The sequence below is a fragment of the Blautia sp. CAG:237 genome (assembly GCF_000436615.1).
In the GTDB taxonomy this organism is placed as follows: domain Bacteria; phylum Bacillota; class Clostridia; order Lachnospirales; family Lachnospiraceae; genus Blautia_A; species Blautia_A intestinihominis.
Map to the genome: position 1 here is coordinate 1 of NZ_FR886706.1, position 57671 is coordinate 57671.

At 45.2% G+C, this 57671-nt stretch carries 47 protein-coding genes, 5 pseudogenes and 1 riboswitch (1 of these 53 running past the window's edge); of the genes and pseudogenes, 46 read left to right on the forward strand and 6 right to left on the reverse strand.

Going from position 1 to position 57671, the window contains the following annotated elements:
- Positions 1 to 115 precede the first annotated feature (115 nt).
- The 3 genes and pseudogenes from QZL69_RS03535 (at position 116) to QZL69_RS03545 (ending at position 2529) form a co-directional block, all read left to right on the forward strand.
- Positions 116 to 982, forward strand: coding sequence for an SIR2 family NAD-dependent protein deacylase (locus QZL69_RS03535; RefSeq protein ID WP_022213844.1), 867 nt, complete (start codon positions 116 to 118; stop codon positions 980 to 982).
- Between the two features lie 28 nt (positions 983 to 1010).
- Positions 1011 to 2100, forward strand: a pseudogene (locus QZL69_RS03540) (2-aminoethylphosphonate--pyruvate transaminase).
- A gap of 21 nt (positions 2101 to 2121) precedes the next feature.
- Positions 2122 to 2529, forward strand: coding sequence for a phosphonoacetaldehyde hydrolase (locus QZL69_RS03545; protein WP_022213846.1), 408 nt, complete (start codon positions 2122 to 2124; stop codon positions 2527 to 2529).
- Between the two features lie 623 nt (positions 2530 to 3152).
- Here the strand turns inward: QZL69_RS03545 and QZL69_RS03550 are convergent.
- A complete protein-coding gene (locus QZL69_RS03550; RefSeq protein WP_022213847.1) occupies positions 3153 to 4943 on the reverse strand; it encodes a flavin reductase in 1791 nt (596 codons plus the stop codon).
- Between the two features lie 179 nt (positions 4944 to 5122).
- Here QZL69_RS03550 and QZL69_RS03555 point away from each other — a divergent pair, with 179 nt between their 5' ends.
- The 7 genes from QZL69_RS03555 (at position 5123) to QZL69_RS03585 (ending at position 13322) form a co-directional block, all read left to right on the forward strand.
- A complete protein-coding gene (locus tag QZL69_RS03555) occupies positions 5123 to 5758 on the forward strand; it encodes a Crp/Fnr family transcriptional regulator (protein ID WP_022213848.1) in 636 nt (211 codons plus the stop codon).
- 54 nt (positions 5759 to 5812) lie between these two features.
- A complete protein-coding gene (locus QZL69_RS03560; protein WP_022213849.1) occupies positions 5813 to 6607 on the forward strand; it encodes a substrate-binding periplasmic protein in 795 nt (264 codons plus the stop codon).
- Positions 6579 to 7811, forward strand: coding sequence for a signal transduction histidine kinase (locus QZL69_RS03565; RefSeq protein ID WP_022213850.1), 1233 nt, complete (start codon positions 6579 to 6581; stop codon positions 7809 to 7811). The genes QZL69_RS03560 and QZL69_RS03565 overlap by 29 nt, the downstream gene beginning before the upstream one ends.
- On the forward strand, positions 7801 to 8919 hold the full coding sequence (locus QZL69_RS03570; RefSeq protein WP_022213851.1) for an ATP-binding protein: 1119 nt from the start codon (positions 7801 to 7803) through the stop codon (positions 8917 to 8919). The genes QZL69_RS03565 and QZL69_RS03570 overlap by 11 nt, the downstream gene beginning before the upstream one ends.
- Before the next feature lie 128 nt (positions 8920 to 9047).
- On the forward strand, positions 9048 to 9677 hold the full coding sequence (locus QZL69_RS03575) for a TetR/AcrR family transcriptional regulator (RefSeq protein ID WP_022213852.1): 630 nt from the start codon (positions 9048 to 9050) through the stop codon (positions 9675 to 9677).
- A gap of 152 nt (positions 9678 to 9829) precedes the next feature.
- Entirely contained in the window at positions 9830 to 11587 is a 1758-nt protein-coding gene (locus QZL69_RS03580) for an ABC transporter ATP-binding protein (RefSeq protein WP_022213853.1), read from the forward strand.
- 1 nt (position 11588) lies between these two features.
- On the forward strand, positions 11589 to 13322 hold the full coding sequence (locus tag QZL69_RS03585; RefSeq protein WP_022213854.1) for an ABC transporter ATP-binding protein: 1734 nt from the start codon (positions 11589 to 11591) through the stop codon (positions 13320 to 13322).
- Between the two features lie 5 nt (positions 13323 to 13327).
- On the opposite strand, the gene QZL69_RS03590 is transcribed toward QZL69_RS03585, so the two are convergent.
- Both QZL69_RS03590 and QZL69_RS03595 read right to left on the reverse strand, forming a co-directional pair.
- Positions 13328 to 14515 (reverse strand): M20 family metallopeptidase, encoded by a 1188-nt coding sequence (locus QZL69_RS03590; protein WP_022213855.1) that lies wholly within the window; start codon positions 14513 to 14515, stop codon positions 13328 to 13330.
- Between the two features lie 2 nt (positions 14516 to 14517).
- Positions 14518 to 15192 carry a Crp/Fnr family transcriptional regulator gene (locus QZL69_RS03595; RefSeq protein WP_022213856.1) on the reverse strand — a complete coding sequence of 225 codons (675 nt, stop codon included), beginning with the start codon at positions 15190 to 15192 and terminating at the stop codon, positions 14518 to 14520.
- Between the two features lie 237 nt (positions 15193 to 15429).
- Here QZL69_RS03595 and QZL69_RS03600 point away from each other — a divergent pair, with 237 nt between their 5' ends.
- The 4 genes and pseudogenes from QZL69_RS03600 (at position 15430) to QZL69_RS03615 (ending at position 17671) form a co-directional block, all read left to right on the forward strand.
- The gene (locus tag QZL69_RS03600; RefSeq protein ID WP_022213857.1) at positions 15430 to 16044 is read left to right on the forward strand and encodes an ATP-binding protein; all 615 of its coding nucleotides are present in this window, start codon (positions 15430 to 15432) and stop codon (positions 16042 to 16044) included.
- 34 nt (positions 16045 to 16078) lie between these two features.
- Positions 16079 to 16273, forward strand: a pseudogene (locus QZL69_RS03605) (cupin domain-containing protein); the annotation flags it as partial.
- Positions 16274 to 16515: 242 nt separating this feature from the next.
- Positions 16516 to 17307, forward strand: coding sequence for a ParA family protein (locus tag QZL69_RS03610; RefSeq protein ID WP_022213859.1), 792 nt, complete (start codon positions 16516 to 16518; stop codon positions 17305 to 17307).
- Positions 17294 to 17671, forward strand: a complete 378-nt coding sequence (locus QZL69_RS03615) for a hypothetical protein (RefSeq protein ID WP_022213860.1) — start codon at positions 17294 to 17296, stop codon at positions 17669 to 17671. Before QZL69_RS03610 ends, QZL69_RS03615 begins: the two co-directional genes overlap by 14 nt.
- A 107-nt stretch (positions 17672 to 17778) precedes the next feature.
- Here the strand turns inward: QZL69_RS03615 and QZL69_RS03620 are convergent, their stop codons facing one another.
- A complete protein-coding gene (locus tag QZL69_RS03620) occupies positions 17779 to 18270 on the reverse strand; it encodes a DUF2798 domain-containing protein (RefSeq protein WP_022213861.1) in 492 nt (163 codons plus the stop codon).
- 327 nt (positions 18271 to 18597) lie between these two features.
- Between QZL69_RS03620 and QZL69_RS03625 the strand changes: the two genes are divergently transcribed.
- Positions 18598 to 20070 carry an Ig-like domain-containing protein gene (locus tag QZL69_RS03625; protein ID WP_022213862.1) on the forward strand — a complete coding sequence of 491 codons (1473 nt, stop codon included), beginning with the start codon at positions 18598 to 18600 and terminating at the stop codon, positions 20068 to 20070.
- Between the two features lie 246 nt (positions 20071 to 20316).
- Here QZL69_RS03625 and QZL69_RS03630 read toward each other — a convergent pair whose 3' ends face one another.
- Together QZL69_RS03630 and QZL69_RS03635 are read right to left on the reverse strand one after the other, a co-directional pair.
- The gene (locus tag QZL69_RS03630) at positions 20317 to 21780 is read right to left on the reverse strand and encodes a helix-turn-helix domain-containing protein (RefSeq protein WP_022213863.1); all 1464 of its coding nucleotides are present in this window, start codon (positions 21778 to 21780) and stop codon (positions 20317 to 20319) included.
- Between the two features lie 53 nt (positions 21781 to 21833).
- A complete protein-coding gene (locus tag QZL69_RS03635) occupies positions 21834 to 22112 on the reverse strand; it encodes a type II toxin-antitoxin system HicB family antitoxin (RefSeq protein ID WP_022213864.1) in 279 nt (92 codons plus the stop codon).
- 125 nt (positions 22113 to 22237) lie between these two features.
- On the opposite strand from QZL69_RS03635, the gene QZL69_RS03640 reads away from it, so the two are divergent.
- From QZL69_RS03640 to fucO, 31 genes and pseudogenes are all read left to right on the forward strand, one after another.
- On the forward strand, positions 22238 to 23068 hold the full coding sequence (locus QZL69_RS03640; RefSeq protein WP_022213865.1) for a Cof-type HAD-IIB family hydrolase: 831 nt from the start codon (positions 22238 to 22240) through the stop codon (positions 23066 to 23068).
- Positions 23069 to 23452: 384 nt separating this feature from the next.
- Entirely contained in the window at positions 23453 to 24937 is a 1485-nt protein-coding gene (gene trpE / locus QZL69_RS03645) for an anthranilate synthase component I (RefSeq protein WP_022213866.1), read from the forward strand.
- Positions 24934 to 25509, forward strand: a complete 576-nt coding sequence (locus tag QZL69_RS03650; RefSeq protein ID WP_022213867.1) for an anthranilate synthase component II — start codon at positions 24934 to 24936, stop codon at positions 25507 to 25509. Before trpE ends, QZL69_RS03650 begins: the two co-directional genes overlap by 4 nt.
- Positions 25510 to 25526: 17 nt before the next feature.
- Positions 25527 to 26537, forward strand: coding sequence for an anthranilate phosphoribosyltransferase (gene trpD / locus QZL69_RS03655; protein ID WP_022213868.1), 1011 nt, complete (start codon positions 25527 to 25529; stop codon positions 26535 to 26537).
- A 30-nt stretch (positions 26538 to 26567) separates the two neighbouring features.
- Positions 26568 to 27404, forward strand: coding sequence for an indole-3-glycerol phosphate synthase TrpC (gene trpC, locus QZL69_RS03660; protein ID WP_022213869.1), 837 nt, complete (start codon positions 26568 to 26570; stop codon positions 27402 to 27404).
- A 20-nt stretch (positions 27405 to 27424) separates the two neighbouring features.
- Positions 27425 to 28063 (forward strand): phosphoribosylanthranilate isomerase, encoded by a 639-nt coding sequence (locus QZL69_RS03665; protein ID WP_173907073.1) that lies wholly within the window; start codon positions 27425 to 27427, stop codon positions 28061 to 28063.
- Between the two features lie 47 nt (positions 28064 to 28110).
- A complete protein-coding gene (gene trpB, locus QZL69_RS03670) occupies positions 28111 to 29295 on the forward strand; it encodes a tryptophan synthase subunit beta (RefSeq protein ID WP_022213871.1) in 1185 nt (394 codons plus the stop codon).
- On the forward strand, positions 29288 to 30061 hold the full coding sequence (gene trpA / locus QZL69_RS03675) for a tryptophan synthase subunit alpha (RefSeq protein ID WP_022213872.1): 774 nt from the start codon (positions 29288 to 29290) through the stop codon (positions 30059 to 30061). The genes trpB and trpA overlap by 8 nt, the downstream gene beginning before the upstream one ends.
- A gap of 253 nt (positions 30062 to 30314) precedes the next feature.
- Entirely contained in the window at positions 30315 to 31997 is a 1683-nt protein-coding gene (locus QZL69_RS03680; RefSeq protein ID WP_022213874.1) for an AAA family ATPase, read from the forward strand.
- 27 nt (positions 31998 to 32024) lie between these two features.
- On the forward strand, positions 32025 to 32843 hold the full coding sequence (locus QZL69_RS03685; RefSeq protein WP_022213875.1) for an AraC family transcriptional regulator: 819 nt from the start codon (positions 32025 to 32027) through the stop codon (positions 32841 to 32843).
- 189 nt (positions 32844 to 33032) lie between these two features.
- A complete protein-coding gene (locus QZL69_RS03690) occupies positions 33033 to 33650 on the forward strand; it encodes a DUF4867 family protein (RefSeq protein ID WP_022213876.1) in 618 nt (205 codons plus the stop codon).
- A 64-nt stretch (positions 33651 to 33714) separates the two neighbouring features.
- Positions 33715 to 35196, forward strand: a complete 1482-nt coding sequence (locus QZL69_RS03695; RefSeq protein WP_022213877.1) for an L-fucose/L-arabinose isomerase family protein — start codon at positions 33715 to 33717, stop codon at positions 35194 to 35196.
- Between the two features lie 160 nt (positions 35197 to 35356).
- On the forward strand, positions 35357 to 36814 hold the full coding sequence (xylB, locus tag QZL69_RS03700; RefSeq protein WP_022213878.1) for a xylulokinase: 1458 nt from the start codon (positions 35357 to 35359) through the stop codon (positions 36812 to 36814).
- Positions 36815 to 37351: 537 nt separating this feature from the next.
- On the forward strand, positions 37352 to 37756 hold the full coding sequence (locus QZL69_RS03705) for a hypothetical protein (RefSeq protein ID WP_022213879.1): 405 nt from the start codon (positions 37352 to 37354) through the stop codon (positions 37754 to 37756).
- 80 nt (positions 37757 to 37836) lie between these two features.
- Entirely contained in the window at positions 37837 to 38022 is a 186-nt protein-coding gene (locus QZL69_RS03710; protein WP_022213880.1) for a CooT family nickel-binding protein, read from the forward strand.
- A gap of 46 nt (positions 38023 to 38068) precedes the next feature.
- Positions 38069 to 38995 carry a methylenetetrahydrofolate reductase gene (locus tag QZL69_RS03715; protein ID WP_022213881.1) on the forward strand — a complete coding sequence of 309 codons (927 nt, stop codon included), beginning with the start codon at positions 38069 to 38071 and terminating at the stop codon, positions 38993 to 38995.
- Positions 38996 to 39023: 28 nt separating this feature from the next.
- On the forward strand, positions 39024 to 39794 hold the full coding sequence (locus QZL69_RS03720) for a nucleotide-binding protein (RefSeq protein WP_022213882.1): 771 nt from the start codon (positions 39024 to 39026) through the stop codon (positions 39792 to 39794).
- A 187-nt stretch (positions 39795 to 39981) separates the two neighbouring features.
- Positions 39982 to 41874: an anaerobic carbon-monoxide dehydrogenase catalytic subunit gene (cooS, locus tag QZL69_RS03725; protein WP_022213883.1), complete on the forward strand. Its 1893-nt coding sequence runs from the start codon at positions 39982 to 39984 to the stop codon at positions 41872 to 41874.
- A 24-nt stretch (positions 41875 to 41898) separates the two neighbouring features.
- Positions 41899 to 42672 carry a nucleotide-binding protein gene (locus QZL69_RS03730; protein WP_022213884.1) on the forward strand — a complete coding sequence of 258 codons (774 nt, stop codon included), beginning with the start codon at positions 41899 to 41901 and terminating at the stop codon, positions 42670 to 42672.
- A 17-nt stretch (positions 42673 to 42689) separates the two neighbouring features.
- Positions 42690 to 44819, forward strand: a complete 2130-nt coding sequence (acsB, locus tag QZL69_RS03735) for an acetyl-CoA decarbonylase/synthase complex subunit alpha/beta (protein ID WP_022213885.1) — start codon at positions 42690 to 42692, stop codon at positions 44817 to 44819.
- 195 nt (positions 44820 to 45014) lie between these two features.
- Positions 45015 to 45956 (forward strand): acetyl-CoA decarbonylase/synthase complex subunit delta, encoded by a 942-nt coding sequence (gene acsD / locus QZL69_RS03740; protein ID WP_022213886.1) that lies wholly within the window; start codon positions 45015 to 45017, stop codon positions 45954 to 45956.
- Between the two features lie 25 nt (positions 45957 to 45981).
- A complete protein-coding gene (acsC, locus tag QZL69_RS03745) occupies positions 45982 to 47328 on the forward strand; it encodes an acetyl-CoA decarbonylase/synthase complex subunit gamma (protein WP_022213887.1) in 1347 nt (448 codons plus the stop codon).
- A 75-nt stretch (positions 47329 to 47403) separates the two neighbouring features.
- On the forward strand, positions 47404 to 48192 hold the full coding sequence (gene acsE / locus QZL69_RS03750; RefSeq protein ID WP_022213888.1) for a carbon monoxide dehydrogenase/acetyl-CoA synthase methytransferase subunit: 789 nt from the start codon (positions 47404 to 47406) through the stop codon (positions 48190 to 48192).
- A 144-nt stretch (positions 48193 to 48336) separates the two neighbouring features.
- Positions 48337 to 50265 carry a corrinoid activation/regeneration protein AcsV gene (gene acsV / locus QZL69_RS03755; RefSeq protein WP_022213889.1) on the forward strand — a complete coding sequence of 643 codons (1929 nt, stop codon included), beginning with the start codon at positions 48337 to 48339 and terminating at the stop codon, positions 50263 to 50265.
- Positions 50266 to 50334: 69 nt separating this feature from the next.
- Positions 50335 to 51036: a DUF3786 domain-containing protein gene (locus QZL69_RS03760; RefSeq protein WP_022213890.1), complete on the forward strand. Its 702-nt coding sequence runs from the start codon at positions 50335 to 50337 to the stop codon at positions 51034 to 51036.
- A gap of 89 nt (positions 51037 to 51125) precedes the next feature.
- A pseudogene (locus QZL69_RS03765) lies at positions 51126 to 51446 on the forward strand (formate--tetrahydrofolate ligase); the annotation flags it as partial.
- A 165-nt stretch (positions 51447 to 51611) separates the two neighbouring features.
- Positions 51612 to 51693: riboswitch (ZMP/ZTP riboswitch) on the forward strand.
- A gap of 121 nt (positions 51694 to 51814) precedes the next feature.
- A pseudogene (locus QZL69_RS03770) lies at positions 51815 to 52888 on the forward strand (formate--tetrahydrofolate ligase); the annotation flags it as partial.
- 10 nt (positions 52889 to 52898) lie between these two features.
- Positions 52899 to 53603 (forward strand): annotated as a pseudogene (locus QZL69_RS03775) (formate--tetrahydrofolate ligase); the annotation flags it as partial.
- 1069 nt (positions 53604 to 54672) lie between these two features.
- A complete protein-coding gene (locus QZL69_RS03780; protein WP_022213894.1) occupies positions 54673 to 56463 on the forward strand; it encodes an aminopeptidase P family protein in 1791 nt (596 codons plus the stop codon).
- A complete protein-coding gene (locus QZL69_RS03785) occupies positions 56433 to 57020 on the forward strand; it encodes a TetR/AcrR family transcriptional regulator C-terminal domain-containing protein (protein WP_022213895.1) in 588 nt (195 codons plus the stop codon). Before QZL69_RS03780 ends, QZL69_RS03785 begins: the two co-directional genes overlap by 31 nt.
- Positions 57021 to 57247: 227 nt before the next feature.
- Positions 57248 to 57671 carry the beginning of a lactaldehyde reductase gene (gene fucO / locus QZL69_RS03790; protein ID WP_022213896.1) on the forward strand. The gene runs 722 nt beyond the window's last position, so 424 of the gene's 1146 nt are visible here — the first part of the coding sequence; its start codon is at positions 57248 to 57250; its stop codon lies beyond the right edge, outside the window.

The window sequence follows — 57671 nt, forward strand, 5'->3', positions numbered from 1 at the left end:
TTTCTTTTATGCAAAATCACGAACTTGCTCATTTATAGAATATAGAAAAAATAAAAACAGTCTGATGATACAGGCTGTTTTTTTACGAAATAAATAGATAAGAGAGGTGTCTGCGATGTTTTCAAAGACCAGGAACAGAATGACAGAGGAACATTATGAGAAGGAGATCGGGCGACTTCGGACAGCGCTTGAGGAGGCTGATGCAGTTGTGATCGGTGCCGGTGCGGGACTATCGACATCGGCAGGATTTACGTATGCAGGAGAAAGATTCCGGGCACATTTCTCAGATTTTGCGGCGAAATATGATTTCTCGGATATGTATTCCGGCGGTTTTTATCCGTATGAGACGCTGGAAGAATACTGGGCGTACTGGAGCCGTTATATCTATATCAACCGTTACATGGATGCACCGAAACCGGTGTATGAGAAGCTGCTGGAACTGGTGCGGGACAAGGACTATTTTGTGCTGACAACGAATGTAGATCACTGTTTCCAGAAGGCAGGATTTGATAAGAAACGACTGTTTTATACACAGGGGGACTATGGACTTTTTCAGTGCAGCGAGCCGTGCTGTCAGGAAACTTATGATAATGAAGAGCTCGTCTGTGAGATGGTACAGCAGCAGAAAGATATGAGGGTTCCAACAGAACTCGTCCCACACTGCCCGTACTGTGGAAAGCCGATGACGATGAATCTTCGGGCTGACAATACCTTTGTGCAGGACGAAGGCTGGCATCAGGCAGCAGAGCGGTACTCCAATTTCCTTCGTACACGCGACGGATTAAAGACACTTTATCTGGAATTAGGCGTTGGATATAACACGCCAGGGATCATCAAATACTCGTTCTGGCAGATGACGCTTAAGAACCATCAGAACACTTACGCCTGCCTGAACTACGGCCAGGCCGAATGCCCAAACGAGATCCGCAGCCAGGCGATCTGCATCAATTCTGATATTGGGGAGGTGCTGGAGAGGATTTAAAAATAACTGAAAAGAGGAAAAAACCATCATGAAAAATTATAAATTACTGACACCTGGACCACTGACAACTACCGATACGGTAAAGAAATGCTGTTTGACCACTGCACCTGGGATGATGATTACAAAGTATCACTCAGGAGATCAGAAAAAAACTGCTGGAACTTGCACATGTATCTGAGGATGAATACACTGCCATTCTGATGCAGGGAAGCGGTACTTTTGGTGTGGAATCTGTACTTACCAGCGTGATCGGAGCAGACGAGAAACTCCTGATCTGTGCAAAGGGAGCATACGGAGAACGTATGGAGGATATCGTAAAACATGCCGGGATCGACTATACGATCTACCATGAAAAATACGACAGAGTGCCGGATGCAGGCAAGGTAAATGAGATCCTGAAGAACGATCCTGCCATCACACATGTATCCATGGTTCACAGTGAGACAACCTCTGGAATCCTGAATGATATTGAGTCTGTCGCAAAAGTAGTCAAAGAAAATGGACGTACTATGATCGTAGATGCAATGAGCAGTTTCGGTGGTGTGGATATCCCGGTCGGAGAATGGGGAATCGACTTTATCATCAGCAGTGCAAACAAATGCATCCAGGGCGTACCGGGATTTTCCTTCATCATTGCAAACAAACAGAAACTGATCGAATCCAAAGGCAAAGCAAGAAGCCTTTCTCTTGACCTCTATGACCAGTGGGAGACTATGAACAAGGATGGCAAATGGAGATTTACTTCTCCGACACATGTAGTTCTTGCATTTTATCAGGCATTAAAGGAGATGGAAGCAGAGAGAGGAATCCCTGCAAGACATCAGAGATATGTGGAAAATAACCGTCTTCTGATCGAGAAAATGAAGGAACTTGGCATCCGTCCATACATCGACGAGGAGCATCAGGGACCGATCATCACAACCTTCTTCTATCCGGAAAATGCAAGCTTTTCCTTTGCAGATATGTATCAGTATATCAAAGAACGCGGCTATGCGATCTACTCTGGAAAAGTAACAGAGGCAGACACTTTCCGGATCGGAAACATCGGAGAAATCTACAAAGAAGACATCCTGAAAGTTTCAGAACTTATCAAAGAGTTTCTGGAACAGAACAGATAAAAATAAGTGAGGAAAAGCAAAATGAGTACATATAAAGCAGTAATTTTTGACTGGGCAGAAGATGACGTAGAAAAACTTTACTCTCTGTTTGAGGAGAAACTTCTGGGAATCCTCGATCAGTTTGCAGAAGTAAAGCCATATGTTCTGGAAACGATAGAGGAACTGAGAAAGAAAGATATCAAGATCGGTTCCACAACCGGTTATACCGACAAGATGATGGCGATCGTGACCGCCAAAGCAAAGGAAAACGGATACGAGCCGGATGCATGGTTCAGCCCGGATTCCACAGGAAATGTGGGACGTCCGTACTCATATATGATCTTCAAAAATATGGAAGCATTAAAGATCCAGTCCGTGAAAGAAAAATTCATCGATGCAGGCGCGGATGAAGTGATCCTGAATATGAAGGAACTGACGAAATTATTGTGAGATTTTCCTATCCTATAAAACATCTTCCGGGATATTGTCAGCGGAACTCCATTCCGGAAGCAGTTTCTGTCAGTATATGGTGGCGAATGGAATGTTTGGCCTGACAGAAATGAAAGATCAGCTGAAATGCAAAACGGCTGTTTCCATGGTTATGGCAGGAGTGGGAGTCATAGAATTGATGATCATAAATCTATTTTTATAATAATGCCTTCATACTTATTTTCGAATATTCATTCACATAAAGGGGTTGTTGCTGCAAAGATGAGAGATCATTTTTGCGGCAGCAGCCCCGATTTCAAGAGTTTTATTGGCTTGATATGAACTTACTATAATTTGAACCAACCAGTTTAGAGTAATTTTATTGACTTGTTATGTATTTGCTATAGTTTAAGCCAATTAATTCCGAGATTTTGGTGGACTTTATTTGTACTTATCTGTTTGCTAGTCATTTATAGCCTGAAATTTGGATGGTCTAATTTGCCATTACTTTTTCCAAGGTCATTAAAGGATAGCAAAATAAAGCAAAACCGCCGCCAGGCAGATGTTCCTATCTGTTTCTGGCAGCGGTTTTATTTATGGATTGAATGGTTTAGCAGATCACAATGATCTGAATTGGAGGTTTTTTACTGGATCGGCTCGAAATCTACAGCGCCGTGTTTGCACAGCGGGCAGATGATGTCTTCCGGGAGTTCGTCGCCTTCGTAGATGTAGCCGCAGACTTTGCAGACAAAGCCTTTCTTTCCTTCGGTCTGCGGTTTTGGTTTGACGTTGTTCTGGTAGTAGGTGTAGGTCATGGTCTCCTGGTCGCTCATGACACGGGCTTCGGTGACACTGCAGATGAACATGCCATGGGTTCCGAGGTCAACATATTGCTCTACCTTGAGGGACATGAATGCGTTGATGTATTTGTCCAGGAATACAAGTCCGTTGCCGGAACGGTTGACTTTCTGGCCTGCGAATTTGTCAGCAGTTCTGCCGGACTGGAAACCGAATCTTTCAAAAACAGAGAACGGTGCTTCGACGGACAGACAGTTTACATTCAGGACACCAGTCTGCTGGATCACATGGTGAGAGTAGTTGGCTTTGTTGATGTTGACTGCTACACGGTACGGGTTATCGGTCAGCTGGGTAACAGTGTTTACGATCAGTCCGTTGTCACGTTTTCCATCGTTGGAAGTCACAACATAGAGACCGTATCCGATACGGAAAAGTGCAGACATATCATTTTTGTTTGCGAGAGTATCGTTCTTGGCGATATATTCTTTGCAGAGTTCATCGGTCATTGCCTCGATCTCTTTTCTGTTTTCTTCTTTTACAGCGGACCAGATGTGGACGTTGTTCTTTAACCAGTCGATCTTTTTGCACGGAGCCATCATTTCTTTCATGACTTTGGCTGCCAGAGGAGCCCAGGAGCCGTTTTCGATGATTCCTACCGTGCGGTTCTGGAAATTATGCTCTACCAGTCTGGTGATAAAGTCATTCATGAACGGATAGATGCTCGCATTGTAAGTGGTGGTTGCAAGGACCAGTTTGGAATAACGGAAAGCGTCGCTGAGAGCCTGGGACATATCGTCTCTTGCAAGGTCATAGACGAGAACCCGCGGACATCCTTTGGATTTGAGTTTTTCTGCAAGGAGATATACAGCGTCTCTGGTGTGACCATATACGGAAGTATAGGCGATCACGATTCCGTCTGTCTCCGGTGTGTAGGAGGACCAGGTGTCATAGAGTCCGATATAATGGCCAAGATCTTCAGTGAGTACAGGACCATGAAGCGGACAGATCTTCTGGATATCAAGTGTTGCAGCAACTTTGAGAAGCGCCTGAACCTGTTTTCCGTATTTTCCTACGATACCGATGAAGTAACGTCTTGCTTCGTCATCCCATGGCTCCTCTACATCGAGCGCACCGAATTTGCCGAAACCGTCTGCGGAAAACAGAACTTTTTCTGTGCTGTCATAAGTCACCATAACTTCCGGCCAGTGTACCATCGGAGCAAAGACAAAAGTAAGCTGATGGAATCCAAGAGAAAGTGTACCGCCGTTTTCTACTTCGATCTTGCGTCCCTCGAGGTCGAGATCAAAGAAGTTCTGGATCATGTTGAATGCTTTTTTGTTGGAAACAACTGTGGTGTCCGGATAAACTTTGAGGAAGTTTGCCACGTTTGCTGCATGGTCCGGTTCCATATGCTGAACGATCAGGTAATCCGGTCTGCGTCCGTCGAGGATCTGCTGGATATTGTCGAGCCATTCATGTGTAAAGTTGGCATCTACGGTATCCATAACCGCGATCTTGTCATCCAGGATCACGTAAGAGTTGTAGGACATTCCGTTCGGAACCTTATACTGTCCTTCAAAAAGGTCAACCTGATGGTCATTTACACCTGCGTATCTGATAGTATCTGTGATCTTCATATTTCGTACCCTCCAATTTGTTATGAGTTTTATGTAAAACGTTTTTTGTATCCTTGACTTTGTTAAAAGTATAACAGAATACAGAAGAGAATTCTGTTGCAAAAGTCACAAAAATGCTCTTAATTGAGAAAAATTATGTTATAATAATGGAAAAACAATGGAAAGAGATGAGGGGAAAAATGGAGCACATCACACTTTTTACAGATATTCTGCCCGAAGAACAGGAAAGAATGCGTGTCTGTTTTCATGCAAGGGAAATGACGTTCCGAAACGGAGAAACCATCATGGAATATTCAAACTCCATGAAAAAGATCGGTCTGATCCTCTATGGCAGGGCGATACTTTACTGCTGTGACACCGAGGGAAATGAGTACATGATCGATGAACTCAATAAAGATGCCGTTTTTGGCGAGCCGTTTTTGCTTCCGACGGATTCACAGCATTATTATGTCCGTGCGGCACAGGAGACCAGGATCATATTTATCGACTACGAGCATGTGATCAAACGCTGCGACCAGGCATGCCACCATCACAGCCAGATGGTCAGCAATCTGTTGCAGCTTACCGCGATCCAGTCCCGGCAGCAGAATGAGCGGATCTACATGCTTTCCAGATCCAGTACACGTAAGAAACTGATAACCTATCTCAATACACTTTCCGCAGAAAAACACAGCAAAGACCTCACACTTCCTATGTCCTATACCGCACTGGCACAGTATTTAAGTGTCGACCGCAGTGCCATGACGAGAGAACTTAAGAACCTCGAAGCCGAAGGAATCATAGAGAAAAATGGAAAGCAGATCCATATGATTTGACACAGGCAGAAGAGGAAGAGTATACTGAAAATAGTATATAAAATGAGGAAAGAAATGAGAAATTTTATTAAAAAACTATGCCCGTTGTTTCTCGGAGCTGTGATGCTGACAGGGAATATACAGAGTATTCTGGCATCAGATGAGAGCACAGAAACTCTTACAGATCTTATGATAGGCTGTGATGAATATAAGCCATATAATTACTTTGACGAAAACGGAAATCTGGTAGGAATTGATGCGGATCTTGCAGAGGAAGCCTGCCATCGGATGGGATATGAGCCGGTTTATGTTATCATGAAGTGGACGGAAAAAGAAGCTTATCTTGATGAACAGATCATAGACTGTATTTGGGATTCCCATTCTCTGAACGGAAGAGAAGACAGTTACCTCTGGTCCGAACCATATATGTACAGTCAGGAGTCTGTCATCGTAAATGAGGATAGTTCCATCAACAGTCTGGATGATCTCAATGACAAAAACATAGCAACTCTGGTTAATACACGTGCAGAAGATATTCTTCTGCAGCTGGATATCTCACCCGAGATTTATCCCCGGAATATATATAGTTTTCAGCTGATGAAGGAATGCCTGACAGCGTTGCGGCAGGGGTATGTGGATGCTGTTGCGGGTGACAAGCTGTATCTTGAGACTTATATGAAGGACTATCCGGGCAGGTTCCGTATTCTTGATGAAAGCCTGGAAACTTCCAAGCTGGCAGTGGCTTTTTCAAAAGATACAGACCCGGAACTGGTCGATAAACTGAATGAAACTTTGAATGAAATGAAGCTGGACGGAACCATTGACAGGATTCTGGAGAAGTATGAAACTTCAGTGGAAAATGCTTCGTAGGGGGCAGAACAGTGAGATCGAGGGGATCATCAAGTTCATGAAAGAACAGTGTATCCGTTATGATAATATTCTTACAAACAGTAAAGTGCGGATACAGACAGATCTTATAGAGAAGACGACGGAACTGAAACGATGTATGCAGAAGGAAGACATGGACGAGGAACAATTTCAGGAATATCTGGAAGAGCAGCGTCTGACAGGAATCCTGCTTGTTGATAAAGACCTTGAGATCATCCAGAATATCTGTACAGAAAAAATCCCGACAAGTCTCTGGAAAAATGCATTTCGTAATCAGAATCTCCAGAATGTATTTTCCTATAAAAACAGAGTTCTGACTGATCAGATCGTAACGGATGAGGAAGAGACTTATTACTACACAGCAATGTCAGATGGTGATGCAGACAAAATCGTTGTGTGTTATGAAAATGCTTCAAAGAAGGCAGAGCAGGAAGACGAAGTCAGCATAGAGACGATCCTTACCGGCTACAAAGTGGAGCGAAATGGGATCGTGGCACTCACAGATGGGGAAACTGTGATCAGTTCCAATGATGAAACGATGCAGGGAAAAAAGATTTCAGACTGCCCTCGGATCATGATGTTCAACTCTGCCTGGATTCCGGAAAGTCTGGTCTGTGTAGAGGAAAATGGAAATATATACTATGGAAGGCACACCAACTGTGGACAGTATTATATCTATGTTTTCTTTCCAAAAAATGAGGTTTTTGCCGAGCGTGGTATGGTCATGACATATGCAGTATGTCTCTATCTGGCATTCTGGTTTATACTTCTTGAAATACGTAGAAGAGGCGAAAAACGAAGACGAGATGACCTGGAATATCAGCATAATATCATTAATGCGATCAGCAAAATTTATATGACAAACTATGTGGTGGATCTGAAAAAGAATAAATTTGAGATCATTCGTGCACCGGAGATCGTTTCAAAAGTTGCAAAAAATTTCAAAACTGCATCAGAGATCGTAGATGCAGTCACAGAATATTTTGTCGGCAAAGATTATCAGGAAGGAATGCGGGAAGTTACAGAACTGTCCACAATTTCTGACAGACTCCGGGGAAAAGAAGCACTCAATTATACATTTAAGGACAGAGGCGGTACGTGGTTTATGCTGAATGTTCTGCCTAAAAGGATCATTCCTAATGGAGAGATTGAATCAGTAATTTTTACTGCGCAGGATGAGCCATGATATCCGCACGCCGATCAATGGAATTATGGGCATGCTGAACATCGGAGATCACTTTCCGGAAGATATGGAAAAACAGGCGGAATGCAGAGAAAAGATCCGTGGTGCATCGTCATTTTTGTTTGAACTTGTAAATGATGTGCTTGATATGAGCAAGATGGAATCTGGAAAGATCGAACTGGAGGAAGTCCCGTTTGATCTGTTGGACCTGCTGGATGAAGTTGTTTCAATGATTGAAGTTCAGGCGATGGGACATGGTCTTGATTTCATTTATGAACGGCACGAGGAAATCCATCGTCAGGTGATCGGAAGTCCGGTACATTTAAGACAGATCCTGATGAATATTGCAGGAAATGCAGTCAAATATAACCGTGAAAATGGTTCGATCAGACTGGCTTATCAGGAGACTGCTTTTGACGGAGCGAATGCTACGTTTGAGTTTGTATGTGCTGATACCGGCAAGGGCATGAGTAAAGAATTTCAGGAGCATATGTTTGAGCCGTTTTCCCAGGAAGAAAATGGTGCCCGCACGACTTTTGGCGGAAGCGGACTGGGACTTTCAATTGTTCAGAAACTCGTAGAAAAGATGAACGGACAGATCAGCGTTGTGAGCGAGGAAGGAAAAGGAAGTACTTTTACCATCACTCTGACTCTTAGGGTAGACCCATTGACGGAAAGCGATTCCAGGGAGCCGGAGCTGAAGACGCAAAGGAAGTCGATCAAGGGAATACGGATCCTTCTTGCAGAGGATAATGCGCTGAATATGGAGATTGCAGAGTTTATCCTGGAAAGCGAGGGAGCTGTGATAACGAAAGCATGGAATGGTCAGGAGGCTGTTGACATTTTCCAGAATTCAGATGAGGGTACTTTCGATATCATCCTTATGGATGTAATGATGCCAGTCATGGACGGATTGAGTGCAACCAGGACGATCAGGGAAATGGATCGAAAGGATGCCAGAGAAATTCCGATCATAGCGATGACCGCCAATGCATTCGATGAGGACCGCAAACGGAGCCGCGAGGCAGGAATGGACAGACATCTTGCAAAACCGCTGGATCCGCGGGAGATCGTAAAGACGATAAGTGAATGTATTTCGCACAAAAAGTAAGAAATTTTGAGATGACCGTCGGAGATTATTATAATTTTCGGCGGTTATTTTACACAGGGTACTTGACAGGAGAAACAATCAGAATTATATTTATAACAGTGTTACATAACACTGTTACGGAGGAGCAGATGACAAAACCAGTAGAAGGAGTTTCAGAGAAAATCCTGGCATGTGCCAGGGAAGAATTTCTGGAGAAGGGCTATTCCGATGCCTCTCTTCGGACGATCGCGGCAAAGGCAGACGTTACAACCGGATCTATCTATTCCAGATTCGGCGGGAAGGAAGGTCTGTTCAGTGCGATCGTACAGCCGGCAGCAGATGAATTTACGGACATTTTTCTTCGTACACAGGAGGAGTTTCATGCAGTGGATGAGGAGAAACAGGCAGGTTTGATGGATGCATATGTGACCTCAGGAATGGAAAAAATGCTAGACTGTATGTATGATCATTTTGAAGAGTTTCAGCTCCTGCTGGATGCCTCTTATGGAACGAAATTCCAGAATTTTGTAGAGCATCTCGTAGAGATCGAGACGGAATATACCTACAAATTCATGCAGGTGATCCAGTTCCAGAACGAAGGTGCGAAGGAGATTCCGGAGGAATTCATTCACATCATGACGACCGCTCTTTTTGAGAGTGCCTTTGAGGTTGTCCGTCACAAGATGCCGAGAGAAAAGGCAGAGGATTATGTGAAGATGCTGGAGAAATATCATTACGGAGGCTGGAACGCGATCATGAATTTTGATGAAAACAGATGATCAGTAAAGAAGACTGCTTTTTGCAGCGGCAGAAGGGCAGTCTTTTCTAAAAACTACTGGTTAGATAATACTAATAAAAGTCAGTACTGTATAATCGCGGTAAGTGTTATGTAATAATAAAGCGGTTTTCGAACTTTGGAAGGGAGGATATTATGAAGAAAAAAAGTTCATTATCACGACTTTTTGAGTATGCAGGAAACTACAAGTATCTGACGGTTCTCTCCTGGATACTCTCGGCAGTCAGCGCATGGATCGCACTGGTACCGTTTTATTATATCTGGAGGATCATAAAGGAAGTTCTGGCGGTGGCACCGGATTACAGCCAGGCACAGAATCTCAAAGGTTATGGATGGGCGGCAGTCGGATTTGCGCTTCTGTCCATGATTATCTACGTAGGGTCACTGATGTGTTCGCATGTTGCAGCGTTTCACGTACAGGCAGAAATGCGTTCTCAGATGATGCATCATATCGTGACTCTGCCGATGGGATTCATGGACAGCGAGGGAAGCGGTAAGATCCGCAAGATCGTCAATGAATCCAGTGCAGCGACTGAAACTTATCTGGCACATCAGCTTCCGGACCAGACAGGGGCTTATGCGACACCAGTCGGACTTCTTGTCCTGCTTCTCGTTTTTGACTGGAGGCTGGGGCTTCTGAGTCTGGTCCCGGTTGTTGCAGCATTCCTGATCATGGGCTCCATGACCGGTGAAAAGATGCAGCAGAAGATGAAAGAATATCAGAATGCGCTTGAGGAAATGTCCAGTGAAGCAGTGGAATATGTCAGAGGAATCCCGGTTGTAAAGACATTCGGACAGTCTGTATTTTCGTTCAAACGTTTTCAGACTTCCATCAAGAATTATGAGAAATGGACGATCTCTTACACCAAAGATCTGCGTATGCCGATGGTACTTTATACGACCATCATCAATGCGGTATTTTCCGTGCTGATCGCGACTGCGTTTTTCTTTACGGCGAGTGATGCATACCTTCTGAACCTGCTGTTTTATATCATTATCACACCGATCATCACGGTAACTCTGAACAAGATCATGTTCGCAAGTGAAAACCAGATGATTGTTGCGGATGCCCTGGAAAGAATCGATGGGATCCTGGACCGCCAGCCTCTTCCGGAAACAAAAGACGGCAGGGCAGTGGAGGACAGTTCTGTTACATTTGAGAATGTTTCCTTCCGTTACGAAAACGCATCCAAGGATGCTCTGCATCAGATCAGTCTTCAGATAAAAGACGGAGAACATGTGGCGTTTGTCGGACCATCCGGAGGCGGCAAAACAACTCTGGCAAGCCTTGCCGCAAGGTTTTTTGACACGACAGAAGGAACTGTCCGTATCGGCGGCGTGGATGTGCGTGACATCCCGTCAGAGAAACTTATGGAAAAAGTTTCCTTCGTTTTTCAGGACAGTAAACTTCTCAAAATGTCCATCTACGACAACGTGCGTATGGGCAAAAAAGATGCAACAAGAGAGGAAGTCCTTCAGGCACTGAAAGATGCACAGTGCGAGGACATTATTGCAAAAATGCCGAACGGGATCGATACTGTAATCGGGAGCAAAGGAACCTATGTTTCCGGCGGAGAAGCGCAGAGACTTTCCATCGCGAGAGCAATGCTTAAAGCTGCTCCGATCCTGATCCTGGATGAGGCAACTGCATTTGCAGACCCGGATAACGAAGCAAAAGTGCAGGCGGCTTTTTCCAGACTATCTGAGGGAAAAACCGTTATCATGATCGCACACAGACTGTCATCTGTTGTAGATGCAGATCGGATCTGTGTCCTCAAAGACGGAGAGATCAGAGAGATGGGAACACACAAAGATCTCGTCGCAAACGGCGGAATTTATGCCCATATGTGGGAGGCATACAATCAGTCTGTCTGCTGGAAGGTAGGTGCTTGATATGACATTTAAAGAAAAATTACAGCATAAATATGCCCTCTCCGAGCAGGGCGCGAAGGATATGATCCATGCGTTTATAAGCGCAACGATATCCAATATTGTGCTGATGTTTCCAGTTGGAATGCTGTATCTGCTTGTCAAAAATTACATGGAAGGAACACTGGAAGGCAAGGGAATCCTGTTCGCGGCAGGCTGTCTGATCTGCCTGGCCCTGATCGGAGTTACAACTTATATCCAGTATAATGCGACCTTCTTAAGTACTTATGTAGAGAGCGGTGTGCGCCGTATCACACTGGCAGAAAAACTCCGCAAGATCCCGCTTTCATTCTTCGGAAAGAAGGATCTTTCTGACCTGACAAGTACGATCATGGCGGACTGTGCGACGCTGGAAACTGCTTCTTCACACTGGATCCCGGAGCTGGTTGGAGCGTGTATTTCGACTGCCCTGGTAGCTGTTAGCCTGTTCTTTTTTGACTGGAGAATGGCGATCGCAGCACTGTGGGTACTGCCGGTATCTTTCCTGATCGTAGGGTGTTCCGGCAACGTACAGAAACGTGCAGCAGGCCGTCAGATGGATCTCAAAATGGCATGCGCGGACGGTATTCAGGAATGCCTGGAGACAGTCCGTGATCTTCGCGCAAACAACGCGCTGGCAGAATACATCAAAGGCCTGGACAGCAAGATCAGAGCTGTTGAAAAGCATGCGATCGTGACGGAACTGACAACGGCAGTGTTCGTGGCAAGTGCACAGATGATCCTCAAATTCGGTATTGCAACGACTGCGTTAGTGGGAAGTGTCCTTCTGGCAGAGGGAAAGATCGATGTGCTGACGTTCTTCATGTTTCTGCTTCTTGTATCCAGATTATATGATCCGCTGCAGATTTCTCTGCAGAATCTTGCTGCGATCATATCTGCAGATGTCCAGTGCAAACGTATGGATGAGATCCTGTCTCATGATATTCAGACAGGAAGTGAGAAACTTACAAATCAGGGATATGATATTGAATTTACCAATGTTGGATTTGCGTATAATGACAGAGAAGATGTCTTAAAGGATGTTACTTTTACCGCAAAGCAGGGTGAAGTAACAGCACTGATCGGACCATCCGGCGGTGGTAAAACAACTGTTTCCAGACTGGCATCCCGCTTCTGGGATATCAACAAAGGAAGCATTAAAGTTGGCAGTATGGATATCGGAAAGATCAATCCGGAAACGCTGATGTCACTGTATTCAATTGTATTCCAGGATGTTACACTGTTCAATAATACGATCATGGAAAACATCCGTATCGGCCGCCAGGATGCCACAGATGAAGAAGTCATTGCGGCGGCAAAACTGGCTCACTGCGATAAATTTGCGGAGAAACTTCCGGATGGATGGAACACCATGATCGGTGAAAATGGATCCGAACTTTCCGGTGGTGAGAGGCAGAGGATATCCATTGCCAGAGCCTTCCTCAAAGATGCACCGATCATTCTTCTGGATGAAGCGACGGCATCTCTTGATGTAGATAATGAAACAATGATCCAGGAGTCACTGTCCCGCCTGATCCGGAACAAAACAGTCATGATCATCGCACACAGAATGCGAACCGTCGCGGACTCTGACAAGATCGTAGTCCTCAAGGACGGCGTCGTAGCCGAGCAGGGCAGCCCGGCAGAACTTTCCAGGAAGAATGGAATCTATCAGCATATGATGGAGACACAGATGCAGGCCGCAGGGTGGAAATTATAGAAAATTTATTTTGATTTTTCTTCCAGAAAATCATACGCGAACTGTGCGTACATTGCGGCTCCGCGTTTGAGGACGGATTCATCCACAGTGTAATGGTCGTTGTGGTTTTTTGCGGTGAAACCAAGTTCTTTATTCTGGCTTCCGACGAGACCGAAAACGGCGGGAACTTTCTCCATAAAGTAGGCGAAATCTTCGCTGATCATCATCTTCGGGAAGGGTTTCAGAGCGTCCGAACCGTACATTTTGGTGGCGGCGTTTCTTGCGATCTGGACGAGATCTTCGTGGTCATTGATGATCGGAGCTGGAAAATATTCAAAGGTAAGAGTGGCCTTTGCTCCCATAGAATCGGCTGTGTTTTCGACGATTTTGCGGAGCAGAGGCTCTGTTTTTTTACGCATTTCCGGGGAGTGGGTGCGGGTGGTTCCCTCCATAATAACTTTGTCAGCGAGGATGTTAAAACGCTGGCCGCCGGTGATCTTGCCGACGGTGACGACAAGCGGATTCAGTGGGTCGTTCATGCGGGAGACGATAGCCTGGATCTCTGTGATGATATGGGCCGCAGTCAGGATCGCATCAACCCCCTGATGTGGAGTAGAGCCGTGAGCAGAAATCCCTTCTACTTCAATGCGGAAATTATCGCAGCTTGCCATGCGCGGACCAGTCTCAAAATTCATATAAGGCGCATCGAGATCGCCCCAGATATGTGTCCCGTAAATGGCATCTACATCGTCCAGAAAACCATGTTTTACATAGTATTCTGCACCGTGACAGGACTCTTCCGCAGCCTGAAAAATGATCTTTATATTGCCTTTTAAGTTCTCCTTTTGGGACATCAGCATGCGAATCCCGCCAAGGAGCATTGCGATATGGCAGTCATGTCCGCAGGCATGCATGACACCTGGATTCTGGCTGCAGAAAGGCAGGGCTGTGTGTTCTTCGATGGGAAGGGCATCGATATCTGCACGGAGCGCGACCGTCTTACTGTCAGGTGTACTTTTTCCACCCTCGATCATTGCCCAGAGACCGTTGTAATCCGGGTAAAAATGTGGTGTAAGACCCATTTCTTCCAGGCGTTTTCCAATCGCCTGAGTCGTATTTTTTTCTTCAAAAGAAAGCTCTGGATGTGCATGAAAATAGCGGCGCTGTTCAATGATCCAGGTCTCATTTTGTTCTGCCATATCTTTAAAATTCATAGTCAAAATCCTTTCGTAAAAGTATGGTGCAAGGTAAAAATATTCTTATGATAATCAATCAGACCATCGCTTTTCATCCTGCTAAGTTCCTTGGAAAGAGCACTCCGGTCGAGGCTCAGATAGTCGGCAAGCTGCTGACGATTGAGTGGGATTTCGATGCAGTTACTGCCCTGAAGTTCTGCCTGATAGGAGAGATAAGAGAACAGTCTTCCACGGATCTTTTTGGATGAGGTGTGCAGGATCCGGCGGGAGAGAGTGAGGTTTTTGCGGGCACTGATGATGACAAGATTCTGGATCAGGCGTGTGTAATTTCCCTTTCCGCTGGAGGCAAGACGGAAGATTTCCGGGACATTTACAAACAAAATTTCCGTATCTTCCGTGGCGATCACGTCCACCATCATCGGCTCTCCAGGCACACAGGCATAAGCCTCGGCAAAAACTTCTCCGGGTTTGACCAGCCCCAGGATACTGGTATTTCCCCAGATATCATTATTCTCGATCTGGGCAGTACCAGACAGCACGATCCCAATATTCGACACCGGTTTCCCGGCAGTATAAACCGCCGAATCCCGAACAAACCTCCGGGTAGAAGCCCGAAGCCCACGTAAGAGCTCCTCTGTTTCGGAAGGCGTATATCCGCGAAATAAAGAAGTCTGGGAGATGAGAGAGAAATCCATAAACAGTCACTCCTGAAATTTATTTGTTTTAATTGTAAGCATATTCTGGCAACAGGTCAAGGAATGATTCTGCAAAACATTTTAATCCATGAGTTCTGCAGAAAAGTTGTAGATATTTTTAATTCCGTTGTCATAACCACGGAATTTTCCTCCTCATTCCAGTATCCTGTACTCAACAGGTGAGAACACCTGCGATACCGAGTCAGAGATACAGACAAAATGAGGAGGAATTTTTTTATGATCAGAAGGATCATTCAGATAGATGAAGAAAAATGCAACGGATGCGGAGCGTGTGCGGCGGCTTGCCATGAGAGCGCGATTGGCATGGTTGACGGAAAGGCGAAGCTCCTTCGCGATGACTACTGTGACGGCCTGGGCGACTGCCTCCCGGCATGTCCGACCGGCGCGATCACATTTGTGGAGAGAGAAGCAGCGGCGTATGACGAAGCAGCCGTTCTCGCGAACCAGAAAAAAGCTACAAAATCACAATCCCAGCTCCAGCAGTGGCCGGTACAGATCAAACTTGTTCCGACAAATGCACCGTATTTCGACGGCGCGAAACTCCTGATCGCGGCAGACTGCACCGCTTACGCCTACGCAAACTTCCACGAAGATTTTATCAAAGGCAGGATCGTCCTGGTAGGCTGTCCGAAGCTGGATGCCGCAGACTACAGTGAAAAACTTGAAGAGATCATCCGAAACAACAATATCGCCAGCGTAACCATTGTCCGCATGGAAGTTCCATGCTGCGGTGGTCTGGAAATGGCAGCCAAAAAAGCCCTCCAGAACAGTGGCAAATTCATCCCATGGCAGGTAACCACCATCTCCGTGGATGGAAAGATCCTCGACTGATTTTTTATTCATAAAAATAAGAAGGAACATTGGACAAATCGGCACACACGATTCCACAGGTGATGCCATGGTAACTGTCCTCGAAGGAGTCGGCGAATTCACCGTAGGCGGTGTAAAATACCAGTGCAAAGCAGGCGAAGCAATCGTAATGTCAGCCAGGATCCCACACGCAGTATATGCAGTGGAGGCATTCAAAATGCTCCTGACCGTAGTTTTTCCACAGAAATAAGATTCACAACTTACCGGCAGACCGCAAATCTGCCGGCTTTTTTTCTGCAAAGGCTTGTTCATGAGAGCTGATAGAACATTATCCCGACTACCGCGTGACAAAAACGGTCTGACATGCACAAATGTTGGATAAAAGGTATAAATAGTGACAAACTCATTGAAAATTTTGAAGAAATTTCGTATAATATGACATAGATAAATTTACAAAAATACCCAAAACGATAAACAGGGGAGGAAAATCCCATGGCAAAGACAATAACTATCTGTTTTACCAACAACAAAGGCGGCAGCGGCAAATCCACGACCTGCTCAAACCTCGGCGCAGCCATGTCACGCGCCGGAAAGAAAGTTCTGCTGGTTGACGGTGACATGCAGCTGAATCTTTCATTGGCAGTTTTTCCAGAGGACTGGGTTCTGGAGCACGCCCAGGGAGAGAAGAATCTCTACCATGCAATTGGTAAACAGGAAGACCTGACAGACTACATCGTACACACACCGTACGAAAGTCTTGATCTGATTCCGTCATCTACGCTGATGAGTTCCATCGAGTACGAACTTTTTACCAAATGGCAGCGAGAATTTATCCTGAAGAAATGTATCCAGAAAATCAAGGATTCAGGCGTTTACGATTATATTCTCATCGATGCACCGCCAACCCTCGGCGGATGGGTCATGAACATTCTGTGTGCATCCGATAAGGTAATCATTCCTGTAGAGGCAAGCCCATGGGGAATGTTCGGACTTGCAAATATGTTTGAATTTCTGGGCGAAGTTAAGCAGATCGCACCAGATCTCGAAGTTGCGGGTATCGCAGTGACCAAAGTCGACACTCGCAAGAATTATTTTAAACAAACCATGGAAACTTTGCATCAGCTGGACAATATTCATGTATTTGACAACCTGATCCGCGTTGACAGTACCATTGAATGGTCTCAGGACAACAGCATTCCGGTTGTAGAATACAAGAAATCCAGCAGAAGCGCGAAGGAATATACAGAATTAGCCAGGGAGGTAATGGATTATGTCAGTAGGTAAGGACAGCATTCTGCGCGCTGCAAACGCAGAAGCCAAAAACACAGAAACAAAAGCAGAACCAGTAAAACCAGCAGAAGAAGCAAAAGCTCCGGCAGAAGTCAAAGAAGCACCAAAGGCAGAAGCTAAAGAACCGGCAGCCAAAAAAACTCCTGCCAGAAAACCGAGAGCAACAAAGGCAAAAGCCACAACAGCCAAGAAAGCAGCACCAAAGAAAACCACAACCCGCAAAAAATCCGTAAAAACTTCCGTTCTCACACCAGAGAATTCAGAAGAACTTCAGAAAGCTTTTGTCAAGGACAAAACACCGGAAGAAGTACAGGGTTCTGTTCAGGTAAATGAAGAACTTCCGGTTTATCTTCTGTAATCTCATGTGAAGATATCGAAAAGGGCTAAATAGCTAAATAAAACGAAATCAGGTTTCCACACGACAGATAACATCGTGCGAAAACCTGATTTTTTATTGGAATTTTATTACATTTCAGATGCAGTCTGGTGCGCACCTTCTTTCTCAGGGAAAATATGTCTGAAGATGAAGCGTACAAGCGGCCCTACATAAATGAGCTGCAGGAAAAATGCTGCCGGGAAATTCATGGCAGTAGTTTCAATCCATACAGCGATGAACTGACTTCCGGCATTTTTGAAAAGAAGTGTTGCGGCAAAACTCATCAGTGGGCACATCAGAGCGATAGATGCAACAGAGATCGCAAGGATCATGCTGAACGGATGACAGTTTCTGAAATCGACCATACGTGATGCACAGGCAAAAGCCAGCTTGGACACGATAAAGAAATCAAGAACAAACGCGATCGGTCCCATGATGATCAGTTCATGAAATGCGGAAAGAAATATAGAATTTGTCATCTCACCTACATTGAGTCTGATATTATAACAGATCATGCTGTAGACCATAAAAAATACCATAATAACTGTAAAAACTACTTCCTGAAACTTGTTTTTAGGCATAAAAAAATCCTCCTTGAATAAATAAATTAAGATACAAGAGCATGTGTTGTTCGTTAATCATTCAGGGAGAATGTGCGTTTCCAATTAGACCATATTCAATTGACAGTTGCGAATTATACTATATACGAAGAAGAAATGCAAGAGAAAAATTGAATTTTTCAAAGTTAATTTAAAATCTGCACTTAGAAAATAAGCAAAAATTAATATTCACGAAACTTTACAGAGAAAGAAGCATGTGATAAAATGACCTCAATAGTGGAGGATTTTACCATACGATAAAGTAGAAACTATTTACAGATGTTTTTAATAAGAAGAAGAGGGATAAAAATGAGTGCAGGGTTACATTCAAAATGGAATCGTACTTTAACCTGGATGTTGTCGGCGGCTCTTATAGCTCAGGGAGGCACAGTAGTATACGCCGGTGATCTGGGGGATGAAGCGGCAGTCGAGGCTTTTTCTGAGGATAATTACGAAGCTGATGATGCAGCCAGTGATCTGGAGTTCTCAGGCGATGAGGAAACTGTAATTGAGGACAGCACAGATGAAAGCACAGAGAATATTGATGCAGAGACCAGCGAAGGAGACGAACAGACAGATGCAGATGCTGATTTCCAGTCTGAGGCAGATTTCACTTCTGAAGTTCAGGTGGAAGAGGAGACTTCAATCGCAGATGGGCTTTATCTTGGCGATATACCTGCTGATAATTCTATCGGTCAGATCATAGACGGTAATGTTGTATTTAATGGAGTTTCTGAGGAAACCAGTCTCTTTGTACCGGTTTATGGTGAGAAGGGCGGCAGCAAAATTGCAGTCAGAGATATGACATGGGAATCCAGTGATGAATCTGTTGTGAGTATTTTTGATACAGATTCCGACGATCAGTTACAGTTAAGAAGCCATAAGGCAGGTGGTGCTGTTGTAACAGGAACTTACCAGCCAACAGATGAGAATGGAGCTGTATCCGGCGAGCCAATGACCATCAGCATTCGTGTTTTTGTTAAGGGAATTGTGCTTGCAGCAGGCTCTGACAGCATTCAGTTATCTTTAAATGAGGATCTGTCTGTACAGGCAATTGGCTATAAACTGATTGATGGAACAGGTGAGGATGGAACAGCGGCAGATGGACAGGATGTTATCTGGAATGTGGATGATCCGCAGATTGCAGAAGTGGATGACAATGGAAATCTGATCGCGAAAGCCCCTGGTGAGACAACTGTAACTCTTACATGGGGTGCATTTACAGCAACAAGCAAAGTAAGTGTTACCGGTACTGGAATAAAGCTGACACCAGCCAGCCGTAGTATTAAGCAGACTGGTGCAACTATCATTTTTGCAGAGACATGGGATGGCACAGAGAAGAATGACAGTCCGTCAGTTACATGGACCAGTTCTGATCCGTCTGTCGCAACAGTTGATGATAAGGGAATTGTTACCGGCATCGGTACGGGTACAACCGATATCGTTGCAGCCTGGAATGGTGTTCAGTCCGAACCGCTCCAGATCAAAGTCACACCGGCAACGGATGTATCTGTAACGACACAATGGGAAGACAGCGGCGCACTGACCGTTCGTCCGGATCAGGTTGATATTCAGCTGCTTTCCAATGGATTTGAATATGACAGCATTACACTTGGCACAGATACCGAGTGGAGACATGTGTGGGTACTCCTGGATTCTCAGGATGAGGATGGTCTTCCGATTACCTATGATGTTGTAGCTGCGGCTCCGATTGGTTATACCGCAGAAGTACAGGGCAGTGCTTCAGAAGGATTTACTGTGGTATATCGTCCAGCGAAATAACGGAAGCAATTTTATAGCATAAGCCCTTGGTGTTACAGCACTGAGGGCTTATTTTATTGTATAATTGCAATAAATTCTCATTAACGGGCAAAAAGTGTTCTGAATTTCAAAAAACTCTGCCCACAAATAATGTCACATCTTGAAATATGAAAAATAATACGTATAATTTTAACTATCGAATCGGCGAGTATGAAAGAGAAAAACCGTATATTCAGGAGTTTACCTGAGTATACGGCTTTTTTATTGTTAAGAAAGTTCTCCATTTTCCAATTGGTATATAATACTTTCTACGTATGCGGCAGCTTCTTCTGAAGTGTAGAAACTGCTTTCCAGCATATTCTGGAGATAATCAAGAAATGTTTCAAGAAGTCCATACTCCTGGATCGTAAACAGCATGACTTCTCCATTATATTTCTGAAAAATCAATGTTCCGACATTTCCACGAATACAAAGATGCAGGTTGGATGGAAGATGGTTTAATGGCTTTTGCAGAATTCTGTAAGAACCCTTGCGGCAGCTTTCGGCAACTCCATGTAGCATCTCGATTCGGTGCTCAACAGTAAATTTATGATAAAAAACTTCTGGAATCTCGGCAGTCCGTCCGGATGCAGCAAACTGAAGAAGTCCGTCAGCTGTAAAATATACATAAGTCTGGCTGTCTGTGAGTCTTTTCATATTTCCTCTAAAAGCAAGGGCAGCCTGTTTGATAATTTCCTCACTGTGCGGAATATCATAATTAAATGCCTGTTTCAGAATCTTTTCGCTGATAAATGGTGTAATACAGACTTCCGGTTGAAGGGCAAAAGTAGGTGCCTCTTCAGAAACTTCAAAAATTGTATTGAAAACATTCGAAAAATTATCCGGCAGAAAAGCAGTTGGCAGAAATAACTGTGAACATTGTTCCAGATAAGTATTGTACATTTCCTGAAGCATATGTATTACATCAGAATTGCGGTAAAAGATTCCTGACTGTCCGTCAGCAGTACACATCAGCGCTGCATCGGAAGTCAGAATCATACATGGAAAAATATTCATATTCTGGTAATGAGATGAAATATTATCATAATAATACCATAATGTATAATTCAATCCAGACATGTAGATTGGGAAAATCGCATCCAGATACTTCAGGTTTACAAGCTCATGCTGTTCTGTAAAGGTGTCTTCACTGTTCAGACAGAGGATATGCTGAACTTCCAGGGTATCAGACGGAGCCAGCGTGGAGAGCAGATGAAAAACAAATTCATGATCTGGCTGTAGAAACAGTGATATCTTGCCGGAAGACCTGGATGCTTCGGCAAGGAACATTTTGTGGATGAAATAGTTGACGTTCTGAAGACTGGTCAGGACTGTGCAGTCCGATTCCTGATTATTCTGGATAAGTTTTGAGGAAAAAATAAATTCATCCGGTGATACAGAGAAATGACTTGGAAAGTGCCGGATAAAATTTTCTACACTTTTGCGCTTGTAGTAGACTTCCGGACCGATCACAGTCACTTCCCAGGCTTCCTCGAAACGCTGTGTTTCTGCTGGCGTCAGGTGCATGAACTGGGCCATTTTTTCAAAAATATCTTTGGACGGCGGATTGCGTTTACCACTGATCAGCTTGTACATGGTAGAGCGGTCAATTCCGCAATATTTGGTCATAGGTGCAACTTTGACGTGCCTGGCTTTGATATATTCGGTAAGAACCTCCGAAAATGCTGACATGTTAAAAACTCCTTCCGGGTTGATTTGATATGATGAAATCCGGAAAAGGAATTTTATTCATCCCATCCCTCATAAAAACGGATATTTACAGAAATATTCCGGACGATATCGCCTTCTTCAAGTTCCAGGTCGTCTGCATCAGAAACAGGCGGGAGCTGGCAGTCATCCTCATCAAGTTCCAGAGAGATCCAGTTGTAAGCAGCGGCATTTGCCTCCTCAATTGCTTCATCCAGAGTCTCGCCCTCTCCGAAACAATCCTCAAGATCCGGGAAAAATCCCTTATAAGTACCTTTATCAGTTTTGCGGAATACCGCAGGATAAATAAATTTCATGATACACATCTCCTTTTTACTCAATGTTAATAGTATATCATATCAGGTGGAAAAAAAGCAGAAGATTTTGTATAATGGTGGAAAATGAATGGATAGTTTGCAAAAAAATACAAAGGAGATGTGAAATGGCAGTCAAACTTATCGCCAGCGACCTGGACGGGACCCTGCTGACAAACAAAAAAGAACTTTCTCCACGTACAAGAGAAGCCCTTGATCTGGCGGCAGCACAGGGAATCCACCTTGTGCCGGCAACGGGCAGATCCTTTGGTTCTGTACCTGAGATGATCCGTGAGTACCCGGGAGTGGAATATCTGATCACAGCCAATGGCGGCGCTGTTTATTCTGTCAGCGAAAAGAAGCGCATTTACCAGTGCCTTATGACACCGGAATCCGTAGAAGTCGCGATCGCTGTAAGAAAAAGAGAAAAAATGGTCATGGAGGTCGTCGTCGACGGTGTTCCCTACGCAGAGGAAGCGTATGTCAGAGATCCCATCCGCTATCTGGCGACAGAGTACGGGGCAAGATATATCAAGGCAACGAGGACTCCTGTGAAGGATATCATTGAGTTTGCAGCGCAGCATGCGAAAGAACTGGACAGCATCTCCTTCGTATGCAGCCATGAGGACAGGAACCGCCTGTATACATCCCTGGAGAAAGAGATTCCGGATATCTACGTGACTTCCTCTGTGTCAAATCTTCTCGAAATGGGGCACAAAGATGCAGGGAAAGGCAAAACTCTATTGTGGCTTCTGGATAAACTCGGGATCTCCCCGGAAGAAGCGATGGCATTTGGTGACGCAGACAACGACAGCAGTATGCTGGAAGCAGTAAAATACGGCATCGCAATGGGAAATGCCACCGAAAACTGCAAGAAATCCGCCGCCTGCGTGACCGGAACAAACGAAGAAGACGGTGTGGCCGAGGCTATTTTATCGCACATAAAATGTGAAATTTAACTAACCCTATTGACAATGGAAAAAAATTGTGATATTTTATAGAAAATTTGATTTAGTTAATTAAACCGTTGAAGCGGAGATAAAAACTATCATGCGCGCACAGAGAGTCCGGGAGGGTGAGAGCCGGGTGGAAATGCAGATTGTTAAATGGACCGCTGAGGGCACAGGGAAAGGCGATCGCTTAGTATTCTGTGACGTGAGGCATACGTCAGTTGCCGGGAATATGAAGGTATTCCGCAAAGCGCACGGGTCATTCCGTGAATCAAGGTGGCACCGCGGGTGAATTTTAACGCTCGTCCTTGACAGAGAGCAGATTCTGTCATGGGCGGGCTTTCTTTTTTGCTCTGACAGGAACAAACAGTAATACACAGGGAGGTATGATCCATGTATCCTACGATAGAAACCATCAGAGAGATCGCAGCAAAAGGTCAGTACAAAAGAGTTCCGGTCTGCCGGGAAGTATACGCAGACAGATATACACCGGTAGAAGTTATGAGGACTTTAAGGAAGGCGAGCAGGCATTGTTATCTGCTTGAAAGTGCCAGCCAGACAGAGGTGTGGGGACGCTATTCTTTCCTCGGATATGAGCCGGCCATGGAGATTACCTGCACGGACGGAGCAATGAAGATCCGCCGCACGGAAGGCGAAGATCAGGGTGAGATCACAAAGCAGGTTGCACATCCGGGAGACACTTTAAGAGAGATCCTGAAAGAATACAAGAGCCCGGTGATTGAAGATATGCCACCGTTTACCGGCGGTTTGGTCGGATATTTTTCCTATGATTACATCAAATACAGCGAGCCGAAATTAAAGCTTGGCGAACACGAAGATCCGGATTTCAGAGACATGGATCTGATGCTTTTTGACCAGGTGATCGCCTTTGACCATTACAGACAGAAAGTACTTCTGATCACAGGAGTCATGCTGGACGACCTGGAAAATTCTTACCAGAAAGCAGAGAAAAAACTTCAGGAAATGGCAGATCTGATCCGAAACGCACAGAAGGCTGAGTTCCTGCCATTACAGCTTGATCCTGAGATCAAACCGCAGTTCCCGAAAGAAAAATACTGCCAGATGGTAGAAAAAGCAAAACATTATATCCATGAGGGAGACATCTTCCAGGTGGTGCTTTCCAACCCGATGAGAGCAAAAGCAGAGGGAAGTTTATTTGATACTTACAGAGTCTTGAGAGCAACAAATCCGTCACCGTATATGTTTTATTTTTCCAGTGATGACATCGAACTTGCAGGTGCTTCACCGGAAACCCTGGTAAAACTGGAGGACAAAAAACTTACCACTTTCCCACTGGCAGGAACCAGACCGAGAGGCAAGACAAAGCAGGAAGACAGGGAACTGGAAGAGGGACTTCTGAAAGATGAGAAGGAACTTGCAGAGCACAACATGCTGGTCGATCTGGGACGAAATGACATCGGAAGGATCAGCAAGATCGGAACGGTAGAAGTGGAAAAATACATGAGTGTGGAGCATTTTTCACAGGTTATGCACATCGGTTCCACAGTCGCAGGAGAGCTTCGAGAAGACAAAGATGCGATAGATGCAGTCGACTCCATCCTCCCGGCAGGAACACTTTCCGGGGCACCGAAGTTCCGTGCCTGCCAGATCATCGAAGAACTGGAACAGAGCAAACGAGGCATTTACGGCGGCGCGATCGGATATCTGGATTTTGCAGGAAACCTTGATAGCTGCATTGCGATCCGTCTTGTATACAAGAAAAAAGGTGAGATCTGCATCCGCTCCGGAGCAGGGATCGTAGCAGACAGCGTTCCGGAAAAAGAATTCGAAGAGTGCTGCAACAAGGCAAGAGCCGTAGTTCTGGCAATCCAAAAAGCACAGGAGGGATTGGAATGATCGTACTGATTGATAATTATGACAGCTTTTCCTACAACGTATATCAGCTGATCGGTTCCGTAGAACCGGACATCAAAGTTGTTCGAAATGATGAATATACAGTAGAAGAAATCGAGGCAATGAAACCGGAAGCACTGATCCTTTCACCGGGACCGGGCAAGCCGTCAGACGCAGGAATCTGCATCGAAGCAATTAAATATTTTGCAGGAAAACTTCCAATCTTCGGCATCTGTCTTGGACATCAGGCAATCTGTGAAGCCTTCGGCGGCAGAGTTTCCTACGCAAAAGAACTGATGCACGGCAAGAAAAAAACAATCTATACCGTCGGAGAAAGCAAACTTTTTGAAGGACTGGGAGACAGCTTCCAGGCAGCCAGATACCATTCACTGGCAGCAGTAAGAGATAAACTTCCGGAGGTTTTAAGAGTCACAGCAGAGGCAGAAGACGGCGAGATCATGGCAGTGGAACACACAGAATATCCAATCTATGGAGTACAGTTCCATCCCGAATCCGTTATGACACTGGATGGTAAAAAGATGGTAGAAAACTTCATAAATGTTGTAAGAGTATAGTTAAGGAGGACATGAAAATGATCAAAGAAGCAATCGTAAAACTTTCAAAAAAAGAAAACTTAACATATCAGGAAGCAGAGACAGTCATGGATGAGATCATGAGCGGACAGGCGACACCGGTACAGATGTCTTCCTATCTGACAGCACTTTCCATGAAGGGTGAGACCATCGATGAGATCACCGCTTCCGCAGCAGGAATGCGCGCGCACTGCATCAAATTACTGCATGATTTGGATGTCCTGGAGATCGTAGGAACCGGCGGTGACGGAGCAAACTCCTTCAACATTTCCACCACTTCCTCACTGGTGATCGCAGCAGGCGGCGTGCCGGTAGCAAAGCATGGAAACCGTGCAGCATCCTCCAAGAGTGGTGCAGCAGATGTTCTTGAAGCACTTGGAGTAAACATCACGATCTCCCCGGAAAAAAGTGCAGAACTTCTCAAAAAGATCAACATCTGTTTCCTGTTTGCACAGAATTATCATATCGCAATGAAGTACGTAGCACCGATCCGTAAGGAACTTGGAATCCGTACCGTATTCAATATCCTCGGACCTTTGAGCAACCCGGCAGGAGCAAATATGCAACTGATGGGTGTGTTTGATCAGAGTCTTGTAGAGCCATTGGCACAGGTTATGGCGAAGCTTGGTGTGACAAAAGGAATGGTAGTTTTTGGACAGGACAAACTGGATGAGATCTCGATGAGCGCACCGACTTCTGTCTGCGAGATCAAGGACGGATGGTTCCAGTCTTACGAGATCACACCGGAGCAGTTCGGTTATACAAGATGCTCCAAAGATGATCTGGTTGGCGGAACTCCGGCAGAAAATGCAGAGATCACGAAAGCAATCCTGAAAGGCGAAGAGAAGGGACCGAAGCGTCAGGCAGTATGCCTCAACGCCGGAGCTGCACTCTATATCGCAGGCAAAGCAGAAACCATGGAAGCAGGTGTACGCATGGCAGAAGAACTGATCGACAGCGGTGCAGCACTGAAGAAATTAGAGGAATTCATTCAGGAATCTAACGCTTGAATGACCGATTAGAAAAGGAAATTTTTTACTATGAACATATTAAATGAGATCGCTGAGAAGACGAGAGAGCGCATCGAAAAAGACAAAAAAGAGATGCCGAGAGAGGATCTGATCCGTGAGATCCAGCAGAAAAAAGTGCAGATGCTTCTCAATCCGCTGATCCAGTCTGAGACAGCAAAAACGCCGCATAGTTTTTATCAGGCACTAAAAAAACCGGGAATGTCCTATATCTGTGAAGTCAAAAAAGCATCCCCGTCCAAGGGGCTGATCGCACCGGATTTTCCGTATCTGGACATCGCAAAAGAGTATAAAGCAGCCGGTGTATCCGCGATTTCCTGCCTGACGGAACCGTTTTATTTCCAGGGTTCTGACCAGTATTTATGGGAGATTGCATCAGAAGTTGATATCCCGGTACTGCGAAAAGATTTCGTCATTGACGACTACATGATCCTGCAGGCGGCAGCTTATGGTGCAGCCGCAGTGCTCCTGATCTGTGCATTACTTGACGATAAACAGCTTCGGGAATACCGCGAAATGGCAGAAGATCTGGGAATGGATGCCCTGGTGGAAGCACACGATGCAGAGGAAGTTGCGAGAGCTTTAAAGAGCGGAGCAAGGATCATCGGAGTCAACAACCGTGACCTCAGAACCTTCGAGGTGGATATGGCGAACAGCATCAACCTTCGCAAACTTGCACCGGAGAATGTGATCTTTGTTTCCGAGAGCGGCATCCGCACATCGGAGGACATCAAGCGTCTGCATGATAACCAGATCGAGGCTGTGCTGATCGGAGAAACCCTGATGCGAAGTCCGGACAAAAAAGCAGCACTCGAAGAACTGAATGGAGCACCGTTGACTGAGGATTGAGAAACAGAGAGATGCAGGAAATGACAGCTCAGGATCATAGCAAAACTAAGATAAAAATATGTGGGCTCAGGCGTAGAGAAGACATCCTCGCCGTCAATGAGGCGAAGCCGGATTACTGTGGATTTATCATAGAATTTCCCAAAAGTTTCCGGAGTGTAACGGCAGATGAAGTGAGAGATCTGGTGAAAGATCTGATCCAGGAGATCCAGCCAGTTGGAGTGTTTGTCGATGCACCGATGGAGCTGGTAAGATCACTTCTGGATGACGGAACGCTTGCACTTGCACAGCTTCACGGACAGGAAAATGAGTCCTATATCAGAGAATTAAAAACATACACAGACAAGCCGATCATCAAAGCGTTTTCCATAAAAACAGCTGAAGATATCGAGAAAGCATTGCAAAGCCCGGCAGATTACATCCTGCTGGATCAGGGCGGCGGAGGAACCGGAAAGACTTTTGACTGGTCTTTGATCCCGGAGATCCAGAGACCGTTTTTTCTCGCAGGAGGCATCGGAGCCGCCAATCTGGAACAGGCGATCCGGGAAATCCATCCATATGCGGTGGATCTAAGCAGCAGTGTGGAGACAGAAAAGTGGAAAGATCCGACGAAGATCCGGCAGGTTGTGGATAGCGTCAGGAAAATGAAAGAAACAAAGTAATTATATAAAGAAACAAGGTGTTTGGAAGAATATAGAGGAGGATACAAATGTCAAAAGGAAGATTTGGAATACATGGAGGGCAGTACATCCCGGAGACACTGATGAATGCAGTGCTGGAACTGGAAGAGGCCTATAACCGTTACAAAGATGACCCGGAATTCAACCGTGAACTGACCGATCTGCTGAACAATTATGCAGGCCGTCCGTCACGTCTGTACTATGCAGCACATATGACAGAAGACCTCGGCGGAGCCAAAGTTTATCTGAAACGTGAGGACCTGAACCATACAGGAGCACACAAGATCAACAACGTTCTGGGACAGGTTTTACTTGCCAAAAAGATGGGAAAAACACGTGTCATCGCAGAGACAGGAGCCGGACAGCACGGTGTTGCAACCGCAACAGCAGCAGCTCTTATGGGTATGGAATGTGAAGTATTCATGGGTAAGGAAGATACAGAACGTCAGGCACTGAACGTATACAGAATGCGTCTTCTGGGAGCTAAAGTACATGCCGTTACATCAGGAACTGCAACCCTGAAAGATGCCGTTTCCGAGACAATGAGAGAGTGGACAAACCGTATTTCCGATACACATTATGTCCTCGGATCTGTCATGGGACCGCACCCGTTCCCGACGATCGTCCGTGATTTCCAGGCAGTCATTTCCAAGGAGATCAAAGAGCAGATTCTCGAAAAAGAAGGCAAACTTCCAGATGCTGTGCTTGCCTGTGTGGGCGGCGGTTCCAATGCAATCGGAACTTTCTATAACTTTATTGAGGATGAAGGAGTCCGCCTGATCGGCTGTGAGGCAGCAGGACGCGGTGTCAATACTGCAGAGACGGCAGCGACGATCGCAACCGGAAAACTTGGTATTTTCCATGGCATGAAGTCCTATTTCTGCCAGGATGAGTATGGTCAGATCGCACCGGTTTATTCCATTTCAGCGGGATTAGATTACCCTGGTGTCGGACCGGAACATGCACATCTTTATGACATCGGACGTGCGGAATATGTGCCGGTAACAGACGATGAAGCGGTAGATGCATTCGAATATCTGTCAAGAACAGAAGGCATCATTCCGGCGATCGAGAGTGCTCATGCCGTGGCTTACGCGAGAAAGATCGTGCCACAGATGCGTAAAGACCAGATCGTAGTTATCACTATTTCCGGACGAGGAGACAAGGACTGTGCAGCGATCGCACGTTACAGAGGGGAGGATATCCATGAATAAGAGAATTACAGAAGCATTTGCAAAGGGAAAAGCATTTATCCCGTTTGTTACCTGCGGGGATCCGTCCCTTGATGTTACCGAAAAAATCGTATATGCCATGGAAGAAGCAGGTGCAGATCTGATCGAACTTGGTATTCCATTTTCTGATCCGACCGCAGAAGGCCCTGTCATCCAGGGCGCAAACCTGCGTGCTTTATCCGGTGGAGTTACCACAGATAAAGTTTTTGATATGGTAGAAAAGATCCGCAAAAACAGTTCTATCCCAATGGTATTTATGACCTATGCGAACGTTGTTTTTTCCTATGGGATTGAGCGTTTCTGCAAGAGAGCAGCAGAGGTTGGAATGGACGGAATGATCCTTCCGGATGTCCCATTTGAAGAAAAAGAAGAGTTCGCATCCGTTGCAGAGAAGTATGGTCTGGATCTGATCTCTCTGATCGCACCGACCTCCCACGAGAGAATCTCCATGATCGCAAAAGAGGCAGAAGGATTTGTCTACTGCGTATCCTCCCTCGGAGTTACCGGCATGCGAAGCCAGATCACCACAGACATCGGAGCCATGGTGGAACTCGTCAAAGCCCAGAAAGACATCCCATGTGCCGTAGGCTTCGGAATCTCCAACCCAGAGCAGGCCAAGAAAATGGTCTCCCAGGCCGACGGCGTCATCGTGGGTTCTGCCATTGTCAAACTCTGTGAAACCCACGGAGCCGACTGCGTACCGTATATCAAAGAGTATGTGAAGTCCATGAAGGATGCGATAAGATAAAAGCATATATCATGTATAGAAAGCTTTTTTCTTGAATAATTACCCGGTATCTAATCACCAGGCATCGGAGGGAATGCCAGATGTATTTTCCGATGCAGGAAGCTATTATGAACACTGTTTTTCTGATATATTCAGCTTATCAGGAAGACGGTGTTTTTTATGATGATAAAAAATCAGATGGATTTTCACTTGCTTGTAAAAGGAATGCCTTCATGTTATGATATAGACATCAGTTGGGAAAGGAGTGGCAGACATGGCGAGATTAGGCATTCCGGTTGGTATTTCAGATTTTGAGAAAATCCGGAAGAATGGATATTACTACGTTGATAAAAGTGGACTGATCGCAGAATTATTAGAAGAAAAATCCACAGAAGTTACTCTGATCACCAGACCAAGGCGTTTTGGGAAGACTCTTGGTATGAGCATGCTGGCGAATTTTTTTGATATTCGAAAAGAAAGTACAGAGTTGTTCAAGGGGCTGGAAATTGCGGAACAAAGAGACGTGTGCAGTGAGTGGATGAACCAGTTTCCAACGCTGTTTGTGACCTTCAAGGATGTTGACGGATTAGATTTTTCCAGTGTTTATGGTATGCTTTCTTCAACGATCACAGAACTTTACAAAGAGCACCTGTATTTAATGGAAAGTTCCCGGATAAGTCCATATGATAAAGAAATCATGCAGCGCATTATTACAGAAGAAGCAACTGTTACAGATATCAAAAAGAGCCTGTCGTTGCTGATAAAGCTGATGCAGCAACATTATCAGAAAAATGTAATCCTTTTGATCGATGAATACGATGTCCCGATTGCAAAAGCCAGCAGCCATCAATATTATCCACAGATGCTTGAAATCCTTAAAGTGATGATGAGCACTGCGTTAAAGGACAATCCGGGGCTTTGCTTTGCAGTAGTCACAGGCTGCCTGCAGATTGCGAAAGAGAGTATTTTTACAGGAACCAATAATCTTGTTTCCGATACAATAAGCGATTCAAACTTAAATGAATATTTTGGTTTTACACAAAAAGATGTAGATAAGATCCTGAGCGAAGCAGATGTCGAGGAATTTGGAGACGAGATGAAGAAATGGTATGATGGGTATCATTTTGGAGAGGTTGATGTTTACTGCCCCTGGGATGTGATGAATTATATTCGTGATATCCAGCGGAATCCGAAGGCAAGACCGGCAAGTTACTGGAAGAATACCAGTGATAATGAGATCATCCGTTCTTTTATTGATTACGCAGGAAGTAACATTACAAAGAAAATGGAAGCCTTACTTTCAGGAGGTTATATCATACAACGTATAGATGAAAATCTCACTTACGATTATCTGCATTCTTCAGAAGAAAATCTCTGGAGCATTCTTTATCTGACAGGCTATCTGACGCAGGCAAGAGAAAATGAAATAACAGATCCGTTGCCAGACAATATGTCAGCGTTAAAAATTCCAAATGCTGAGATCAGAGAAATTTTTGAGACTACCGTTGTGAAATGGTTTTCTGAGAGTGTCAAAACATGGAATCGAAAGGCTTTGTTCGATGCTGCATGGAGTGGTCAGAGCGAGATCCTTACACAGGAAATGAGCAAACTTTTGCGAAAAACCATCAGCTATCATGATTACAGGGAAGATTTTTATCATGCTTTTCTTGCAGGGATTTTTACAGGAGCAGGATATGTTGTAGAGTCAAACAAAGAACATGGAGAGGGACGCAGCGATATTGTTGTGTATGACTCTGTAAATGGACAGGTGGCGATTTTTGAGGCAAAATATTCCAGAACATTGTCTGCTATGGAGGGCGACTGTGAAGCAGCCCTGCGCCAAATTGACAGGCGTATGTATGCAAAAGAGTATGAAGATGAATATGACCATATTTATTGCTATGGTGTAGCTTTTTATAAGAAGCGTTGTCTTGTAAAACAAAAGAAAGAAAACTGATTTATTATTGGAGAAGAGGGGTATAGCATGGAATTCCAGCATGAACTGGTGATCCCGGATGAGGGACTGCCGTTTAAATTTTTTCTGTTTGAGGGAAGTCAGGGAAATTATGTGAGGGAGAAACACTGGCATACGTCTGTGGAGATCTTTGCGGTGATGGAAGGTTCGCTGACTTTTTATCTGAATGATGAGAAACATCCGCTCAAGGCGGGGGAGCTGATGATTATCAATTCCAATGAAGTGCATTCGATCGATTCGCCGGAAGAGAATCATACGGCAGTACTTCAGATTCCGCTGAAGCAGTTTGAGGACTATTTTACCGCACACCGATTTGTACGCTTTGCGGGAAGTGTTCCGGAGATGGATGCGACACTCTGGAGACTGGTGCGTGAAATGTATAAATTATACGGGAAACGTGGAGTTGGATATGAATTCAAGATCCGTTCCTTCTATTATGATGTGCTTTATTTTCTGGTCAATCACTACCGGTTGGACGAGGCGGGCGAGCAGGAAGTACGCCACAGCCGCCGCCTGGATGCTCTTGCGAGAATTACTTCCTATATGAGAGAGCATTATCAGGAAGAACTCAAACTGACCGAAGTAGCGAACATGTTCGGTTACTCCGATGCATATTTATCCAGAATGTTCCAGAAATATGCAAATGTCAATTTTAAGACGTACTTACAGGACATCCGAATGACCTATGCATACAGGGAATTACTGAACACAGACAAGACGATCAGCCAGATCGCCCTGGACAACGGATTTAGCAGCAGCCGCGCTTTTACGCGGGAATTCCAGAAACGATACAGCATTCTGCCAAGCGAACTTGGACGAGAAAAATAAAGAATAAAAATGCAAAAACAGGCGGATCAGAAACGCCTGTTTTTTTCTTAATAGTTATAAATGTTTGTACAAAACAAAAAACTAAAAGGTCAAAAAAGTGCACTAAAGAGGACAAAAAATCTGGCGAAATAAAACACACCTCATGATATGATATCTCCAACATGAAAAATATAAAGGAGGTAACTTCAGGTGAAGATTCAGAATGTAGCAGATGACGCATTTCGCAGATATGGTAAAGTACTGGAGGGGTATGACTTTACAGAACTCCTGAAGGAAATGAAACACACACCGGTACCGGAGGACGTGATCTATGTGCCATCCGTAGAAGAGATGGAGGCATTGCCGGTAGCGAAGGAACTTCAGAACAAAGGATACGGTGGACTGCCGATCGAGATCGGATACTGCAATGGTCATAATAAGAAATTAAACGGACTGGAATATCACCGCAATTCCGAGATCAACGTAGCGGTTACAGATCTTGTCCTTCTGATCGGACATCAGCAGGATATCGAAAAAGATTTTACATATGACACATCCAAAGTAGAAGCATTCCTTGTTCCGGCAGGAACCGGAATCGAAGTATATGCAACAACTCTTCACTATGCACCATGCCATGTAAACGAAGCAGGTTTCCAGTGCGTTGTTGTTTTACCAAAAGGAACAAACACGGAGCTGACTTTTGACACAGCCGCTGAAGGCGAGGACAAGCTTCTTACAGCTAAGAATAAATGGCTGATCGCACACGAAGAAGCAGCTATCGAAGGTGCGTTTAACGGACTCAAAGGTGAGAATGTCGGAATCGACTGATTTTTTATACTGAAAAGCAAATAACTGTAAATACAAACTTATATAATATGGAGGAATTTTTATCATGAACAATATCCCAGTAGTAAAACTTGGAATCATCGCAGTAAGCCGTGACTGTTTCCCGATCCAGCTCTCTGAGAAGAGACGCGCAGCTATCAAAGCAGCCTACACAGGAGAACTTTACGAATGTCCAGTAACTGTTGAGAACGAGAAAGACATGGAAAAAGCACTCGAAGATGTAAACAAAGCAGAGTGTAACGCCCTGGTTGTTTTCCTTGGAAACTTCGGACCGGAAACACCGGAGACACTGATCGCAGAAAGATTCGACGGACCGTGCATGTACGTTGCAGCAGCGGAAGGCGACGGCGACATGATCAACGGCAGAGGTGATGCTTACTGTGGTATGCTGAACTGCTCCTACAACTTAAAGATGCGTCATCTTGAAGCATACATTCCGGAATATCCAGTTGGAACAGCTGATGACATCGCCAAGATGATCGGTGATTTCGTACCGGTTGCACGTGCCGTTATCGGTGTTCGTAACCTCAAGATCATTACATTCGGACCACGTCCGCAGGATTTCTTCGCTTGTAACGCACCGATCAAAGGTCTCTATGAACTGGGTGTTGAGATCGAAGAAAACTCCGAACTTGACCTTCTCGTTGCTTTCAAAGAGCATGAAAACGATCCTCGTATCCCGGAAGTTTGCGCAGATATGGCAAAAGAAATGGGCGAAGGCAAATACTACGAAGACCTCAATGCAAGAATGGCACAGTTCGAGCTTACTCTTCTTGACTGGGCAGAAGCTCACAAAGGAGCAAGAAAATACGTTGCATTTGCTGACAAATGCTGGCCGGCATTCCCGTCACAGTTCGGATTTGAGCCTTGCTATGTAAACAGCCGTCTTGGTTCCAGAGGAATCCCGGTATCCTGCGAAGTTGATATCTACGGAGCACTCAGCGAGTACATCGGACTCTGCATCTCCAACGACGCAGTTACACTGCTTGACATCAACAACTCTGTTCCGCAGTATATCTATGACGAAGATATCAAAGGAAAATATGATTACAAACTTACAGATACATTCATGGGATTCCATTGTGGAAATACTCCGGAATGCAAGATGTGCGAATCCAGAGCCGTTAAATATCAGCTCATCCAGCACAGACTTCTTGAGCCAGCAGGATCTGAGCCAGACTTTACAAGAGGAACTCTTGAAGGTGACATTGCTGCTTCTGACATCACATTCTATCGTCTGCAGTGCAACTCAGAAGGTGAACTGGTAGCATACGTTGCAGAAGGTGAAGTTCTTGATGTACCGACAAGATCCTTCGGTGGTATCGGTATCTTCGCTATCAACGAAATGGGAAGATTCTACCGTCACGTACTGATCGAAGGCAACTATCCGCATCACGGAGCAGTTATGTTCGGACATTACGGAAAACAGTTCTTCGAAGTAGTGAAATTCCTTGGACTGGATGTAAAGAAGATCGGTTACAACCAGCCAGCAGGAGTAAGATACCCAACAGAAAATCCGTGGGGATAATCTTCTGATTTTGAAAAAAATAAAATAAAATCAATACAGACATCCCGGGAGTTTTCCTGGGATGTCGTGGTAAAGAGCAAAATATCAGTAAAAAATATCAATAACAGACAGAATGTGCATCTGCGGGGTATGTATGCAAAATGCACAGTTAGGAGGAAATATGTACTATATTGGTGTGGATTTAGGAACTTCTGCCGTAAAACTTCTTCTGATGGAAGAATCAGGCAAGATCTGTAATATCGTATCAAAAGAATATCCACTGTTTTTCCCGCATCCGGGCTGGTCAGAACAGAATCCGGAAGACTGGTTTACCCAGAGTGTTGAGGGAATGAAAGAACTGACCGAAGGAATCGACCGCTCCCAGGTAGCCGGAATCGGCTTCGGCGGACAGATGCACGGACTGGTAACACTGGATGAAAATGACAATGTCATCCGCCCGGCAATCCTCTGGAATGATGGACGTTCCCAGAAAGAAACAGAATATCTCAACAATGAGATCGGCAAAGATAAATTATCACAGTACACAGCAAACATCGCTTTTGCAGGCTTCACAGCACCAAAGATCCTGTGGATGAAGAAAAACGAGCCGGAGAAATTTGCAAAGATCGCAAAGATCATGCTTCCAAAAGACTACCTTGCATACAGACTTTCCGGATCTTTCTGCACAGATGTTTCTGATGCATCCGGTATGCTGCTTCTTGACGTAAAGAACCGCTGCTGGTCCAAAGAAATGATGGAGATCTGCGACGTTAAGGAAGAACAACTTCCGAAACTGTACGAAAGCTGGGAAGTTGTCGGAACACTGAAACCAGAAGTTGCAAAAGAACTCGGATTCTCTGCAGACGTCAAAGTCGTAGCAGGAGCAGGCGACAATGCGGCAGCAGCAGTCGGAACAGGAACTGTTGGTGATGGACAGTGCAACATCTCCCTTGGAACTTCCGGAACCATCTTCATCTCCAGCAAAAACTTCGGCGTTGACGAAAACAATGCACTGCATTCCTTCTGCCATGCAGACGGAAGCTATCACCTGATGGGCTGCATGCTGAGCGCAGCATCCTGTAACAAATGGTGGGCAGAGGAAATCCTTCAGACCAAGGATTTCGCAGCAGAGCAGGCACCGATCCAGAAACTCGGCGAAAACAATGTATTCTTCCTTCCATACCTGATGGGAGAAAGATCACCACATAACAATCCTGACGCAAGAGGTGTATTCTTCGGAATGTCCATGGACACTACAAGAGCAGATATGACACAGGCTGTTCTCGAAGGCGTAGCCTTCGGACTTCGCGATTCCCTCGAAGTTGCAAGAAAACTTGGTATCAAGATCGAACGAACCAAGATCTGCGGCGGCGGCGCAAAGAGCCCGCTCTGGAAAAAGATTATTGCAAATGTGATGAACCTCAAAGTTGATGTTCTCGACGTAGAAGAAGGACCGTCCATGGGTGGCGCCATGTTGGCTGCTGTAGGATGTGGGGCTTATCCGGATGTTGAGACCATCGGAAAGAAGATGGCTCACGTCGTTGACACCGTTGAGCCGGAGGAAGAACTTGTGGCGAAGTACGAAGAAAAGTATCAGAAGTTTAAGAAACTGTATCCGGCCCTTAAACCACTTTTCTAGGGTACTGCCCCGATTCCCGCAGTTTGGAAACTGCAAAACCTTATGCGAGGGGAGGGCACTCGAAGTTGCGAAGGCCGTTCTCCCCTCGCACGTCGTCAGCGGTGGCTTTATATAGACCCAGCCCCAGAAGCGGCATGGTTCTGTCATTATTTAAGAATACAGAAGTAGTCAAAATGCTTCCTCCTTGCTTATCAATTTAAAAATTTTTATATATTATAACATAAAAATGTGAAAGAAGAACATCAAATATGTTAAATATTTAATACATGAATTTACATAGGCATGGAAAAAAGGTGAAAATAAAGATTGTTAATATTAAAACGATAGCGTTATTTATATAACGAGAAAAATAATCAGCAGATGCGAAAAATGCAAAAAAAGAAATAGAAACAGGAATGATTTTTGTGCGTTTTTTCTCAATATAGCCTTGATTAACTATAACAAAAGATGTATAATGAATTTAATTGATAAATTCTTGTCAGAAGTTTGTCACGTTTAAGACAGACTGACAGGGATTTGTGCAGAAAGGAGTAGACAATGCACTTAATAAAAGATGAAAACGGAAACCTTGTCCAGCACGGACATGAACATACAGAGGGACACACACATGAACATACACATGCGGACGGTGTGACCCATACACATTCTCATTCTCACGGAGACGGAGAACATGCACATACACACGACAGCAGCTGTTCCAGCCAGGAACACTGTGGATCCTGTGAGGGCGGGGACTGCAAGAAAGAGACAGTAGCACTTCTGACTTACATGCTGCAGCACAATGAGCATCACGCAGCAGAACTCGACCAGATGGCCGACAACCTGGAGAAGATGGGGCTTGCAAGTTCAGCCAAGACGATCAAGGAAGCAGTTGCAGATTTCCAGAAGGGCAACATGCGCCTGGGACTTGCACTTACACTTGTTAAGGAAGAAATGAAATAGGATCTGTTACAGTGAACGGTAATATTGACTTTTAATATGACACAATAATATGACACAACAGAATGGCGGAGGTGAGAGTTATGTGTCTTGCAACTGTATACAAAGAAAGCGATAATTCTGTTATCTTTAAGAATGTATCCAGAATTGATGTAGATGGAAATAAACTGGTGCTCAGAGACATTATGGGAGATGAGCGTGTCGTAGAGGGACATATCCTTATGGTAGACCTGGCAAACAGCATTGTAAAGCTTTGCTGCGATGACTGATCGTCCGGGACTTACAAGCATTAGTTTAATATAAGGAGGTGCAGCTATGGCATCAGTAAAATTGACTGAGCTGATGAAGGAAAGACAACTCCTTTCTTTTGAATTGTTCCCGCCCAAGACCGACAAGGGTATGGAGAATCTTCCGGGAACGATCGAGCATCTTTGTCAGTTTGAACCAGAATATATCTCTGTTACATACGGAGCCGGAGGCGGCAATGTAGGAGCGAACAGAGAAGTATGTCAGATGGTAAAGAAAGCCGGTACTGTTCCGGTAACTCATTTTACGGTTATCAAGAACACCAAAGAAGGAATCAGGGACCAGCTTGAGACATACCTGAGAGAGGGCGTTGATCACATCCTTGCTCTTCGTGGGGATTTCCCGAGAGGAGAACACTCCACGGGCGGAGATTTTAACTATGCGACAGATCTTGTCAAGTTTATCCGCCGGGAATTTGGAGACAAGTTTGAAATTGCAGTAGCAGGTTCGCCGGAAGGGCATATCGCATGCCGCAGCCTGGATGCAGATGTTTCCGTCCTTAAGATGAAACAGGACAATGGTGCTGATTATATCATGACGCAGCTCTGCTGGGATATGGAGCAGTTCGCACGCTGGCAGGACAAGATCCGCAAGGCCGGTGTCACGATGCCGATCGATGTAGGGATCATGCCGATCCTGGATCAGGCAGCTACGATCAGCATGGCTCTTTCACGTAATGGCTGTGTTATGGATCGAGAACTTTCCAGACTTATCTCTAAATACTGGATCTTCCCGAATCCGTTCGATAAAGCACCATTCGACGATAACCTTGAACAGAAGAAAGAAGATTTCAAGAAAGCCGGTATTGAGTACACGATCAGGCAGATTGACAAATACCGTGCTCTTGGCGTAGAAGGTATCCACCTGTATGCGCTGAATAAATGGAAAGACGTAAGCGAGATCATCAATGCATCTGGCATGCGTACACTAATATGAAAATAGAGTAGGAGGCACTCTTTAAGTTATGGCACATGTGATTGCTGTCGCCGGTAAAGGCGGCGTAGGTAAAACTACTTTATGTGGAATGCTGATCCAGTATCTCTGCGAACAGAACAAAGGACCGATCCTTGCAGTTGATGCAGATGCGAATTCCAACCTGAACGAAGTCCTGGGAGTAAAGGTTGACACAACTCTCGGTGATGTACGTGAGGAGATCGCACAGGCAGAGATCGCAAAGGAAAACCCGATTCCGAAAGGAATGTCCAAGGCAGATTATGCTGAACTCAGATTTGAGGATGCACTGGTTGAGGAAGATGATTTTGATCTGCTCGTAATGGGCAGAACACAGGGAAAGGGCTGCTACTGTTATGTAAACGGCCTGCTTCAGGCTCAGCTTGCCAAGTATCAGAATCATTATCCATATATCGTAGTAGATAACGAAGCAGGTATGGAGCATATCAGCAGAGGCGTTCTTCCGTCCATGCAGACTGCGATCCTGGTGAGCGACTGCTCCCGAAGAGGAATCCAGGCTGTTGGAAGGATCGCGAAACTGATCGATGAATGCGGAATGAAACCGGACACGGTAGGACTGATCGTCAACCGTGCACCGAAGGGAGAACTGAATGACGGGATCAAAGAAGAGATCGCCAATCAGGGACTTCATCTTCTCGGTGTAGTACCGCAGGATGAAACTGTTTATGAATATGACTGTGATGGCAAACCTACAGCCAGTCTTCCGGAGGACAATCCGGTCAAGAAGGCATTAAGGGAAATTGCCGGCAAGTTAAGTTTATAATCATGATTTTCCTGCGATCACAGCAGGAGAATTTATAACAGATGCTGAACAATACAGGATTCAGCAGATTTTTTACAGGAAAATAACCCATGGGCGGGGATGGGTTCTGTCTGGAGGGTTATTATATAAAACTTTATAGAAAGGTAAAAATACATGACTCATCATGTATAATAAAAGGAGGTCTATAATGAGTGAATTCAAATTAACTACAGTGGAAGAATTTGAAGCTGCTACCAACCGACTGTTGGAAACTGGCGCAAAGGTAGGCGCAGACGCTTGGCAGTTCCGTGTAAAAAACCAGACTCCACACTGTAAGTTCGGTGAGCAGGGTATCTGCTGCCGTATCTGTTCCATGGGACCATGTCGTATTACTCCAAAGGCTCCGAGAGGAATCTGCGGATGCGATGCACACGGTATCGTAGGAAGAAACTTCCTTCGCTTCACAGCAGGCGGAGCAGCTACACATTCCGATCATGGACGTGAGATCTGTATCACCCTCGGACATGCAAAAGAAGGCGGCGACTATCAGGTAAAAGATCCTGAGAAACTGATCCGTATCGCAAAAGAATGGGGCGTTGAGACAGAGGGCAAAGACATCTACGATCTTGCTCATGAGATGTCTGACCTGGCTCAGGAAGAATACGGAAAGATCAGAGGCATTTCCAGATGGCTTAAGAGAGCACCTCAGCATACACAGGATCTGTGGCACGAAGCAGGAATCGAGCCAAGAGCAATCGACCGTGAGGTTTCCTGTGCATTACATATGACCCATATGGGTAACACCTGCAAACCGGAGGCACTGATCCGTCAGGCACTTCGTAACGGACTTTCTGATGGATGGGGCGGTTCCATGTGTGGAACAGAGTTCTCTGACGTACTGTTCGGAACTCCGAAGCCGATCGAAACAGAAGCAAACCTTGGCGTTATGAACGCAGAAAACGTAAACATCGTAGTACACGGACATGATCCGAGTCTTTCTGAGATGATCTGTGAAGTTGCAGACAGCAAAGAAATGATCGACTACGCAAAATCCATGGGTGCAAAAGGCATCACTATTTCCGGTGTATGTTGTACATCAAACGAAGTAGCTATGCGTCGTGGTATCCCGATGGCTGGTAACTTCTTACAGCAGGAAAACGTTGTTCTGACCGGTGCATGTGAAGCGATCGTTGTTGACGTTCAGTGTATCTTCCCGGCATTAGGACCTCTGAGCAAATGTTTCCATACTAAATTCATCACAACTTCTCCGATCTGTCAGATGCCAGATTCCGAATTCATCGAATTCAGCGCAGGCGCAGCAGGAGAAAAAGCACGTCAGATCGTTAAACTGGCATGTGAGAACTTCAAGAACAGAAAACCGGATCTCGTATATATCCCGGATATGAAACAGAAAGCAACTGTTGGATACTCTGTTGAAGCAATCGTTAAGACACTTGACGGTGTAACAAACTCTCAGGTAGATGAGACAGGAACAACCAAACCTCTCCTTGAGTGCATCACATCTGGTGTTATCCGTGGTGCAGTTGCAATGGTTGGATGTAACAACCCGAAGATCAGACCTGACTCCGCTCATATCGAGCTGATGAAGAAACTGCTTGCAAACGATATCGTTATCATCGCTTCCGGATGTTCAGCACAGGCAGCAGCAAAAGCCGGCCTTATGGACAAAGCAGCCAAAGACCTCTGCGGTGCAGGACTGAAACGTGTCTGTGAGCTTGCGGACATCCCGCCAGTATTACACATGGGATCCTGTGTAGATATCAGCCGTATGCTGATCCTCGCATCTGAACTTGCAAAGGATTCCGGACTTAACATTTCCCAGCTTCCAGTAGTAGGATGTGCTCCTGAGTGGATGTCTGAGAAAGCTGTTTCCATCGGAAACTACGTAGTAGCAACAGGTCTTGATACCTTCCTTGGCGTAGATCCATATGTATCCGGATCTGATCAGGTGGCAGGACTTCTTACCGAAGGTGTTCGTGACTGGGTAGAAGCTGCTTACACAGTAGAAAAAGACATTGACAAATTAGGCGATCTGATGATCGAGAGAATCGAAGAGAAGAGAGCAGCTCTCGGCATCTGATAGCAGGAAAGGCGCGATTAACTTATGAAAATAGCAGTAACCGGTAAAGGCGGAGTAGGAAAGACAACTTTTGCGGCAACACTTGCCAGATTATACGCAGACGAAGGAAAGAAGGTCCTTGCGGCAGATGTAGACCCGGATGCAAATCTAGGTCTGGCACTTGGATTTGACGAGGAAACACTGGATTCCATCGTACCGATCTCCAGAATGCGTAAGCTGGTGGAGGAGCGTACCGGAGCCAACAGTCAGAATCAGTTTTATAAACTGAACCCGAAGGTAGACGATATCCCGGATACCTACGGCAAGACCTGCAATGGCGTGAAACTGCTTGTCCTTGGTACCGTGGAAACAGGTGGGGGCGGCTGTGTCTGTCCGGAGCATGTCATGTTGAAACGGATCATTAATAATCTTGTGATTCACAGGGACGATGTGGTGATCCTTGATATGGAAGCCGGTCTGGAGCATCTGGGCCGGGGCACCACGGAAAGCATGGATGAATTTATTGTAGTGATTGAACCAGGGGCAAGAAGTGTGCAGACCTACAAAAATGTAAAACGACTTGCCAAAGATCTCGGTGTCGCACAGGTCAAAGTTGTGGCAAATAAAGTAAGGAACGAGGACGATGAAGCATTCATCCGTTCCAGGATCCCGGCAGAAGATCTTCTTGGAATGATCCACTACAACACAGAAGTTATAGACGCTGACCGTCAGGGAAAATCCCCTTACGATTTCAGCCAGACTGTAACGGCTGAAATAACAAAAATAAAAGAAAAGATTGACCAGAACTCAAGTCTTTAAAAACAGGAGGTATTAACGTGACTTTATTTGATAGAGTATTCGGCGGAAATGATGCTGTATATGGTTTAACAGAGGGCGCTATCGACGGAGCAATCGCTCAGTACGGCGAAGACAAAGCTGTCAGCTTCCCGAACACCGCTTACAGCCTTCCATGTTATTATGCTGTAACAGGAACAAAAGTTACAACATTAAAAGAATTAAAAGAAGCTCTTGGTGTTGTTAAAACACTTATGACAAGAGAAAAAAGATTAAACGATGCATTCATGTCAGGTGTTGCTACAGCACTCTGCGCAGAGTTCATCGAAGTTCTGAAATACATTGATGGTGCAACACCATACGAAGAACCATGCTACGGACATCTTGCAGATGCAGTGATCCGTGAACTTGGTGTACCGCTTGTAACAGGCGATATCCCTGGTGTAGCAGTAATCCTCGGAGCTGCTCCTACAACAGAAGAAGGTGTTGCTCTTGTTAAGAGCTATCAGGCACAGGGTATCCTCGTAACACTGGTTGGCGGAATCATCGACCAGGTTGCAGAAGCTGGAATGAAGACAGGCGCAAACGTTCGTGTTATCCCGCTTGGCAAAGACGTTACAGCAGTTATCCATGTAGTATCTGTAGCACTTCGTGCAGCTCTGATCTTCGGTAACGTAAAACCTGGAGATGCAGGCACACTGATGAAATACACAATGGACCGTGTACCGGCATTCGTAAACGCATTCAAACCTCTGGATGACGTGATCGTAGCTTGTGGTGCAGGTGCTATCGCACTTGGATTCCCGGTAGTTACAAACGAGACAGAGAATATCTTCCGCGTACCGAAGAGCCTTATCGTTCAGGAAGATGTAAGCAAATTCAATGCTACATCCCTGGAAGCACGTGACATCAAGATCAAGATCACAAACATCGATATCCCGGTTGCTTTCGCATCCGCATTCGAAGGTGAGATCATCCGTCGTAAAGACATGCAGGTTGAATTCGATGGTTCCCGTGTTGACTGTGCAGAGCTTGTACAGACCTGTGACGCTTCTGAGATCGAAGATCACAAGATCACAGTAGTTGGACCGGAAGTAGACGACATGGAACTTGGAAGCAAGAACAGCATCGCATATGTTGTTAAAGTTGCAGGCAAGAACATGCAGGCAGACTTCGAACCGGTTATCGAGCGTAAATTCCACAACTACATCAACTGTATCGAGGGTGTATACCACACAGGACAGCGTGATATGCAGCGTATCCGTATCAGCATCGAAGCATTCAACGCAGGCTTCAAGATCAAACATATCGGTGAAGTTCTTTACGCTTCTGTCAAGAACGAATTCGACGCAGTTGTTGACAAATGTGAAGTTGTTATCTATACAGATCCGGCAGAATGTACAAGAATCCGTCATGAGGTTGCTATCCCGACCTTCGACAAACGTGATGAGCGTCTTGACACTCTGACAGATGAGTCTGTAGATGTATACTACAGCTGTATCCTCTGCCAGGCATTCTCTCCAAGCCACGTATGTGTCGTAACACCAGAGAGACTTGGTCTTTGCGGTGCCGTTTCATGGCTGGATGCAAAAGCTACACATCAGCTTGATCCTAACGGACCTTGCCAGATCATCACCAAAGAGCGTCCGATCGATGAGAACCTTGGTTCTTACGAAGACGTTGATGAAGCAGTTCAGAAATTCTCACAGGGTGCTCTGGAGCACGTTACACTGTACTCCATCATGCAGGATCCTATGACTTCCTGTGGATGCTTCGAATGTATCTGTGGTATCGAGCCATTCTCCAATGGTGTAGTTATCGCTAACCGTGAGTATGCAGGCATGACACCTCTTGGAATGACCTTCCCAGAAATGGCTTCCATGACAGGCGGCGGTGTTCAGACTCCTGGATTCATGGGACATGGAAAACACTTCATCTCCTCTAAGAAATTCATGAAGGCTGAAGGCGGTATCGAACGTATCGTATGGATGCCAAAAGAACTGAAAGAATTCGTTGCAGAACGTCTGAACAAGACAGCTCAGGAACTCTACGGAATCGAAAACTTCACAGACATGATCGGTGATGAGACCGTAGCAGAAGATCCAGAAACACTGGTAGCATTCCTGACAGAAAAAGGACATCCGGCACTTGGAATGGATCCGATGATGTAATCTCCGCAAAGGGAATGAATGCTTGCATTCATTCCCTGGGAGATTAATCTTAAATTGTTTATGGAATGCATTACGTTACAATTTTTGATATTTTTTTAACATAAATAGCCAACTTCCCTTGTAACTGGCGATTTTATGTAGTATAATGCTATTTGCTATTTGAGTTATTAATAATTAAGAGGAGGCTTATGAGAAATGCCGTTTAATCAGAAACCACAGAAATTTAATGCAAAGATTAACGCTGTCACAATCGGAAGCGGAGATAAGACTGTGACAATCGGTGGAGAAAATTCTTTCCCGTTCTATACATTTGATGCACCAACAGAGAACACAGCCAAAATCGGTGTAGAGATCTCTGACCTTGGACTGGATGAATTTTCAGAAGGTGTAAAAGCTTATTATGAAGGAGCTACAACAATGGCTGAGATCGCTCAGAAAGCAGCAGCTATTGAAGGAGCTGATTTTGTTGCTCTGATCCTGGATGGTGGAGACCCGAACGGAGCAAACAAATCTATCGAAGAACTTATCGAGGTTGTTAAAGAAGTGGCTGGCGCTATCGACTGTCCACTTGTTGTAGAAGGATGCAAGAACGTAGAGAAGGATGCGGAACTTCTCCCGAAAGTTGCAGAAGTTCTTCAGGGAAGAAATGCACTTCTTCTTTCCGAAAAAGAAGAAAACTACAAAGCAATCGGTGCAGCAGCAGGTCTTGCTTACAATCAGATCGTTGGTGCTGAATCAGCCGTTGATATCAACCTTGCAAAACAGTTAAACGTTGTTACTACACAGCTTGGTGTTGATGCGAAGAAGATCGTTATGAACATCGGTAGTGCAGCAGCTGGTTACGGATATGAGTACGTAGTTTCTACTATGGACCGTATCAAAGGTGCAGCATTAGGTCAGAGCGACAATATGCTGCAGATGCCTATTATTACTCCAGTATCCGCAGAGACATGGGCAGTAAAAGAAGCTACAGCTTCTGAAGCTGATATGCCTGAATGGGGATCAGCAGACGAGCGTGGAATCGATATGGAAGTTATGACTGCAGCAGCAGACCTTGCTGCTGGTTCTGATGCCGTAATCTTAAGACATCCGGAATCTGTTAAGACAATTTCCAAACTGATCAAAGCACTTGCTTAAGGAATAATAGGAGGAATAAATAGCTATGGCACTGAATGGTATTCAGATTTTTAAATTAACACCAAAGAAAAACTGTAAGGAATGTGGATGTCCGACATGTATGGCTTTCTCTATGAAAGTTGCACAGGGCGCTATGCAGATCGAACAGTGTCCACATATGTCTGACGAAGCACTGGCTTCCCTGTCTGAGGCAACTGCTCCGCCGATGAAGACAATCAAGATCGGAACAGGCGATGCAGAGTTCACTCTCGGAGGAGAGACTGTTCTGTTCAGACATGAAAAAACATTCGTAAGCAAACCAAGATACGCTGTATCTCTTTGCACATGCATGGATGATGCAGAAGTTGATGCGAAGCTTGCAGCAATCCCACATGTAGACTATGACCGTATCGGTGAGAGAATGCATGTAGAACTTGTATACGTAAACTGCAGCGCAGATGCAGATGCTGCCAAATACACAGCACTTGTAGAAAAAGCAAAAGGCCTTGGAAGAACTCTCGTTCTTGGATGTACAGATCCTGAGATCGCTAAAGCTGCTCTTGAAGTATGCAAGGATGGCAAACCGGTTCTTAACGGAGCTAACGCTGACAACTATGAAGCAATGAACGCAGTTGCTACAGAAGCTGGCGTAGTTCTCGGAGTATCCGGAAAAGACTTAAACGAGCTCTATGATACCGTAGCAGCTCTTGAAAAACTTGGCAACAAGAACCTTGTTCTTGACACAACAGGCGCTGACATCAAAGAAACCTTTGCAAACACTGTACAGGTTCGTCGTGCAGCTCTGAAAGACCAGGATAGAACATTCGGATATCCGTCTATCGTAAACCTGGTTAAACTTGCTAAGGGTGACTATCATTTACAGGCAGCACTTGCTTCCGTATTTACAATGAAATATGGTTCCATCATCGTTATGGAGCAGATGACATATGCAGAGGCACTTCCGCTGTTCGGTCTTCGTCAGAACGTTTACACAGACCCGCAGAAGCCGATGAAAGTAGAGCCGGGTATCTACCCACTCAACGGTGCAGACGAGAACTCCCTCGTTGTTACAACCGTAGACTTCGCTCTTACATACTTCGTGGTTTCCGGAGAGCTGGAGCGTTCCGGTGTTCCGCTTAACCTGGTTATCAACGATGCAGGCGGACTTTCCGTACTGACATCCTGGGCTGCAGGTAAATTCTCCAGCACCAGCATTTCTGAGTACATCAAAGAAGAAGTTGAGCCGAAGGTTAAATGCCGTAAGCTCGTTATCCCTGGTAAAGTAGCAGTCCTCAAGGGCGACCTTGAAGCTAAACTTCCGGGATGGGAGATCATCGTAGGACCTAGAGAAGCAGTACAGCTTGTAAAATTCTTAAAGGATATGCAGGCATAATTGCCGCATAAAAATAAAATAATGTTCAGGGAGTGAACCTCCCTGAAACATAAAAATGAAAAGGAGATTCAGGGTATGGCAAAATTTGTTACAATTGGAGAGAGACTTTCCACAACAGCACCAGCAGTAAATAAAGCATTCACAGAGAGAGATCCTGAGCCGATCCTCAAGAGAGCAAAACAGCAGCTTGACGCAGGTGCTACATATCTTGATGTAAACATCGGACCAGCTGAGAACGATGGACCGGAACTGATGAAATGGGCTGTAGAACTTTTGCAGGGCAACTTCGACAATGTTCCGCTGGCACTGGATACTTCCAACGTTGCAGCTATCGAAGCTGGTATCTCCGTATACAACCGTTCCAAAGGAAAACCGATCGTAAACTCCGCTGACGCAGCTGGAAGAATCGGATACGTTGATGTTGCAGCAGCTAACGATGCAATCGTTATCGCACTTTGCAACGGCGAAGGAATCGCAAAAGACAATGACGAACGTATGATGTACATGCAGACTCTGATGGAGAGAGGTATGGAGCATGGTATGGACGTTGAGAACGACATGTGGTTTGACCCGTTATTCCTGGTTATCAAAGGAATGCAGGACAAACAGATGGAAGTTCTTGAATTCATCAAAATGATCTCTGATATGGGAATGAAGAGCACCGGTGGTCTTTCCAATAACTCCAACGGTATGCCGAAACACATCCGTCCGATCATGGACTCCGCTATGGTAGCTATGGCTATGATGCAGGGACTTACATCCGCAATCGTTAACCCTAACGATCTGCGTCTGATGGAAACAATCAAATCCTGCGATATCATTAAGAACAACTACCTGTACGCAGATTCCTATCTGGAAATCTAATCAGTCTGACTTTTTTACGGCTGTAGACAAAAAAAGGCTGGAGGCTTCGCGGCCTCTGGCTTTTTTTATCAATTCAGCCAGGTCTGACTCCCAGTGCCACAGGTGAAAAACAAAAATTCACAAGGCGAGAAAGGTGGTTACCGCATGTTTAAGGTGACATTTGCATTTGAAGATGGCAGTAAGGTAGAAGCATTTGCCAATGCGGGGGATAATTTACTCGAAGTTGCACGTGGCGCAAACGTGGCAATCGACGCTCCATGTTCCGGAAATGGAGCCTGCGGAAAATGTCGGGTACAGTTAAAAGGCGGAGAAGTGGACTCCAAGAAGACACTTCATATTTCTGATGAGGAATTTGAAAAAGGCTGGCGTCTTGCCTGCATGAGCAAGATCAGTGCCGACGTGGAGGTACTGGTGCCGGATATCGCATCTGCATACAAGAGCAGAATGAAAGTGGCAGATTTAAGTTCCAAAGAAGAAATTGCAATTTTTGAAAAAGCAAAATCTCAGATCGAAGAAACCGGAATTCAGTTCAGAAACAGCTTGGAAGTTGTGGAACTTCAGATGGCAGAACCATCTCTGGATGATACTATGCCGGATGTTGAGAGACTGACAAGGGCACTTCGGAAATTTATGAACCTTAACCGGATCAGAGTTCCGTATGCTGTTCTCCGTAAGCTTCCGGATGTACTTCGTGCGAGCAAGTTTTCTGTCAAATGTGTTGTTCGCGTGACACCGAATGACATGTTTGTATATGACATCTTTGACAGCAAAGAAGATGTTATCATGGGCGGTCTGGCAGTGGATATCGGTACAACGACCGTTTCTGCTGTGATCATCAATATGGCGACAGGCGAGATCCTTGCCAAGAGTTCTTCCGGAAACGGACAGATCCGTTATGGCGCGGATGTCATCAACCGTATCATTGAGACGACCAAACCAGGTGGAATCAAGAAATTACAGGATGCCGTGATCAAAGAGACGATCAATCCGATGATCCATGAGATGTGCAGAAGCATCCATCTTCCGGAAAATCAGATCTATCGTATGTGCGTGGCTTCCAATACGACGATGAACCATCTGTTTGCAGGGATCAATGCAGACTATCTTCGTACAGAGCCATACATCCCGGCATTCTTTAAGACAAACTCCATGTTTGCATCTGATGTAGGCATCGAGATCAACAAAGACGCACACATCATCATGGCTCCGAATATCGGAAGCTATGTAGGTGGAGATATCACGGCAGGCGCTCTGGTAAGTATGATCTGGAACAGACCGGAATTTTCTCTGTTCATCGACCTTGGTACCAACGGAGAGCTTGTATTTGGTAACTCTGACTTCATGATGAGCTGTGCATGCTCTGCAGGTCCAGCCTTTGAGGGTGGAGATATCAGCTGTGGTATGCGTGCGACAGACGGTGCGATCGAGGCATGTACCATTGACAAGGAAACTATGGAACCTACATACAAGATCGTTGGTGAACCGGGAACCAAACCGGTCGGTCTTTGCGGTTCCGGTATCATAGATGTGATTAGTGAGCTTTATATGACAGGAATCATCAATCCGAAGGGCAAATTTGTCCGCGAAGGCAAGAGGATCCGTCATGACCATTATGGAATGGGAAGCTATGTGATCGCGTTTGAGGAAGAAGCTGGTTCTTCAAAGGATGTAGAGATCACAGAAGTCGACATTGACAACTTTATCCGTGCGAAGGGAGCAATCTTCTCAGCGATCAGAACGATGCTTTCTTCTCTGGATTTCGATGTGTCAATGATCGATGATGTTTATGTTGCAGGCGGTATCGGAAGTGGTATCAATATGCAGAATGCAGTCAATATCGGAATGTTCCCGGATGTTCCGCTGGAGAAATTCCACTACATCGGAAACTCTTCCCTGACTGGTGCATACCTGATGCTTTATTCCACAGAAGCCGAAAAGAAAACATATGATCTTGCAGCCAATATGACTTATATGGAACTTTCAACAGTTCCGACTTACATGGATGAATTCGTGGGAGCATGCTTTATCCCACATACCGATGCATCCATGTTCCCAAACGTTCATCAGAGATAGAATCGTGAAACTGCGTAACAGCGAAGCAATCCGTGGAGATGATAATACTTAAAATTTAAGAGGTGAATTATGAGTTCTGATATAAAAACAATATTTGATCCGGCAGAGATGGAATCTGTGGGAGAGAAACTGGGATATGGAAAAGACAGCAAAGAGCGTCTCCCGTGGGAACATTATCTGAGCCAGTATCAGGAGGCTGATCCGAAGGAAATCGCCGAGAGACTTGGCATTTCCTACAATGAGGAAGAGAAATCTTTTACTCTGAAATTCCTCGGAACGACGTATCAGATTTCCTGGCCGGATTTTCAGGTTAGCCACGAGGCAGACGATATGGGATTTTACCCGCTGGAAACCATGGTTTATGCCAGAACTCTGACGATTCGCTTTCTGCTGAACGGTGCCGCATCTACCGGCACCGGCAAATTCAAAACTTATCGCGAAATGCCGTGGGGAGAAGTCTACCTGAGACAGTTTGATGGAAGATGCATTAAACGACTGGCTTTTTCCTACGGAAACCGCATCAAAGATTTTCAGGCGATCATGGAACACATCCACTGTGTTCCGGTAGAGCACGGTGACATTGCTTATCAGCTTGAGATCTTTCCGGGATACCTGGTGCAGATGATCCTGTGGGAGGGAGACGATGAATTTCCACCGTCCTCACAGATCCTCTTCTCCGACAATTTCCCGGTATCCTTCCAGGCAGAAGACATGGCTGTTATGGGAGATGTGATCATCGGATCACTGAAAGCTTTTGCAAAAGCAATCTGAGATTTTTATCATGTCAAACCTCTGATACAAAAAAGGGGAAAACCCTCTAGTTATAAATAACACTAAAATAAAACGCGGGAGGTAACATTATGGGATTCAAAAGTGACATCGAAATCGCACAGGAGTGCACAATGGAGCCGATCACCAAGATCGCAGAAAAAGCAGGCATCGACGACAAATATCTGGAGCAGTACGGTAAGTACAAAGCAAAGATTGATTACAATCTTCTGAAAGAAAGCGACAAAAAGGACGGCAAGCTGATCCTCGTAACCGCTATCAACCCGACACCGGCAGGTGAAGGAAAAACAACTACAACCGTAGGTCTTGCAGACGGTATGCAGAGACTCGGTAAGAGTGTTATGGTAGCTCTCCGTGAGCCATCCCTCGGACCGGTATTCGGTGTTACCGGGCCACGCCTGGTGCATCAGGACAGAACGGGCTGACGTTAAATAATAGTATGATAAAATAACAAATTTTATTTAAGTTTTCCTTATGTTTTATAAAAAAACATAATAATCGCGACAATTTATTGACAAATGACAATAAATATGATAATCTTTTCTCACCAAGTAAATAGAGTCTCCGGTGACTGACGGAATTGTGGAGATACCACGAGGGAGCAGGAGATTTGTAACGCCGACCGTCTGGGCAGTATTTGAGGGTAACTCAGATACTGCTTTTTTTAATAAGAAAAGAGGGCTTATTAAAAATCAACGCCATGGTTGCTTGGTGACGGGGCAATCACGACAGGCGTTATCGGCAAAGAAAGGAGAAAATTATGGGATTCAAAAGTGACATCGAAATCGCACAGGAGTGCACAATGGAGCCGATCACCAAGATCGCAGAAAAAGCAGGCATCGACGACAAATATCTGGAGCAGTACGGTAAGTACAAAGCAAAGATCGATTACAATCTCCTGAAAGAAAGCGACAAAAAGGACGGCAAGCTGATTCTTGTAACCGCTATCAACCCGACACCGGCAGGTGAAGGAAAGACAACAACAACAGTAGGTCTTGCAGACGGTATGCAGAGACTCGGCAAAAGCGTTATGGTAGCTCTCCGTGAGCCATCCCTCGGACCGGTATTCGGTGTTAAGGGCGGCGCAGCAGGCGGCGGCTATGCACAGGTAGTTCCGATGGAGGACATCAACCTTCACTTCACAGGTGACTTCCATGCGATCGGAGCAGCAAACAATCTGCTCGCAGCAATGATCGACAATCATATCTTCCAGGGCAACGCTCTGAACATCGATCCAAGAAAGATCACATGGAGAAGATGCGTGGACATGAACGACCGTCAGCTCCGTAACGTAGTAGACGGCCTCGGTGGAAGAACAAACGGAATGCCGCGTGAAGACGGATATGACATCACCGTTGCATCTGAGATCATGGCAGTCCTTTGTCTTGCAAGTGACATTAAAGACCTGAAAGAAAGACTTTCCAGAATTATTATCGGATATACCTACGGTAAAGTATCCGAGCAGAAACCGGTAACAGCAGGTGACCTCCATGCAGAAGGCGCTATGACAGCTCTCCTGAAAGACGCCCTGAAACCGAACCTCGTTCAGACACTGGAACACGTTCCGGCGATCGTACACGGCGGACCATTCGCAAACATCGCTCATGGATGTAACTCCGTAACAGCAACCAAGATGGCAATGAAACTTGCTGATTATGCGATCACAGAAGCAGGATTCGGTGCAGACCTTGGTGCAGAGAAATTCCTCGATATCAAATGCCGTATGGCAGACCTGCATCCAAGTGCAGTTGTTATCGTAGCAACCGTACGTGCTCTGAAATACAACGGCGGCGTAGCCAAAGCTGACCTCAACAACGAAAACCTGGAAGCTCTTGAAAAAGGTATCCGCAGTTGTTATCGTAGCAACCGTACGTGCCCTCAAATATAACGGCGGCGTAGCAAAAGCTGACCTCAACAACGAAAACCTGGAAGCTCTTGAAAAAGGTATCCCGAACCTTCTGAAACATGTAAGCAACATCAAGAACGTATACAAACTTCCTTGCGTAGTTGCCATCAACGCATTCCCGACCGACACCAAGGCAGAGCTTGACTTCGTAGAAGCTAAGTGCAAAGAACTCGGCGTAAACGTAGCTCTTTCTGAAGTATGGGCAAAAGGCGGAGAAGGCGGAATCAAACTTGCAGAAGAAGTTCTTCGCCTCGTAGAAGAACCAAACGACTTTACTTATGCATATGAACTGGAAGGATCTATCGAAGATAAACTGAACCAGATCGTGCAGAAAGTATATGGCGGTAAGAGAGTAGTTCTTACTGCAAATGCGCAGAAGCAGGCGAAACAGCTGGAAGCTCTTGGATTTGGCAACTGCCCGATCTGTGTGGCTAAGACACAGTACAGCCTGACCGATGACCAGACCAAGCTTGGGGCTCCGACAGACTTCGAAGTTACTGTACGTAATCTTAAGATTTCTGCTGGCGCAGGATTTATCGTTGCCCTGACAGGCGAGATCATGACGATGCCAGGTCTTCCGAAAGTACCTGCTGCAGAACGTATTGATGTTGATGAGACCGGAAAGATTACTGGACTTTTCTAAGAATTAAGTCTCATATTAAAAAAGTATAATTTTTGCCTTATAAGGCAGGAAAATTCAGTTTGGAAACTGAGAAAACCCTGAGGGGGAGCATCTCGAAGTTGCGAAGGCCGAAGCTCCCCCTCAGCCCCCCCTACTTGGCCACGCCTGGTGCATCAAGACAGAACGGGCTGACGCTAACTGTTAGGGCTGTTTCGCTGGCGCGAAAGGCGCGGGGGTATTGGGATGACTACGTGAGGAGTAAGTCGTCTGGAAACCAACGAAGATTGGGAATGAGAATGACTACGTGGGAAGTAAGTCGTCTGGAAACCAACGAAAATTGGGTGCTGGAATGACTCTGTAAGAAGTAATTTATTTGAAAGACCACAGAATTTTGGAAAAATGGATGACTGTAGAATGAGCAAGCCAGATTAAAGTCAATAAATGCTCTTGAGATGGTTGGCTTGGAAGATAGTATTTTAGATTCTGACCAATGAAGAGTTTTAAAATGGATGGCCTAGTGTGCTGTCTCATTGACTTTCAGTTAAATAATGTAGAATGTTTTTTCATCGACAAGGCGACTGAACGAGGCGATGCGGTGGCATCGTTGGGCGAAGTCAACGCAGTTCGATGGGAAAACAGGCAAGTTATTTAGCGAAATGTCAATGATACAGTACACTAGCTTAGAGTTATACTAATACAAATCAACTCACCAATAGTATGATAAAATAACAGGATATCTTCTCCATGCGAAAGAGAAGAATCTTGTTATTTTTATATACTGCGATATTATTTATACAAAGATCTTCCGACCTGATACACCAGGAGAATTTTTCAAAGGGCACTACATAAGACAAAATTTCCGTCAAACACCCAGCCCAGGGGTGGCGAGGGGACTGGCAAGTCCCTTCGCGGTTTTCATATATCCCAATATAAAAAAATCCCCCCAGGGCATCCCGCCCTGACAAGAAAGGTCAATGCAAATTAACGGGTCCAAGGGAAGTACCCTTCCTCTCTTGACAAATATATATATCCTGTTTAAAGTAAATTTATAAAATTTACACCCCATGTTATGAGGGAGGCATAGAAAAAAATGACTATAAAACAAAAATTAAACGCCCTTCGCATTCTTATGAAAGAAAAAAAGATAGACGCCTATCTGGTAGCAACAGATGATTTCCATGGATCGGAATACGTAGGTGACTACTTCAAATGCAGGAAATATATCACCGGCTTCACCGGCTCCGCAGGAACTGCCATTATCACACAGGACATGGCAGGGCTGTGGACCGATGGCCGTTATTTTATCCAGGCAGCGGATCAGCTCCGCGATACGACAATAGAACTGTTCAAATCCGGAGAGCCAGGGGTTCCGACCATGCATCAGTTTCTGAACGATAAATTAGAAGAAGGCATGTGTCTTGGCTTCGACGGCCGTACCGTAAGTGCGAGGGAAGCGGAAGAATTGCAGGAACTTCTGCAGGAAAAACATATCACATTTTCTGTAAACGATGACCTGATCGGCGAGATCTGGGAAGACCGTCCGGTTCTTTCCTGTGAGCCGGTCATGGAACTGGATATCCGATGGACCGGCAAGTCCAGAGCAGATAAGATCGCAGAGATCCGTGAGCAGATGAAAGCAAAAGAAGCCGACACTTTTATCCTCACATCCCTCGATGATATCGCCTGGCTTTTGAACATCCGCGGTAACGATATCCATTGCTGTCCGGTGGTTCTTTCTTACCTTGTAATGATGGAGAATGAATTGAGATTATACGCAAATGCAGCAGCTTTTTCAGAAGAGATCCGCAGTAATCTGGAAGCAGATGGGGTAAAAATTTACCCATACGATGATGTCTATTCTTATGTTCAGAGCATCTCTTCAGATAAGAAAGTTCTGCTCTCCAGGGCGAATGTCAACAGCCGTCTCGTAAGTAATATTCCATCTGAAGTGACGATTCTGGATGAGCCAAATCTGACTCTTCTTCCGAAGGCAGTCAAGAACGAAACAGAGATGGAAAACGAGAGAATTGCACATATTAAGGACGGTGTCGCAGTAACTAAATTCATCCATTGGCTCAAGAAAAATGTCACCAGAACTACCATTACAGAACTGAGCACAGCGGAGAAATTATACCAGTTCCGCAGCGAACAGGAGCATTTTCTGGGGGAAAGTTTTGATCCGATCATTGCATATGGAACGCATGCTGCGATCGTACATTACAGCGCGACAGAAGCAACAGACATCCCGCTTGAGGCCAGGGGAATGGTGCTTGCAGATACCGGCGGACATTATCTGGAAGGAACAACAGATATCACAAGAACCATTGTTCTTGGACCTGTCACAGCCAAAGAAAAGAAATTTTTTACCGCAGTTCTGCGTGGAAATCTGAACCTGGCAGCGGCGAAATTCAAGTACGGATGCACAGGTTTAAACCTCGATTATCTTGCCAGAGGACCGCTCTGGGAACTGGGTGAAGATTATAACCACGGCACAGGACACGGGGTAGGCTATCTTCTGAATGTTCACGAAGGACCGAACAGCTTCCGTTGGAAAAACCTTCCGGGAAATCCGGCACCGGTGCTTGAGGAAGGAATGATCACCTCCGACGAACCTGGCTATTATCTAGAAAATGAATTCGGGATCCGCCACGAAAATCTTGTCCTCTGCAAAAAGGCAGAAAAGACATCTTTCGGGCAGTTTATGTGCTTCGAACCACTGACAATGGTCCCATTTGATCTGGAGGGAATCAACCCGGAAGAGATGACAGAACGTGAGCGGAAACTTCTGAATGATTACCATCAGAAAGTATATACGACCATATCACCATACTTAGATGAGGAAGAAAAAGAATGGCTGAAACAGGCAACCAGAGAGATCTGACAAAGGGTGAAAAAACCAAATACCGGCTGGCACGGGCCATGAAAGAATGTATGCAGACAACTCCTGTAGAGAACATCACAGTGAAGCAGATCACAGAGAAATGTGAGCTTACGAGACAGACTTTTTACAGGAATTTTCTGGACAAATACGACCTGATCAACTGGTATTTTGACAAACTTCTTACGAAATCTTTTGAACATATGGGACGTGGAAAGACGGTCTATGATGCTCTGGTCAAGAAGTTTACTTATATTCAGGAAGAGCAGACATTTTTTGCGGCAGCGTTTCGTTATGACGAACAGAATTCCCTCAGACAGCATGATTTCGAACTGATCTTACAGTTTTACGAAAATTTAATTCGTGAAAAAACTGGCAAAGTACCGGGCGAAAACGTCCATTATCTGCTGGAAATGTACTGCCAAAGCTCTATTTATATGACTGTCAAATGGGTGACAGGAGGGGTGACATGTACCCCGGAAGAACTGGCATCTATCATTGTAGATGGGATGCCGGAGAAGCTTGCAGAGATTTTTGTGAGGCTTGAGATCCTGAACTGACAACTTCAAAAATGTTGGAAATACAGGCGTTACAGAAATGTTTCCATAAACAGGAAAGACATATCTGGTTATTTTTACTGAATATGAATGCATAAATTTAGAACAAATCACGAAAGTTACAGAAAACGTTACACTTGTTGGATTCTGTAACTTTCTTTTTTATAAAACTATTGTTAAGATAATAACAAAGTTAAGGCGTGAGCGACGCAGAAAGGGATGTAATTATCATGGCAAATAGAATTAACTTAAACGGAACATCTTATCACGGAGCAGGTGCAATTGCAGAGATCGCAAACGAAGCAAAAGCACATGCATTCAAAAAAGCATTTGTATGCTCTGACCCGGATCTGATCAAATTTAACGTAACAAGCAAGGTAACAGATGTCCTTGAAAAAGAGGGCCTGGAATACGAAATTTATTCTGATATCAAAGCAAACCCGACCATCCAGAACGTCCAGAATGGTGTAGCTGCATTCAAAAAATCCGGTGCAGATTATATCATTGCAATCGGTGGTGGTTCTTCCATGGATACTGCAAAAGCAATCGGTATCATCATCGCAAACCCGGAATTTGAGGATGTAAGAAGCCTGGAGGGTACAGCACCGACAAAGAAACCTTGCGTACCGATCATTGCAGTTCCGACAACAGCAG

What these genes read in the sequence shown, in the direction of transcription:
- QZL69_RS03535 (WP_022213844.1), top strand. Translation starts at nt 116, where the DNA reads ATGTTTTCAAAGACCAGGAACAGAATGACAGAGGAACATTATGAGAAG.
- QZL69_RS03545 (WP_022213846.1), top strand. Translation starts at nt 2,122, where the DNA reads ATGAGTACATATAAAGCAGTAATTTTTGACTGGGCAGAAGATGACGTA.
- QZL69_RS03550 (WP_022213847.1), bottom strand. Translation starts at nt 4,943, where the DNA reads ATGAAGATCACAGATACTATCAGATACGCAGGTGTAAATGACCATCAG.
- QZL69_RS03555 (WP_022213848.1), top strand. Translation starts at nt 5,123, where the DNA reads ATGGAGCACATCACACTTTTTACAGATATTCTGCCCGAAGAACAGGAA.
- QZL69_RS03560 (WP_022213849.1), top strand. Translation starts at nt 5,813, where the DNA reads ATGAGAAATTTTATTAAAAAACTATGCCCGTTGTTTCTCGGAGCTGTG.
- QZL69_RS03565 (WP_022213850.1), top strand. Translation starts at nt 6,579, where the DNA reads ATGAAACTTCAGTGGAAAATGCTTCGTAGGGGGCAGAACAGTGAGATC.
- QZL69_RS03570 (WP_022213851.1), top strand. Translation starts at nt 7,801, where the DNA reads ATGAGCCATGATATCCGCACGCCGATCAATGGAATTATGGGCATGCTG.
- QZL69_RS03575 (WP_022213852.1), top strand. Translation starts at nt 9,048, where the DNA reads ATGACAAAACCAGTAGAAGGAGTTTCAGAGAAAATCCTGGCATGTGCC.
- QZL69_RS03580 (WP_022213853.1), top strand. Translation starts at nt 9,830, where the DNA reads ATGAAGAAAAAAAGTTCATTATCACGACTTTTTGAGTATGCAGGAAAC.
- QZL69_RS03585 (WP_022213854.1), top strand. Translation starts at nt 11,589, where the DNA reads ATGACATTTAAAGAAAAATTACAGCATAAATATGCCCTCTCCGAGCAG.
- QZL69_RS03590 (WP_022213855.1), bottom strand. Translation starts at nt 14,515, where the DNA reads ATGAATTTTAAAGATATGGCAGAACAAAATGAGACCTGGATCATTGAA.
- QZL69_RS03595 (WP_022213856.1), bottom strand. Translation starts at nt 15,192, where the DNA reads ATGGATTTCTCTCTCATCTCCCAGACTTCTTTATTTCGCGGATATACG.
- QZL69_RS03600 (WP_022213857.1), top strand. Translation starts at nt 15,430, where the DNA reads ATGATCAGAAGGATCATTCAGATAGATGAAGAAAAATGCAACGGATGC.
- QZL69_RS03610 (WP_022213859.1), top strand. Translation starts at nt 16,516, where the DNA reads ATGGCAAAGACAATAACTATCTGTTTTACCAACAACAAAGGCGGCAGC.
- QZL69_RS03615 (WP_022213860.1), top strand. Translation starts at nt 17,294, where the DNA reads ATGTCAGTAGGTAAGGACAGCATTCTGCGCGCTGCAAACGCAGAAGCC.
- QZL69_RS03620 (WP_022213861.1), bottom strand. Translation starts at nt 18,270, where the DNA reads ATGCCTAAAAACAAGTTTCAGGAAGTAGTTTTTACAGTTATTATGGTA.
- QZL69_RS03625 (WP_022213862.1), top strand. Translation starts at nt 18,598, where the DNA reads ATGAGTGCAGGGTTACATTCAAAATGGAATCGTACTTTAACCTGGATG.
- QZL69_RS03630 (WP_022213863.1), bottom strand. Translation starts at nt 21,780, where the DNA reads ATGTCAGCATTTTCGGAGGTTCTTACCGAATATATCAAAGCCAGGCAC.
- QZL69_RS03635 (WP_022213864.1), bottom strand. Translation starts at nt 22,112, where the DNA reads ATGAAATTTATTTATCCTGCGGTATTCCGCAAAACTGATAAAGGTACT.
- QZL69_RS03640 (WP_022213865.1), top strand. Translation starts at nt 22,238, where the DNA reads ATGGCAGTCAAACTTATCGCCAGCGACCTGGACGGGACCCTGCTGACA.
- trpE (WP_022213866.1), top strand. Translation starts at nt 23,453, where the DNA reads ATGTATCCTACGATAGAAACCATCAGAGAGATCGCAGCAAAAGGTCAG.
- QZL69_RS03650 (WP_022213867.1), top strand. Translation starts at nt 24,934, where the DNA reads ATGATCGTACTGATTGATAATTATGACAGCTTTTCCTACAACGTATAT.
- trpD (WP_022213868.1), top strand. Translation starts at nt 25,527, where the DNA reads ATGATCAAAGAAGCAATCGTAAAACTTTCAAAAAAAGAAAACTTAACA.
- trpC (WP_022213869.1), top strand. Translation starts at nt 26,568, where the DNA reads ATGAACATATTAAATGAGATCGCTGAGAAGACGAGAGAGCGCATCGAA.
- QZL69_RS03665 (WP_173907073.1), top strand. Translation starts at nt 27,425, where the DNA reads ATGACAGCTCAGGATCATAGCAAAACTAAGATAAAAATATGTGGGCTC.
- trpB (WP_022213871.1), top strand. Translation starts at nt 28,111, where the DNA reads ATGTCAAAAGGAAGATTTGGAATACATGGAGGGCAGTACATCCCGGAG.
- trpA (WP_022213872.1), top strand. Translation starts at nt 29,288, where the DNA reads ATGAATAAGAGAATTACAGAAGCATTTGCAAAGGGAAAAGCATTTATC.
- QZL69_RS03680 (WP_022213874.1), top strand. Translation starts at nt 30,315, where the DNA reads ATGGCGAGATTAGGCATTCCGGTTGGTATTTCAGATTTTGAGAAAATC.
- QZL69_RS03685 (WP_022213875.1), top strand. Translation starts at nt 32,025, where the DNA reads ATGGAATTCCAGCATGAACTGGTGATCCCGGATGAGGGACTGCCGTTT.
- QZL69_RS03695 (WP_022213877.1), top strand. Translation starts at nt 33,715, where the DNA reads ATGAACAATATCCCAGTAGTAAAACTTGGAATCATCGCAGTAAGCCGT.
- xylB (WP_022213878.1), top strand. Translation starts at nt 35,357, where the DNA reads ATGTACTATATTGGTGTGGATTTAGGAACTTCTGCCGTAAAACTTCTT.
- QZL69_RS03705 (WP_022213879.1), top strand. Translation starts at nt 37,352, where the DNA reads ATGCACTTAATAAAAGATGAAAACGGAAACCTTGTCCAGCACGGACAT.
- QZL69_RS03710 (WP_022213880.1), top strand. Translation starts at nt 37,837, where the DNA reads ATGTGTCTTGCAACTGTATACAAAGAAAGCGATAATTCTGTTATCTTT.
- QZL69_RS03715 (WP_022213881.1), top strand. Translation starts at nt 38,069, where the DNA reads ATGGCATCAGTAAAATTGACTGAGCTGATGAAGGAAAGACAACTCCTT.
- QZL69_RS03720 (WP_022213882.1), top strand. Translation starts at nt 39,024, where the DNA reads ATGGCACATGTGATTGCTGTCGCCGGTAAAGGCGGCGTAGGTAAAACT.
- cooS (WP_022213883.1), top strand. Translation starts at nt 39,982, where the DNA reads ATGAGTGAATTCAAATTAACTACAGTGGAAGAATTTGAAGCTGCTACC.
- QZL69_RS03730 (WP_022213884.1), top strand. Translation starts at nt 41,899, where the DNA reads ATGAAAATAGCAGTAACCGGTAAAGGCGGAGTAGGAAAGACAACTTTT.
- acsD (WP_022213886.1), top strand. Translation starts at nt 45,015, where the DNA reads ATGCCGTTTAATCAGAAACCACAGAAATTTAATGCAAAGATTAACGCT.
- acsC (WP_022213887.1), top strand. Translation starts at nt 45,982, where the DNA reads ATGGCACTGAATGGTATTCAGATTTTTAAATTAACACCAAAGAAAAAC.
- acsE (WP_022213888.1), top strand. Translation starts at nt 47,404, where the DNA reads ATGGCAAAATTTGTTACAATTGGAGAGAGACTTTCCACAACAGCACCA.
- acsV (WP_022213889.1), top strand. Translation starts at nt 48,337, where the DNA reads ATGTTTAAGGTGACATTTGCATTTGAAGATGGCAGTAAGGTAGAAGCA.
- QZL69_RS03760 (WP_022213890.1), top strand. Translation starts at nt 50,335, where the DNA reads ATGAGTTCTGATATAAAAACAATATTTGATCCGGCAGAGATGGAATCT.
- QZL69_RS03780 (WP_022213894.1), top strand. Translation starts at nt 54,673, where the DNA reads ATGACTATAAAACAAAAATTAAACGCCCTTCGCATTCTTATGAAAGAA.
- QZL69_RS03785 (WP_022213895.1), top strand. Translation starts at nt 56,433, where the DNA reads ATGGCTGAAACAGGCAACCAGAGAGATCTGACAAAGGGTGAAAAAACC.